The sequence below is a fragment of the Pseudomonas sp. dw_358 genome (assembly GCF_018449655.1).
GTDB lineage: Bacteria > Pseudomonadota > Gammaproteobacteria > Pseudomonadales > Pseudomonadaceae > Aquipseudomonas.
Genome location: NZ_JAAVUX010000001.1, coordinates 625,009 through 682,679, shown reverse-complemented (window position 1 = coordinate 682,679; position 57,671 = coordinate 625,009). Strand labels below are relative to the sequence as shown.

Here is a 57,671-nt window from a genome sequence, read left to right as displayed (position 1 = left end):
GGGGTTGCGCCAGCTCACCATGAAGGTCTGCAGGCCGCCTTTGAGTGCGTACTGCACGAAGCTGTTGGCAGGACTGAGATCGAAAATGTAGAACTTGTTGATCTGCGGCGGCACGATCAGCAGCGGACGCTTGTACTGCTTTTCGCTCATGGGCCGGTACTGGATCAGCTCCAGCAATTCATTGCGAAAGACCACCGAGCCCGGCGTGGTGGCCACCGTCTTGCCGACTTCGAAGGCGTCTTTGCCAATCTGCCGCGGCAGCCCGTCATTGTGCCGCCAGTCATCGTAGAGATGATTGATGCCCTTGATCAGGCTGGCGCCGCCGGAGTTGAAGATTTCCTTGAGGGCAACGGGATTGAGCAGCGAGTTGCTCGGCGACATGGCGTCGTTGAGCAGGGAAAATACGAACTGTGCGCGGGCACGGTCGTCCTCCGGCATCCCGCAATCATCGATCCAGGCGCGTACTTCCTTCTGCCAGCTCAGGTAGACCTGCAAGCTGCGCCGGTAGAAGGGGTTGAGGCTCCAGGTCGGATCCTTGAAACGGGTGTCTTTCGGGTTCGGTATGTACGGCGTATCGCCCAGCAATACCCGGCCCAGTTGACCACCAAGGGCGAGGGTGTGGCGAAAGCTGTTGAGCGGGTGCTTGACGCTGTGGCGGGCGACGCTGCGCAGGGTGGATATCAGGTCGCGACCGCGCAGGCCAGTGATGGCGCTTTGCGCGTTTATGTAGGCAGCCGCTGCTGGTTCGGCATTTCTCACAGCTTTGTCTTTCATGTGGCGATACTCCGTAGTAAGCCATCAAGCAGGACATCAGGAAGCGGGCTGCGGGTGCACAACCGCACGCTGGCGCTCCTCCTGGAGAAATTTCATGATGATCGGTGCCACCGTGCCCGCCCGTGTGATCAGGAACAGATGGCCGTCATCGATAATGTGCAATTGCGAGTTGGGAATGCGCCAGGCCAGCAGGCGCATATTGATCAGCGGAATCAACGGGTCATCATCACCGGCCAGGATCAGGGTCGGCTGATAGATCTTGTGCAGCCAGTGGATGCTGGTCCACCCGAGGCCTGCGAACAGTTGCCAGTAATAGCCCAGCTTGCCCGAGGAACGCACCTTGCTGGCATGGGACATGGCCAGGGTGGCGTCGCGGCGGAAGGCCCCGCCGTAGATTTCCGGCGCAATGCGCACCACGTGGGAAGGCTGGATGTAGCGCCGCGGGCTGGCCATCAACCACAGCACCTTGGGTTTGCCCGGCACCATCACGGCCCCCGCTGCGGTGGCCGCCAATACCAGCTTCTTGCAGCGCTCGGGGTAGTCGTAGGCGAACTGTTGGGCCAGCGCGCCCCCCCAGGACACGCCGATGACGTTGACCTGGCCGTAGTCGAGGTAATCGAGCATGCGCGCGGTCAGCTTCGCCAGGCCGGGAAAACGATAGGGGCGGCTCGGGGTCGACGAGCCACCGACCCCCGGCACGTCGAAAGCGATCACTTCCAGGTCCGGGTCCAGCGCCTGGATGAACGGAAACACCAGCTCCAGGTTGGCACCGATGCCGTTGAAGATCAGCAGGGGTGTCATGTGCGCCTTGCCTGGCCGCACGGCGGTGCGGATGGCCTGGCCGTCCAGGTCGACGGTGCGAAAGATGTAGGGTAGCGGCATGAGCAATCCCTGGCGTACGTTGATGGCTGTCGCTATCTGCTATCTCTGTAGGACCGAGCTTGCTCGGGAAGCATGCGCCATCGTCTTCCCGAGCAAGCTCGGTCCTGCAGGGTTCTCGGCTGTTCTATCGTTCATGGACATAGGTGCCGGGCGCTGCCTCTCCCGCAGGGTAGTCGGTATTGCCCAGAGTGGTGGAGGCGGCCTTGAGCTCGCCGGACCGTACCCCTAGCCAGCTCGCCCAATGCAGCCACCAGGAGTCGGTATGTTTACTGGCGTTTTCCTGCCACTCAGCCGCTTTGGCCGGCATTTCGCTGTGGGTCTGGTAACGCGCCTTGGGGTTGCCCGGCGGGTTTAGAATGCTCTGGATGTGCCCGCTGGAAGACAGTACGAACTCGACTTTTCCACCAAATAGCTGGGCTGACCGATAGCAGGACAGCCATGGGGTGATGTGATCGTTGATGCCGGCCAGGCTATAGATGTCGCAGGTGACCTTTTTCAGATTGATGGGTGTGCCACAGACTTCCAGTGCATCGGCCCGGGTCAGCGGGTTGCTCTTGAACATCTCGATCAAGTCACCATGGAAGGCCGCGGGCAGGCGCGTGGTGTCGTTGTTCCAGAAGAGAATGTCGAACACCGGTGGCTCGTTGCCCAGCAGATAGTTGTTCACCCAGTAGTTCCAGATCAGGTCGTTGGGGCGCATCCAGGCAAATACCTTGGCCAGGTCGCGGCCTTCCAGTACGCCGGCCTGGTAGGAGCGGCGCTTGGCGGCCTCCAGGGTCTGTTCATCGACGAACAGGGCCACGTGCGTATCCATGGTGGTGTCCAGCACGCTGACCAGCAAGGTCAACGAATGAACCCGTGGGTCGCCTAGCGCTGCATAGTGCCCGAGCAGTGCCGAGCACGTGATGCCCCCCGAGCAGGCACCGAGCATGTTGACGTCGCGGCAACCAGTGATGGCGCTGACCACCTCGACCGCTTCCTTGAGGGCCTCTATGTAGGTCGACAGCCCCCACTCGCGCTGGGCCTTGGTCGGGTTGCGCCAACTGATGATGAAGGTCTGCACCTGGCTGCGCAGGCAGAAAGCGGCCAGGCTTTTATCCGGGCTCAGGTCGAAGACGTAGAACTTGTTGATCTGCGGGGGCACCACCAGCAGCGGTCGTTCATAGACCTGTTCGGTGCTGGCGCCGTACTGGATGATTTCCAGCACGTCGTTGCGAAACACCACCGCGCCCGGAGTCACGCCCAGGTTGGTGCCGACCTCGAAGGCGTCCATGTTGACCTGGCTGGGCATACCACCGTTGCGCACCAGATCCTTGGCCAGATGACCCAGGCCGTCGAGGGCGCTTTTGCCCCCGGTTTCGAAAAAGCGTTTAAGCGCCGCCGGGTTCATTGTGCTGTTGGTGGGGGCCAGGGCTTCGGTCAGCAAGTTGACGACGAAGTGCGCGCGGTTGGTGTCCTCGGCCGTAAGGCTGCTGTCGTCGATCCACGCATGCAACTCCTGGCGCCACGCCAGATAGGTTTGCAAGTAGCGACGGTACAAGGGGTTCTCGCGCCAGGCCGGGTCGGCGAAGCGACGGTCATCCCGCTCGGGGACCAGTTGAGAGTTTCCCAAGAGGACGTTCTTCAATTCCACACCCAGCTGGGCCACATGCTTTGCGCTCAGCACCGGATGCCGCCACGCCAGGCGCATGACCATGCGCGCCGAGGTCAGCAAGTCCTTGCGACGCAGTCCCACCACGGGATTGAGCGCCAGGGTGTGGTGGCTGGCCCGTTGGTTGGGGTCGTCTTTATTGGGTTCCTGCGGGGGGGTGGGGCTCATCTACGACGCTCCATTGTCCAGGTGACCACTGTGCTGTTACCAGTGGTTACGCGAATTACCGACAATTCTCAAGAAAGCCGGTCTTTGGCTTCTTGCAAGGTCAATGAGCGCTTTTTACAAAGATATTTTCAGAAAAGCTGATTCCAGACCGGAAAAGCCCGGTTTAAAGCATCAGTCGCACGAGGGTCTCGCTAGGGTCGCGAGACTTGCCGGCGGCCTTGAGTTCGTCAAGGTAGTCGAGCCACAACTGTTCTTGACGCACGGATAACTGGTACAGGTAATCCCAAGTGAACAGGCCGCTGTCGTGGCCGTCATCGAAGGTCAATTTCAGCGCGTATTGCCCGGCCGGCTCGATCTTGCTCAGGCCCACGCCGAGTTTGCCGAACTGCAGGATCGGCTTACCGTGGCCTTGCACTTCAGCGGACGGTGAATGCACCCGCAGGAACTCGGCGGGCAGGGTGTAGTGCTCGTCGGGGCCGTACTGGAGGGCAAGGGTTTTCGAGGCTTTGTGCAGGTTGATGGCGGTGGGGATTTTGCTCATGAAGGGGGTCCACTGCGACGAAGGCCTTTGCAGGACCGCGCTTGCTCGGGAAAGTCACTCCAGACCAAGCTCGGTCCTGCGGGGCGGGTTTACAAGATATACCGCGACAGATCTTCGTTCTCGGCCAACTCGCCCAAGTGGCTGTTCACATACGCCTCGTCGATGCGAATAGGCTGACTATCGTGAGCACTGGCCAAGTCACCCGCACTGAACGACACCTCTTCGAGCAGGCGTTCCAGCAGGGTATGCAGGCGGCGGGCACCGATGTTCTCGGTCTTCTCGTTGACCTGCCAGGCGATCTCGGCCAGGCGCTTGATGCCTTCGGGCAGAAACTCGATGTGCAGGCCTTCGGTCTTGAGCAGCTCGCGGTATTGCTCGGTGAGCGAGGCGTGGGGTTCGCTGAGGATGCGCTCGAAATCCTGCGGCGTCAGCGCCTTGAGTTCGACACGGATCGGCAGGCGGCCTTGCAGCTCAGGCACCAGGTCGCTGGGCTTGCTCAGGTGAAAGGCACCGGAGGCAATGAACAGGATGTGGTCGGTCTTGACCATGCCCAACTTGGTGTTCACCGTGCAGCCTTCGATCAGTGGCAGCAGGTCGCGCTGCACGCCTTCGCGAGACACGTCGGCGCCGCCGACATTGCCGCGCTTGGCTACCTTGTCGATTTCATCGATGAACACGATGCCATGTTGTTCCACCGCTTCCAGGGCCTTGGCCTTGAGCTCTTCCTCGTTGACCAGGCGTCCAGCTTCTTCGTCGCGCACCAGCTTGAGCGCTTCCTTGACCTTGAGCTTGCGCGACTTGCGCTTGCCCTTGCCCATGTTGGCGAACAGGTTCTGCAACTGGTTGGTCATCTCTTCCATGCCCGGTGGCGCGGAAATGTCGACGCCGACCTGTTCGGCCAACTCGATCTCGATCTCCTTGTCATCCAGCTGGCCTTCACGCAGGCGCTTGCGGAACAGCTGGCGAGTGTTGGAGTCGTTGGTGGTGGCTTCTTCGGCGAAACTGGAGCGGGCCGGCGGCAGCAGGGCGTCGAGAATGCGTTCTTCGGCGGCGTCATCGGCACGCTGGCCGACTTTGACAATCTCCTGCTCGCGCAGCAGCTTGATGGCGGCATCGGCCAGGTCACGGATGATCGACTCGACATCCCGGCCGACATAGCCGACTTCGGTGAACTTGGTCGCTTCGACCTTGATGAACGGCGCGTTCGCCAGCTTGGCCAGGCGGCGGGCGATTTCGGTCTTGCCGACGCCGGTCGGACCGATCATCAGGATGTTCTTGGGCGTGACTTCGACGCGCAGCTCTTCAGGCAGCTGCATGCGCCGCCACCGGTTGCGCAGGGCGATGGCGACAGCGCGCTTGGCGTCGTCCTGGCCGATGATGTGGCGGTTGAGTTCGTGGACGATTTCACGGGGGGTCATGGACATGGTATGTGGCGGCCTCTAGCGGTTTGACGGTGCGCGTGAACAAAAAGTGCGCTGGTCATCACTCCGCGAGGTCCTGCTCCTCGATAGTGAAGTTGTGGTTGGTGAAGACACAGATGTCGCCGGCAATGCCCAGCGCAGTCTCGGTGATTTCGCGAGCCGACAGCTCGGTCTTCAGCAGCAGTGCACGGGCAGCCGCCTGGGCGAAAGCACCACCGGAACCCATGGCGATCAGGCCGTCTTCGGGCTCGACCACGTCACCGTTGCCGGTGATGATCAAGGAGGCGTCCTTGTTGGCGACCGCCAGCATGGCTTCGAGGCGGCTCAGGGAGCGGTCGGTACGCCATTCCTTGGCCAACTCCACGGCCGCACGCACCAGGTGACCCTGATGTTTTTCAAGCTGGCCTTCGAAGCGTTCGAACAGGGTAAACGCGTCGGCGGTGGCACCGGCGAAACCGGCAATGACCTGGCCGTGGTACAGGCGCCGGACTTTCTTGGCGTTGCCTTTCATCACGGTATTACCGAGGGAAACCTGGCCGTCGCCGCCCATGACGACTTTGCCGTGACGGCGGACTGAAACGATGGTGGTCAAGAGGAAGTCTCCACGCAGCAGGGGGCGAAAATGCCCTGATGGAAACTGATATGGGGATGCGAGGGGGGATTTCAACCCGGCAGGGTTTGACCGGGTACCGTATAACGGCCATCGCGGCCATGGCCGCGAAGGCCGTTATACGGTATCGAATCGTCAGCGATTCTGGCGTTGCTGTAACAACAGGTTATTGAACCCGCTGCCGGCCAATTGCTTCTGCGCCGTGGTCAGCTGTTCGCGATTGCTGAACGGCCCGACCAGCACCCGATACCAGGTTTCGTCCTTCACCGTCCCGGATTCCACCGACACCGCCTGGCCCAGCAGAATGATCTGCGCACGGACCTTGTCGGCGTCGGTCTGCTTGCGGAACGAGCCCGCCTGCAGGAAGAACTGCGTGGTCGTGGCTGGCTTGACTACAGCCGGTGCCGGCGGTGGCGTCTGCCCGCTCAAAGCGGTCAGGGCACGATTGGTGTCGATCTTCGCCGCCTCCGCCTGAGTCACCGGCGTCAGTGGCTGCGCCGGCACGGGTGGGGTTTTCTCCGGCACGGCGTCCGGCGGCACGATGACCTCCGATTCCGGCAGCAGGGTATAGAAGTCGTACTTGGGTTTGACCGGTGCCTGCGGGCTCGGTGGCGTCTTGTTCGCCTCGGCGATACGGTCAGCCTTGATCTCGGCCTTGGTCCGCTTGACGTCCGTGTGGCCGGGCTCCAGCTTGGTCAGAAACATCACGAAGACACCGACGGTGAGGCCGATGGCCAGCCATATCCATCCTGGAATCGGCTTCTTCGACGGTGCGGAGTTGCGGCTGGCGCCACGCTTGGGAGCAGGTTTTTTCTTGGCGACCAACTTACATACGCTCCAGTGTTTCCAGGCCCAGCAGCTGCAGGCCTTGCTTGAGGGTGCGGGCGGTCAGAGCAGCCAGGCGCAGGCGGCTCTGTTGTTGTTCGGTGTTTTCGGCGGTGAGGATCGGGCAGTTCTCGTAGAAGCTGGAGAACAGGCCGGCGACGTCATAGAGGTATGCACACAGCACATGAGGTGTGCCTTTTTCGCCGACGTTGTTCAGCACTTCGCCGAACTGCGCCAGGCGCGCGGCCAGTTCCAGTTCATGCTCGGCCTGCAGCACGATCTGCCCTGGCGCCTCGTCCAGACCCTTGCCCAGCTTGCGGAACACGGCGACAGCGCGGGTGTAGGCGTACAGCAGATAAGGCGCGGTGTTGCCGTCGAAGCTGAGCATCTGGTCGAAGTTGAAGCTGTAATCGCTGGTGCGATGCTTGGACAGGTCGGCGTATTTCACCGCACCGATGCCCACTGCCTTGGCGATCACGCGCAATTCGGCCTCGGCCAGTTCCGGGTTCTTTTCCTTGACCAGGGTATAGGCACGCTCTTCGGCTTCGTCGAGTAGGTCTACCAGCTTCACCGTGCCGCCGCTGCGGGTCTTGAACGGCTTGCCGTCGGCGCCGTTCATGGTGCCGAAGCCCATGTGCTCGGTGAGCATGCCGTTGCTGATGAAGCCCGCGCGGCGGGCCACTTCGAACACTTGCTGGAAATGCAGGGCCTGACGCTGATCGACGAAATACAGCGCGCGATCGGCCTTGAGCACGTTGCTGCGGTAGCGCACGGCCGCCAGGTCAGTGGTGGCATACAGGTAACCGCCACCGGCCTTCTGCACGATCACCGGCAGCGGTGTGCCTTCGGCGGTCTTGTACTCGTCGAGGAACACGCACTGGGCGCCATTGCTTTCCTGCAGCAGGCCCTTGGCTGCGAGGTCGCTGACCACATTGGCCAGATCGTCGTTGTAGGCACTTTCGCCCCTGACGTCGGCCGGGGTCAGGTTGACGTTGAGGCGCTCGTAGGTGGCCTGGCAGTGAGACAGGGAAATCTCGTTGAAGTGTTTCCACAGCTTCAGGCATTCAGGGTCGCCGGCCTGCAACTTGACCACCAGGCCACGGGCGCGCTCGGCGAACTCCGGGGACTCGTCAAAGCGCTGCTTGGCTGCGCGATAGAAGTTTTCCAAGTCCGACAATTCGTCGCTGGCCGCCGGGTTTTCCTGCAAAAACGCCAGCAACATGCCGAACTGGGTGCCCCAGTCGCCAACGTGGTTCTGGCGGATGACGTCATCACCCAGGAAGCTCAGCACATTGGCCACGCCGTCGCCGATGATGGTCGAGCGCAGGTGGCCGACGTGCATTTCCTTGGCCAGGTTAGGCGCCGACAGGTCCACCACTACACGCTGGGGCGTGCCGTGCTTGCGCACATTCAGGTGTTCGTCGGCCAGGGCGGCGTCCAGTCGCGAAGCCAGTGCCTGGGTGTTCTGGAAGAAATTGAGGAAGCCGGGGCCGGCGATCTCGACCTTGGTGACCTGCTCGTCGGCCGGTAGCGCGGCGATGATCTTCTCGGCCAGGTCCCGCGGCTTCATGCCCGAAGGCTTGGCCAGCATCATCGCGATGTTGCTGGCGAAATCGCCGTGGGTCTTGTCCCGGGCGTTTTCCACCTGGATCGCCGGCGTCAGTCCTTCAGGCAGCACACCTTCTGTGACGAGGCGGTCGAGGGCTTGCTGGATGAGCTGGCGAATAATGTCTTTCATCGGGATCTCTTTCGACGCGCGGCGGCGCTGAAGTGCGCGGGGTGTCGGTGTAAAACGGAGCATTATCCGGTGTGAAGGGGCGGTTGCCAACCGTTGAAGGTGTCGAGCGACTCATGACCCTGCCTTCGTGGCCCTGACCACCGCCTGTTGCCGGCGGCGAGCACGTATCACATCCAGTGCGCGGTAATCAGTCCGTCGCCCTTGATGTCCCAGTTTTCCACCGCATTTTGGTCATCCTGTCTTGTCGCCTTCCCAAGGGCTGCCGGGCCGGGATCAAGGCACAGAGTTCGGGCATGAACTTGAGTGCGGCTTCCTGCGTGGCCCATTCGGGTGTCAGTACAAATCCACCGGATCGACATCCAGTGACCACCTGACTTGCCGCCCACTGGGCATTTGCTCCAACTGCAGCATCCAGGCGTTCAGCAACTTGTGCAGCGGTGCGCGGGCACTGGCTTGTATCAATAGTTGGGCGCGAAAGCGCCCGGCACGTCGCTCCATTGGCGCCGGGACGGGTCCCAGCAGTTCGATGGCGCTCAGTTGCAGGCTGTGCAGCAACTGTTCGGCCGCCGCGCAGGCTTCATCCAGAAACCCTTCGGCCTGCCCTGGTTTATGCGCTTCGGCGCGCAATAAGGCCAGGTGCGCGAAGGGCGGCAGGCCGGCCGCTCGGCGTTCGCTGAGGGCTTGGTCGGCAAACGCGAAGTAGCCCTGTTCGGTGAGTTGCACCAGCAAAGGGTGTTCGGCCAGGTGGGTCTGAATGATCACTTTGCCGGGCTCTTCAGCACGGCCGGCACGGCCGGCGACCTGGACGATCAGTTGCGCCATGCGCTCGCTGGCACGGAAGTCGCCGGAAAACAGGCCGCCATCGGCGTCGAGGATCGACACCAGGGTCACTCGGGGGAAGTGGTGACCCTTGGCCAGCATCTGGGTGCCGACGAGGATGCACGGCTGGCCTTTCTGAATAGTGGCGAACAGTTGATTCATCGCATCCTTGCGCGAGGTGCTGTCACGGTCGACCCGCAGCACCGGGTAATCGGGGAAGAGAATGCTCAGGCGCTCTTCGGCCCGTTCGGTGCCGGCGCCCACCGGGCGCAGGTCGACCTTGCCGCATTGCGGGCATTTGCGTGGCGTTCTTTCGACGTGGCCGCAATGGTGGCAGCGCAGTTCGCCGGAGCGCTGGTGCACCGTAGTACGGGCGTCACAGCGTGGACATTCGGAGAGCCAGCCACAGTCATGGCAGAGCAGGGTCGGGGCAAACCCGCGGCGGTTGAGGAACACCAGCACCTGCTGGCCACGCTCCAGGGTCTGGCCGATGGCCTGTTGCATGGGGCCGCTGATGCCGCTGTCCAGTGGCCGGCTCTTGACGTCCAGGCGCAGGAACTTCGGTGGTTTGGCGCCGCCGGCACGGTGATCCATGCGCAGCAGGGCGTAGCGGCCGATGTAGGCGTTGTGCAGGCTTTCCAGGGACGGCGTGGCCGAGCCCAGCACGATGGGGATGTTTTCCTGGTGCGCGCGCACCAGTGCCAGATCGCGGGCGTGGTAACGCAGACCCTCCTGCTGTTTATAGGAGCCGTCGTGTTCTTCGTCGATGATGATCAGGCCAGGGTTCTTCATTGGCGTGAACAGCGCCGAGCGGGTGCCGATGATGATGTCGGCTTCGCCATCTCGGGCGGCCAGCCAGGCGTCGAGACGGTCGCGGTCGTTGACGGCCGAGTGCAGCAGGGCGATGCGGGCATTGAAGCGCTGTTCGAAGCGCGCGAGGGTCTGCGGGCCCAGGTTGATCTCCGGGATCAGCACCAGTGCCTGCTTGCCGGCTTCGAGGGTTTCGCGGATCAGTTGCAGGTAGACCTCGGTCTTCCCGCTGCCGGTGACGCCCGCCAGCAAGGAGGCATGGTAACTGCCGAAACCGGCGCGCACCGCTTCGAACGCTGCACTCTGTTCCGGGTTGAGCGGCAGTTCCGGTTGCGCGAGCCAGCGTTGATGGCGGGGCCCCGGGCTGTGGCGGCGCACTTCGACGGTGACCAGGCCTTTTGCCAAGAGCAGGTCCAGGCTGTCCTTGCTCAGTTGCAACTTGCTCAACAGGGTGTGGGCAACGCCATGGGGGTGTTGCGCCAGGGTCGCCAACGCTTCGCGCTGTTTGGGCGCGCGGGCGATGCGAGGGTCGTCCATGCGGGCGTCGACGGCGGCCTGCCAGAAGCGTTCCTGGCGCGCCTCGGCCGCTTCACCCTGACGCAGCAGCACCGGCAGCGCCCAGCTAAGGGTGTCGCCCAGGCTGTGCTGGTAATATTGCGCAGTCCACAGGCACAGCTTGAACAGGCTGGCTGGCAGCGGGCTGACCGGGTCGAGCAAGGTCAGTGCCGGTTTGAGCTTGTCGGCCGGGACTTCGCTGTGCTCGGCCACCTCGATCAGCACGCCGATCATCTCCCTGCGCCCGAACGGCACCCGCAGGCGCATGCCGGGGGTGAAGGCGGTGGCGGGCATGCCTGCCGGCGCGCGGTAGTCGAACAGGCGTCGCAGCGGCGAGGGCAGGGCGAGGCGCAGGATGACGTCGGGCACGCGGGGGGTACTCTGGATGGCTTATCGGCGGGCAGGTTAGCAGACGACCATCGGTACCGGCGACCTCTTGCGTGATCGAAGAACTCTGATAACATGGCCGGCCTATTACGTGCGGTATTCAACAATGGTGTTGAGTGGCGGCACGCTAGCTGAGGAAGTAACCATGAAAGCTGATATCCATCCAGTTTACGAAGCCGTTGACGCCACCTGCAGCTGCGGCAACGTCATCCACACCCGTTCCACCCTGGCCAAGCCTCTGAGCCTGGACGTATGCTCCGAGTGCCACCCGTTCTACACCGGCAAACAGAAAGTGCTGGACGTAGGCGGCCGTGTTGACCGCTTCAAGCAGCGTTTCGGTGGCTTCGGCGCCAAAAAGGCCTGATCCCATTGATCAAGCTGTTGTTAAAGAAGGCGCCCCTTGTGGGCGCCTTTTTTGTATCCGCATGTTTTTCGTTCCAGGCCATGGCCGAGACCTTTTGTCCTGCCCCATCCGGGCTGGCGCAGGTTCAGGTGCGCCATGTGGTGGATGGAGACACACTGCGCTTGCAGGATGGCCGCAGCGTGCGACTGATCGGCCTCAATGCGCCGGAGCTGGGTCGCAAGGGGCGTAGCGACGAGCCCTTTGCCGTGGCTGCCCGCCAGCGTCTGCAAGCACTTGTACGAGCCAGCGATGGCCGTCTGCTGTTACAGCCGGGGCGCGAGGCCTCGGACAAATACGGTCGTACCCTCGCCCACCTTTACAGCCTGAACGGGACCAACCTTGAGACGCAACTGTTGGCGCAAGGGCTGGCTTACCAGATCGCAGTGGCGCCCAATGTCGATCGGGCCGATTGCCAGCGGCGTGCCGAGCTTCAGGCCCGGGCAGCAGGCCTTGGGCTGTGGCGCCGGTCGCCGATGGTCGCTGCCAGCCAAGTCTCCCAATCCGGTTTTGCACTGGTCAGCGGTACAGTCGGTGAGGTGCAGCGCAATCGCGGTGGGCTCTGGCTCAACCTGAGCGACAGCCTGGTGCTGCACATTGCCGCCCGCGATCAAGCGCGCTTCGACGATCAATGGCTGGCACGCTATAAAGGCCAGGCCGTGGAAGTCCGCGGCTGGGTACTGGATCGTTCGCGGCGAGGGGGATCGCAGCGCGGTCAGGCCCGATGGATGCTGACGTTGAGTGATCCGAGCATGTTGCAGTTGGTGCATTAAAATATGTACACAATAAAAAATTAAATTGTGAACACTCTGGCCCGCCTGGGCTATGGTCTTGCGACCAAAGTCAGGCTTTACAGGCAGGGTGAACGATGACTGACCCGTCTTGTCGGGCGTTTGCGACTTGCGTATCCTCGGCCATCCCGTCAGACCCTATAAAAAGCGGAATGCCACCATGTCAGATCTGAAAACTGCCGCTCTCGAGTACCATGCCCACCCGCGTCCGGGGAAGCTGAGCGTCGAACTCACCAAACCCACCGCCACCGCACGCGACCTGTCCCTGGCCTACAGCCCGGGTGTGGCCGAGCCTGTGCGTGAAATCGGCCGTGACCCCGAGCTGGCTTACAAGTACACCGGCAAAGGCAACCTGGTGGCAGTGATTTCGGACGGTTCCGCGATTCTGGGCCTGGGTAACCTCGGCCCGTTGGCCTCCAAGCCAGTCATGGAAGGCAAGGGGGTGCTGTTCAAGCGCTTCGCCGGCATCGACGTGTTCGACATCGAAGTCGATTCGGAAAGCCCGCAGGCGTTCATCGACACCGTCAAGCGCATCTCCATCACCTTCGGTGGCATCAACCTGGAAGACATCAAGGCGCCTGAGTGCTTCGAGATCGAGCGGGCTTTGATCGAACAATGCGATATCCCGGTGTTCCACGATGACCAGCACGGCACGGCCATCGTGACGGCCGCAGGCATGATCAACGCCCTGGAAATCGCCGGCAAGACCTTGGAAGCAGCGAAGATCGTCTGCCTGGGTGCGGGTGCCGCGGCCATCTCCTGCATGAAGTTGCTGGTGAGCATGGGCGCGAAGATCGAAAACATCTACATGATCGACCGCACGGGTGTAATCCACGCGGGCCGTGAAGACCTGAACCAGTACAAGGCGGTGTTCGCGCACCCGACCGACAAGCGCACCTTGTCCGAAGCGCTGGAAGGCGCCGACGTGTTCGTCGGCCTGTCGGGTCCGAACCTGCTCAGCCCGGAAGACCTCAAGCGCATGGCGGCCAATCCGATCGTGTTCGCCTGCTCGAACCCGGATCCGGAAATCTCCCCGGAGCTGGCCCATGCCACCCGTAACGACGTGATTATGGCCACTGGCCGTTCGGACTACCCGAACCAGGTCAACAACGTGCTGGGCTTCCCGTTCATCTTCCGTGGTGCCCTGGACGTTCGCGCCAAGCGCATCAATGAAGAAATGAAGATCGCGGCAGCCACGGCGCTGCGTGAACTGGCCAAGCTGCCGGTGCCACAGGAAGTCTGCGATGCCTACGGCGGTATTTCGTTGGAATTTGGCCGTGAGTACATCATTCCCAAGCCGATGGACCCGCGCCTGATCACCCTGATTTCCGATGCTGTGGCCAAAGCGGCGATCGAGACCGGTGTGGCGACCCTGCCGTATCCAAAGCACTACCCGCTCAAGAGCGTGGATGATGTGTTCAACGGCTGATAACCGTTTGGCGCTTGGATAAAAAAGCCCCGACTCGCGAGAGTCGGGGCTTTTTTTGTTTCCGGCGCGGGCTTTGGGAGCAGGGCTCCCACGGGTCAGAACAGATCCAGAGGCGCCTGCTCGTCCGCCGGCAGCGGGCTGCCAGGTGCCGTACCGTTACCAAGCTCGCTATTGCTCGGCGGGGTGTCTTCGCTTTTGAACAGCTCGAAGTACGCGTTCGGCGTGCCCGGGGTGGCGGCGCGTCCGCTGATCGGGTCGACCCGCAGGCTGAGTACGCCTTCCGGCTCCGCCTGAGTGTGTGGCGGCTTGCCCTTGAGTGCGGCGCCCATGTAGTCCATCCAGATCGGCAGTGCCACGGTGCCGCCGAACTCCTTGCGGCCCAGGGTTTCAGGCTGGTCGAAGCCGGTCCAGACGGTGGTCATGTAGTCGCCGTTGTAGCCGGAGAACCATGCATCCTTGGAGTCGTTGGTGGTGCCGGTCTTGCCAGCGATGTCCGGACGGCCCAGGGCTAGTGCCTTGCGGCCGGTGCCCAGCTTGATCACGTCCTCGAGCATGCTGTTGAGGATATAGGTGGTGCGTCCATCCATGATTCGTGGCGCGTACGCAGGCGCGGCAGGGGCGCTGTTCAGGGCTGGGGTCGCATCGTTGCCGGTCGCAGTGCCGGCGACAATCGGCGCCGGGTCGGCCGGTGCTGCCACCGGAGCCGAAGCGGCTACGTCAGCAGGCGGGACGCTGGGCGGGTTGGCGGTGAACAGCGTTTCGCCACTGCGGCTTTCGATCTTGTCGATCAGGTACGGCGTGATCTTGAAGCCGCCGTTGGCAAATGTACTCCAGCCTGTGGCGATTTCCATCGGTGTCAGGGTGGCAGTACCCAGGGCCAGCGACAGATTGTGCGGCAGGTCCTGCTTGTTGAAGCCGAACTTGGTGATGTAGTCGATGGTGTGTTCCACCCCCAGGCTCTGCAGCACGCGGATCGACACCAGGTTGCGTGACTTGTACAGCGCTTCACGCAGCCGAATGGGGCCGAGGAAGGTGTTAGTGTCATTTTTTGGACGCCAGACATTGTCCGAAGCATCGTCCACGAACACGATCGGGGCATCGTTGACCAGCGTTGCTGGCGTATAGCCGGTATCCAGCGCGGTGGCGTAGATGAATGGCTTGAAGCTGGAGCCTGGTTGGCGCTTGGCCTGGGTCGCACGGTTGTAGTTGCTCTGCTCGAAGGCGAAACCGCCGACCAAGGCACGGATCGCACCGTTTTGCGGGTCAAGGGATACCAGTGCGCTCTGGGCCTGCGGCAACTGGCTGAACTTCAGCGAATTATCGGGCAGGCGCTGTACGCGGATCAGGTCGCCTGCCTGGGCTACGTCACCTGGCTGGCTCGGGCTGCGGCCCAGGCTGTTGGTGTTGATGAACGGGCGGGCCCATTTCATGGTGTCCCAGCTGACGTGGCCATCCTTGCCGTCACGATCGACGACGGTCAGGCCATCTTTGGTGACCTGGCTGACGATCACCGGCTCCAGGCCGTTGAGCGGGCGCTGCTTGCCCAGTTCGGTCACCCAGGCGTCGCGGGATTTGCCGGGCAGTCGGGCTTCCGGACCGCGGTAGCCGTGGCGCTGGTCGTACTCGGTCAGGCCGTCGAACACCGCCTTGTTGGCGTCTTCCTGCAGGTTGCTTGGAATCGTGGTGGTGACACGGAAGCCTTGGGTGTAGGCGTCGCTGCCATAGCGGCCGACCATTTCGGCGCGGGCCATCTCGGCAATCCACGGCGCGTTCACTTCCGGGGTCGGCACGTGATAGCTGGCATTGAGCGGTTCGGCGAGCGCAGCCTGATAGCTGGCGGCGTCGATTTTGCCGAGCTTGTACATGCGCCCGAGGATCCAGTCGCGTCGCTCTTTGCTGCGCGCCGGATTGGCCAGTGGGTTGAAACGCGACGGCGCTTTGGGCAGGCCGGCGATCATCGCCATCTGCGCAAGACTGGCATCGCGGATGGACTTGCCGTAGTAGACCTGCGACGCGGCGTCGATGCCGTAGGCGCGGTTACCCAGGTAAATCTTGTTCACGTACAGCTCGAGAATCTCGTCCTTGCTAAGTTGGCGCTCGATTTGCAAGGCAAGGAGGATCTCAGTGATTTTTCGCGAAAAACTGCGCTCATTCGTCAAAAAATAGTTCTTCGCCACCTGCATGGTGATGGTACTGCCGCCGGTCTGGATGTGCCCCGTACGCAGTAACTGCGAGGCAGCGCGGACCAGGCTGCCGGGATCGACGCCGTAGTGGTTGGCAAAATTGTCGTCTTCGGCCGACAGCAGCGCGTCAATGAAATGAGGTGGGACGTCGGCGAACTTGATCGGCGAGCGGCGCATCTCGCCGAATTCTGCAATCAGCTTGTTATCGCTGCTGTAGACCCGGAGCGGGATTTGCAATTCGACACTTTTCAGCGCGTCCACGGAGGGAAGGCTGGGGCTAAGATAAAGAAACGCACCGCTCACGACGAGCACCAGCCCGCAGACCACGGCGACAATGGACCACCCGATAAACTTCAGCAAACGTATCAAGGCTTTTGGATTTCCAGATAAAAGAATGGATTGAACGCAGTCAGCAAGGGTAAGGAAAAAGCGCTGGGCATTATAAGCATTTTTCGGCTGATAGCGTCATTTGCGCTTCTGTCAAGACTGCTATTAAATGCTTCGCATAAAAAATGGTCCGTAAGTCACGGAAAGCAATAGGGAATTGGGTGTGCTTGGACTCTTCAGCAAGAAAACAAGTTCGCTTTTAGGTATCGATATCAGCTCCACCTCGGTGAAGCTGCTCGAGCTCAGCCGCTCCGGTAATCGCTATCGGGTCGAAGCCTATGCGGTCGAGCCGCTGCCCGCCAACGCCGTGGTGGAAAAGAACATTGTCGAGCTCGAAGGCGTCGGCAATGCCTTGACCCGGGTGCTGGTCAAGGCACGCTCCAATACCCGCACCGTGGCGTTGGCAGTGGCGGGCTCGGCGGTTATCACCAAGACCATCGAGATGGACGCCGGGCTTTCCGACGATGAAATGGAAAACCAGCTCAAGGTCGAGGCCGACCAGTACATTCCCTACCCGCTGGAAGAGGTGGCGATCGATTTCGAGGTCCAGGGCCCGTCGGTGCGCAATCCCGAGCGGGTTGAAGTGCTACTGGCTGCTTGCCGCAAGGAAAACGTCGAGGTGCGCGAGGCGGCCCTGACCCTGGCCGGGCTTGAGGCGCGGGTGGTGGATGTCGAGGCTTATGCCCTGGAGCGTGCCTTCAGCCTGCTGACACCGCAGATGGCCTCCGGCGACGTGCCTTTGACGGTGGCGGTGGTGGACATAGGGGCCACCATGACCACCCTGAGCGTCCTCCATGACGGACGCATCATCTATACCCGCGAACAGCTGTTCGGCGGCCGCCAGCTGACCGAAGAGATCCAGCGCCGCTATGGTCTGTCGGTGGAAGAAGCCGGCCTGGCCAAGAAGCAGGGTGGTCTGCCGGACGACTACGTCGCCGAAGTGCTGCAGCCGTTCAAGGACGCCGTGGTGCAGCAGGTCTCGCGCTCGCTGCAATTCTTTTTCGCGGCCGGGCAGTACAACGATGTCGACTACATCATGCTGGCCGGCGGTACGGCGTCGATCGCCGGTCTTGACCACCTGATCCAGCAACGCCTGGGCACCCCGACCCTGGTTGCCAACCCGTTTGCCGACATGGCCTTGAGCAACAAGGTCAACGCCGGTGCACTGGCCAGTGATGCTCCGGCCCTGATGATTGCCTGCGGGCTGGCGTTGAGGAGCTTTGACTGATGGCACGCATCAACCTCTTGCCATGGCGCGAGCAGCTGCGCGAAAAGCGCCGTAAGCGCTTCCTGTCCTCTCTGGCAGCTGTCGCCATTGCGGCTGCCGGAATCGTGATTCTTGCCGATCGCTACTACGCCAGCGAAATCGATGCGCAGACGGCGCGCAATCAATACCTCCAGACCCAGCTCACGGCGTTGGACAACCGGATCAAACAGATCAGCGACCTCAAGGCGCGGCGCAAGCAGTTGGTCGAGCGCATGAAAATCATCCAGGACCTGCAAGGCAACCGGCCCATCAGCGGGCGCATCTTCGACCAGCTGGCGCGTACCTTGCCGGACGGGGTGTATTTCACCGACGTGAAGATGGTCGACAAGGTGATCTCGATTTCAGGCAACGCCGAGTCCAACAATCGCGTCTCCGAGTTGCTGCGCAACCTCGAGGGTTCTCCCTGGCTGCAGCAGGCGGTGCTGACCGAGGTCAAGACCAAGCCCTCCGGAGACGTTGATCAGGCCAATGCCTTCCAGCTCACGGTTCGTCAGACGGTACCGGCGGAGAGTGACAGCAAATGAACATGTCGGAATGGATGGACAGCCTGCGCAAGGTCAACCTCAGTGACCTGGACATCAACAACATCGGCTCTTGGCCGGCGGCGATCAAGACCATTGCCGGGGTGCTGCTGATGATCCTGCTGCTCGGCCTCGGGTACCAGTTTCATATCAGCGACATGGGCGATCAGCTGGAGGCCAGCCGTGCCCAGGAACAACAGCTGCGGGCTCAATACTTGAGCAAGGCGGCTTTGGCCACCAATCTTGAGGCCTATGTCGAGCAGATGAAGGAAATGGAGACTTCGTTTGGTGCCATGCTGCGTCAGTTGCCCAGCGTGACCGAGGTCCCCGGGCTGCTGGAAGACATCACACGCACGGGGCTGGGCAGCGGTCTGGAGTTCGAAGAGATCAAGTTATTGCCCGAAGTGCCGCAACAGTTCTATATCGAAACACCGATCCAGATCACCGTGACCGGCAACTACCATGACCTGGCGACCTTCGTCAGCGGCGTGGCCAGCCTGCCGCGCATCGTGACCTTGCACGATTTCGAGATCAAACCGGCAGACGACACCTCCACCACCAAGCTGCGCATGAGCATTCTGGCCAAGACGTATCGCTACAACGATCAAGGTCTGGCCAAGCCAGGCACGGTACAGGGGCAGCAGAAATGAAGGCGCGGGTAGTAGCGGGACTGGTTGCCGTGACCTTGATGCTCAGCGGCTGCGGCAACAGTGACATGAGTGATATCCAGGCGTTCATGCGCGATGCCGACAGCCGGCCGAAGACGCCGATCGAGCCGATACCGCGGTTTGCCCCGTATCAGGCATTTACCTACGAAGCGGCCGCGTTGCGCAGCCCGTTTCAACCGCCGGTCAAGATCGACCTGACCAAGCGCGCCAAGGGTTCGCAATTGGTCAAGCCCGATCCCAATCGCACCAAGCAGTTCCTTGAAGGCTTCAACATCGAAAGCTTCGAGATGGTCGGCACATTGGCCAACGAAACTGGACGCTACGCGCTGATGCGCGGTGCGGGAGGCGTTCATCGAGTGAAGGTAGGCGACTACCTGGGACGTAACGAAGGTCGCATTGTCGCGATCACCGAATCACAGGTCGACATCGTCGAAATTGTTCCGGATGGTGAAGGGGGGTGGCTGGAGCGGCCGCGCACCATACCTCTCAAGGAACGCTCATAAGGGCTGGTCTAGCATGCACAGTGGAATTCAAAAATGAACAGGATCCTCTCCGCTTTCGGCATTTGCCTATGCATGGCCCTGGGAGCGCCTGGCGCCATGGCGGCTGCGCTCAAGAGCATGGACGTGGCATCACTGCCGGGTGACCGGGTCGAACTCAAACTGTCCTTCGACGGGCCGGTGACGCCCCCTCGTGGCTACACCACCGACCAGCCCGCGCGTATCGCCCTGGATCTGCCGGGCGTGACCAATGGGGTCGGCACCAAGAGTCGCGACCTGGGCGGCGGCAATGCCCGCAGTGCGGTGGTGGTCGAGTCCCAGGACCGTACGCGGGTGATCATCAATCTGACCACGCTGGTGCCCTACAGCACTCGTGTGCAAGGCAACGTCATGTACGTGCTGATCGGTGAAGGTGCGGCATCCCTGAATGCTTCGCCTCGTGCGCCAGCCAATCCCCCGGCCAATGCCCGGCCGGTAGCGGCCGCAGCACCTGTGGTCAGTCGCCCCGGCGTGCCGGTTGGACGCGCCATTCGCAACGTCGACTTCCAGCGCGGCGAGTTGGGCGAAGGGAATGTGGTGGTGGATCTGAGCGACCCGGCCATCAGTGCCGATATCAAGGAAGAGGGCGGCAAGATCCGCGTCGATTTCCCCCGTACCCAACTGCCCGATGCGCTGCGCGTGCGCCTGGATGTGAAAGATTTCGCCACCCCGGTGCAGTTTGTCAGCTCCTCGGTCACTCCTGATCGGGCGAGTATCCTGATCGAGCCTAGTGGCGCGTTCGACTATTCCTCCTACCAGACCGATAACAAGCTGACCATCAGCGTTCGCCCCCTGACCAATGATGACCTGGCGCGTCGCAACGCCGACCGCAATGTCTACACCGGCGAAAAGCTCTCGCTGAACTTCCAGGACATCGACGTGCGTTCGGTACTGCAGTTGATTGCCGACTTCACCAATCTCAACCTGGTGGCAAGCGACACGGTCAAGGGCGGCATCACCCTGCGTCTGCAAAACGTGCCATGGGACCAGGCGCTCGACCTGGTGCTGAAAACCCAGGGCCTGGACAAGCGCAAGATCGGCAACGTCCTGCTGGTCGCGCCAGCTGACGAGATCGCCGCTCGCGAGCGTCAGGAACTGGAGTCGCAGAAGCAGATCCAGGAGTTGGCGCCGTTGCGTCGCGAGTTACTGCAGGTCAACTACGCCAAGGCTGCCGACATCGCCAAATTGTTCCAGTCGGTGACTGCCGGCGAGAGCAAGGAGACCGAGCGTGGTTCGATCACGGTGGACGAGCGCACCAACAACATCATTGCTTACCAGACCCAGGAGCGACTTGACGAATTACGTCGCATTGTGTCGCAACTCGACATCCCGGTTCGCCAGGTCATGATCGAAGCGCGTATCGTTGAAGCCAACGTCAATTACAACAAGAGCCTGGGTGTGCGCTGGGGGGGGCAGACCAACACCGCCAAGAGCAGTAACCTGACGCTCTACGGTGGCAGTTCGACCACCACGACGACTACGGCTGCGGGTACCACTACACCGTTTGTCGACCTGGGCGCCACGGATGCCACTTCGGGCATCGGTATCGGCTTCTTGACCAATAACACCTTGCTGGACCTGGAGCTGAGCGCCATGGAGGCCACCGGTAACGGCGAGGTGGTGTCGCAGCCCAAGGTGGTGACCTCCGACAAGGAGACCGCGAAGATCCTCAAAGGCAGCGAGATCCCGTATCAAGAGGCCAGCTCCAGCGGTGCAACCACGGTATCGTTCAAGGAGGCGGCGCTATCCCTCGAAGTGACGCCGCAGATCACTCCGGACAGCCGGATCATCATGGAGGTCAAGGTCAACAAGGATGCGCCTGACTACCTGAACGCTGTGCTGGGCGTGCCGCCTATCCAGAAAAACGAGGTCAATGCCAAGGTTCTGATCAATGATGGCGAGACCATCGTGATCGGCGGCGTGTTCAGCAACTCGCAAACTAAAAGCACGGCGAAGGTGCCATTTCTCGGCGATGTGCCGTATCTTGGCCGCCTCTTCCGCAGCGATACCGTCTCGGAAGTCAAATCCGAGCTGCTGGTGTTCCTGACTCCGCGTATCATGAACAACCAGGCGATTGCTGTGAGTCGTTGATTCCGTGCGAAATTTGATACTTGTGGGGCCGATGGGTGCGGGTAAAAGCACCATCGGCCGCTTGCTGGCCAAAGAGCTCCGCCTGCCGTTCAAGGATTCCGACAAGGAAATCGAACTGCGTACCGGGGCCAATATCCCGTGGATCTTTGACCGTGAAGGCGAGGCGGGCTTCCGTGATCGCGAGCAGGCGGTGCTGACCGAGCTGTGCACCTATGACGGTCTCGTGCTGGCCACCGGAGGCGGTGCCGTGATGCGTGGCGAAAACCGCTTGGCCCTGCACGCGGGCGGGCGGGTGGTCTACCTGCACGCTTCCGTGGAGCAGCAGGTCGGGCGCACGGCCCGCGATCGCAACCGGCCGCTATTGCGCACCGCCGATCCTGCCGCCACCTTGCGCGCACTGCTGGAAGTGCGTGATCCTCTGTACCGGGAAATCGCCGATGTGATCATCCACACCGATGAACGGCCGCCGCGCATGGTGGTGCTGGATATCCTCGAGCGCCTGCAAAAGCTGCCGCCGCGCTGAGCTCGGCAAGCATTGCGCCGGCCAACAACAAATAGAGTGGACATCATGCAGACACTGACCGTCGAACTGGGCGAGCGTAGCTACCCTATCCATATTGGCGAAGGCCTTCTGGGTCAGGCCGAACTGCTGGCGCCCTACATCGGCGGCCGCCAGGTCGCCGTGATATCCAACGCCACCATCGCGCCGCTGTACCTGGAACGCCTGACCCAATCATTGAGTGCCTACTCCGTGGTGTCCGTGGTGCTTCCCGATGGCGAGGCCTACAAGAACTGGGAAACCCTTCAGACCATTTTCGATGGCTTGTTGAGCGCTCGGCTGGACCGGCGCGCGACTCTCATCGCTTTGGGCGGGGGAGTCATCGGCGACATGGCTGGTTTTGCGGCGGCCTGTTATCAGCGTGGCGTGGATTTCATCCAGATTCCCACCACCCTGTTGTCCCAGGTGGACTCTTCGGTAGGCGGCAAGACCGGCATCAACCATCCGCTGGGCAAAAACATGGTGGGCGCCTTCTATCAGCCCAACGCCGTGCTGATCGACACCGCAACCCTGAAAAGCCTGCCGCCTCGCGAGCTGTCCGCCGGCTTGGCGGAAGTGATCAAATACGGCCTGATCTGCGACGAGCCGTTTCTGACCTGGCTCGAAGAGCATATGGATGCCTTGCGCGGCCTCGATCAGGCGGCGCTGACCCAGGCCATCAAACGCTCCTGCGAAGCCAAGGCCGCCGTGGTCGGGGCTGACGAACGTGAAACGGGCGTGCGCGCCACCCTCAACCTCGGGCATACCTTCGGTCACGCCATCGAGACCCATATGGGGTATGGTGTCTGGCTTCATGGCGAGGCAGTGGCCACGGGTACGGTCATGGCGCTGGAAATGTCCATGCGTCTGGGTTGGATCACCGCCCGGCAGCGCGATCGTGGCGTGCGATTGTTGCAGCGCGCCGGTCTGCCGGTGGTCCCGCCCGACAACATGACCCCCGCTGATTTCCTCGAGCACATGGCGATCGACAAGAAAGTCATCGACGGGCGCCTGCGCCTGGTGCTGTTGCGACAGATCGGCGAGGCGGTGGTCACGGATCAATACCCGAAGGAAGTTCTACAGGCCACGCTGGCGGCGGATTATCGTGCTATCACGGCGCCGGCGGCCGTGGCTTGACAGCAACAGTGGTCGTCCATCAACAAACAATCAGATTTATGAGAATTCGATGACAAGTCTGCACGCCGACGAGGCCTTCCTCGGCCATTACCAGCTGGAGCACGACCCTTTTGCGGCACGCGTACCTGGCTTCAAGTTCTTTCCGGCCCAACGCAAGCCGGTGCTGGGTCAATTGCACCACCTGGCTCGCTACAGCCAGCTGTTGTTGGTGGTGACCGGCCCCCTTGGCAGCGGCAAGACCCTGCTGCGCCAGGCGTTGGTGGCCAGTACCAACAAGCAGTCGGTGCAGAGCGTGGTGCTCTCGGCCCGTGGCGCGGGCGATGCGGCGGCTGTGCTCGGTCAGGTGGCCCAGGCGCTAGGTGTGGCACAGCTGGATGTCTCGGCCATTCTTGCGCAGATCGTGCAGCTGGCGCTTACCGGGCAGGAAGTCTATCTGCTGGTGGACGACGCGGAACAACTCGATGAATCCGCACTCGAAGCCCTGCTCGCCTTGGCGGCAGGCGCCCCCGAGGGGCGTCCGCATGTGTTTCTGTTTGGTGAGCCGTCGCTGATTGCCAGCCTCGACAATCTGGCTGTCGAACAGGAAGTGTTTCACGTCATCGAGCTGGAACCGTACACCGAAGATGAAACACGCGAGTACCTGGCCCAGCGCCTCGAAGGGGCCGGCCAGGGCATCAAGCTGTTCACTAACGAGCAGATCACCGATATCCACGAGAATTCGGCGGGTTGGCCGGGAGCCATCAATCAGGTCGCCCGCGATGCAATGATCGAGGCAATGATCGCAAGCCGTTCTGCGGTTAAGCGTCCTTCTATGGGGTTTAAAATGCCGAAAAAACTGGTACTGGCGTTCTCCGCCGTCGTCGTGGTTGCCGTTGCCGCCGCCTGGATCATTCCGGGGCACAAGGGGCCATCGACCGCAGGGGTGCCGCAACAAGCTCAGCTGCCGCTGGGGCAGGGACAGCCGACCACGGCCAAGTCCAACAATGGTGATGGTCCGGCCGTGGAGTTCTCCGGCAATACGCAGGCGCTGCCCTTGAACGGCCAGCCAGTGGTGCGCAGCCCTCTGGCTTCCAATGCCGGTGCAGGCGCCGGTGCTGGCGATGCCGACGGTGAAGACACCAATGCCGGTGCCTTGCCGGCTCCAGCTCCGGCTACACCCAACAACGCAGTGCCGCAGTCGTCCTTCAAGCCGCCGACCGTGACCACCACGGCCCCGCCGGTTGGCATGGAGGCGGGTCCTGCTGCCACCATGGCCGAGACGCCTGCGCCGGCTCCCGTCAAGGAGCGCGCCCCGGTCGCGGCCGCCAAGCCTGCACCGGTCAAGCCTGTGCACGTTGCTGAAGCCAAGCCTGCCCATGTGCCGAAGGTCGAGCCCAAGGTCGAGCCCAAAGTCGTCGAGAAGCCTGTTGCCCACGGTGCCGGCGGTAGCTGGTACGCCGGTCAGGCTCCGGGCAACTACGTCGTGCAGATCATCGGGACCAGCTCTGAAGCTACCGCGCGCACCTATACTGCTCAAGGTGGCGAGTACCGCTACTTCAAGAAAACCCTGCAGGGCAAGCCTCTGTATGTGGTGACATACGGCAACTTCGCCAACCGCGCTGCAGCGCTCGCGGCCATCAAGAACTTGCCAGAGAAGGTCCAGGCTGGTAAACCTTGGCCACGGTCTGTCGCCAGCGTCCAACAGGACCTGGCCTCGGCGCATTGATACCGGCACTATCCACGCCGGCTTCACCTGAGTAGCACACATCGAAACAAGGCGAGCCTGCTGCGCACAATGCGGCGGGCTTTCGCGTCCCAGAGCGGTTTGTGGCCATGAGCTATTGCCGTCCGATCTGAATACCTTCAGACTCCAGCGAAGTTGCTATCACAACATCTCGCTAAAAACATTCAGAATTGCGACATCGATTTATGTCGTTTCGTCGCCAGATTTGTGAGCGACTCTGTCGCTGTGTACAATGACCTCCCTTTTGCCCCCGCAAAGCTGACAGACGTTCAGCGCTGGTTGCAAGTGGTTGAATTGAAAAGAAATTTGCCTCCAAGAGAGGCAGCCTGGTGAGAAAGTGTCTATGAAAACAGGTCTGTACCATCCCGACGAATTCAAGGATAACTGTGGTTTTGGCCTGATCGCCCATATGACGGGCGAGCCAAGTCATCACCTGTTGCAGACGGCCATCGAGGCCCTGACCTGCATGACCCACCGTGGTGGGATCAACGCCGACGGCAAGACCGGTGACGGCTGCGGGCTGCTGATCCAGAAGCCCGACCTGTTCCTGCGTGCTATTGCCAAGGAGACCTTCGGCAACGAGCTGCCCGCACAGTACGCGGTAGGCATGGTGTTCCTCAACCAGGACGAAAGCCGCGCCAGCGCCGCTCGCGAAAACATGAATCGCGAAGTCCTTGCCGCCGGTCTGCAGCTGATCGGCTGGCGCAAGGTGCCGATCGACACCAGCGTGCTCGGCCGCTTGGCCCTCGAGCGCCTGCCGCAGATCGAGCAAGTGTTCATTGGTGGTGAAGGCCTGAGCGATCAGGAGTTCGCCATCAAGCTGTTCAGTGCCCGTCGTCGCTCGTCCGTGGCCAACGCCGCCGACACCGATCACTACATCTGCAGCTTTTCCCACAAGACCATCATCTATAAAGGCCTGATGATGCCGGCCGATCTGGAAGCCTTCTTCCCGGATCTGGGCGACGAGCGTCTGCAAACCGCCATCTGCGTGTTCCACCAGCGCTTCTCCACCAACACGCTGCCGAAATGGCCACTGGCCCAGCCATTCCGCTTTCTCGCCCACAACGGCGAGATCAACACCATCACCGGCAACCGCAACTGGGCCCAGGCCCGTCGCACCAAGTTCGCCAACGAATTGATCCCGGACCTGGAAGAACTCGGCCCACTGGTCAACCGCGTCGGTTCCGACTCGTCGAGCATGGACAACATGCTCGAGCTGATGGTCACCGGCGGCATCGACCTGTTCCGTGGCGTGCGCATGATCATCCCGCCCGCGTGGCAGAACGTCGAGACCATGGACCCCGATCTGCGGGCGTTCTATGAGTACAACTCGATGCACATGGAGCCGTGGGACGGCCCGGCGGGCGTGGTCATGACCGAAGGCCGCCATGCGGTGTGTCTGCTCGACCGCAACGGCCTGCGCCCGGCGCGCTGGGTCACCACCAAGAATGGCTACATCACCCTCGCGTCGGAAATCGGCGTGTGGAACTACAAGCCTGAAGATGTGATTGCCAAGGGGCGCGTCGGCCCGGGCCAGATTTTTGCCGTGGACACCGAGACCGGTCAGATCCTCGACACCGATGCCATCGACAACCGCTTGAAGTCGCGCCATCCCTACAAGCAGTGGCTGCGCAAGAACGCCCTGCGTATCCAGGCCAACCTGGAAGACAACGATCACGGCTCGGCTTTCTACAACCCGGACCAGCTCAAGCAATACATGAAGATGTTCCAGGTCACTTTCGAGGAGCGTGACCAGGTCCTGCGCCCCTTGGGCGAGCAGGGCCAGGAAGCCGTCGGCTCCATGGGCGACGACACTCCGATGGCGGTGCTGTCGCGTCGTGTGCGCACGCCGTACGACTATTTCCGCCAGCAGTTTGCCCAGGTGACCAACCCGCCGATCGACCCGCTGCGCGAAGCGATCGTGATGTCGCTGGAAATCTGCCTGGGTGCCGAGCGCAACATCTTCCAGGAGTCCCCGGAGCACGCTTCGCGGGTCATCCTCAGCTCGCCCGTGATTTCGCCGGCCAAATGGCGCTCGTTGAGTACCCTCGACCGCCCGGGCTTCGGCCGCGTGGTGATCGACCTCAACTACGACGAGTCCATGGGTCTGGAAGCTGCGGTGCGTAACATCGCCGATCAGGCTGAAGAGGCCGTGCGTGGCGGTTGCACGCAGATCGTCCTCAGCGACCGCAATATCGTGCCCGGCAAGCTGCCGGCCCACGCCTCTCTGGCCACCGGTGCTGTACACCATCGCCTGACCGAAAAAGGCCTGCGCTGCGACAGCAACATTCTGGTTGAAACCGCCACGGCCCGTGATCCGCACCATTTCGCGGTGCTGATCGGCTTCGGCGCCTCGGCGGTCTATCCATTCCTGGCCTACGAAGTGCTGGGCGACCTGATTCGCACCGGCGAGGTGCTGGGCGACGTCTACGAAGTCTTCAAGAACTACCGCAAAGGCATCACCAAGGGCCTGCTGAAGATCCTTTCCAAGATGGGGATTTCCACGGTCGCGTCCTATCGTGGCGCCCAGCTGTTCGAGGCCATCGGTCTGTCCGAAGAAGTCTGCGAGATGAGCTTCCGCGGCGTGCCGAGCCGCATCAAGGGCGCTCGTTTCGTCGACCTTGAAGCCGAACAGAAAGCGCTGTCCGCCGAAGCCTGGAGCGTGCGCAAGCCGATCCAGCAGGGCGGTCTGCTGAAGTTCGTGCACGGTGGCGAATACCACGCCTACAACCCGGACGTGGTCAACACCCTGCAAGCGGCTGTGCAGCAGGGCGACTACAGCAAGTTCAAGGAATACACGGCGCTGGTGGACAACCGCCCGGTGTCGATGATCCGTGACCTGTTCGCGGTCAAGGAAGCCGAGCAGCCACTGGCGATGGACGACATCGAACCGCTGGAAGCCATTCTCAAGCGCTTCGACTCCGCCGGGATTTCCCTCGGCGCGCTATCGCCCGAAGCTCACGAGGCGCTGGCGGAGGCCATGAACCGTCTGGGCGCGCGTTCCAACTCCGGCGAGGGCGGTGAAGACCCGGCTCGCTACGGCACCATCCGCAGCTCCAAGATCAAGCAAGTGGCCACCGGCCGCTTCGGTGTGACCCCAGAATACCTGGTCAACGCCGAAGTCCTGCAGATCAAAGTGGCTCAGGGTGCCAAACCGGGCGAGGGCGGCCAGCTGCCAGGCGGCAAGGTCAACGGCCTGATCGCCAAGCTGCGCTATGCCGTGCCCGGCGTGACCCTGATCTCGCCACCGCCGCATCACGACATCTACTCGATCGAGGATTTGTCGCAGCTGATTTTCGACCTCAAGCAGGTCAACCCGGCAGCGCTGGTCTCGGTGAAACTGGTGGCAGAAGCGGGCGTCGGTACCATCGCCGCCGGTGTGGCCAAGGCTTACGCCGACCTGATCACCATTTCCGGCTACGACGGCGGCACCGGCGCTTCGCCGCTGAGCTCGATCAAGTATGCCGGTGCGCCGTGGGAGCTGGGCCTGGCGGAGACCCATCAGACCCTGCGTGGCAACGACCTGCGCGGCAAGGTCCGGGTGCAGACCGATGGCGGCCTGAAAACCGGCCTCGACGTGATCAAGGCAGCCATCCTCGGCGCGGAAAGCTTCGGCTTCGGCACCGCACCGATGATCGCCCTGGGCTGCAAATACCTGCGCATCTGCCACCTGAACAACTGCGCCACCGGCGTAGCGACCCAGAACGACAAGCTGCGCAAGGACCATTACATCGGCACCGTCGACATGGTCATCAACTTCTTCACCTACGTGGCTGAAGAGACCCGCGAATGGCTGGCCAAGCTCGGCGTGCGTAGCCTTGGCGAGCTGATCGGGCGGACCGACCTGCTGGAAATCCTTGCCGGCGAGACCGAGAAGCAGCAACACCTGGACCTTACCCCGTTGCTGGGCAGCGACCACATTCCGGCCGACAAGCCACAGTTTTGCCAGGTGGAGCGCAACCCGCCGTTCGACAAAGGCCTGCTGGCCGAGAAAATGGTCGAGCTCGCATTGCCGGCCATCGAGTCCCTCAGCGGCGGCGACTACAGCATGGACATCTGCAACTGCGACCGTTCCATCGGCGCGCGGATCTCCGGCGAAATCGCCAAGCGTCACGGCAACCAGGGCATGAACAAGGCCCCGGTGACCTTCCGCTTTACCGGTACCGCCGGGCAGAGCTTCGGTGTGTGGAACGCCGGCGGCCTGAACATGTACCTCGAAGGCGACGCCAACGACTACGTGGGCAAGGGCATGACGGCGGGCAAACTGGTGATAGTGCCGCCCAAGGGCAGCCCGTTCAAGACCCAGGACAGCGCCATCATCGGCAACACTTGCCTGTACGGTGCCACCGGCGGCAAGCTGTTTGCCGCGGGCACTGCGGGCGAGCGTTTCGCCGTGCGCAACTCCGGCGCACACACCATCGTTGAAGGCACCGGCGACCATTGCTGCGAATACATGACTGGCGGTTTCGTCTGTGTATTGGGCAAGACCGGTTACAACTTCGGCTCCGGCATGACCGGCGGTTTCGCCTACGTGCTTGACCTGGATAACACTTTCGTCGACCGGGTCAACCACGAACTGGTGGAGATCCAGCGGATCAGCGGGGAAGCGATGGAAGCCTATCGCACCCACCTGGATCGCGTGCTCAAAGAGTACGTCGAGGAAACCGAGAGCGAGTGGGGCCGCAACGTCTGGGAAAACCTGGACGATTACCTGCGCCGTTTCTGGCTGGTCAAGCCCAAGGCTGCCAACCTGAAATCCTTGTTGTCCAGCACCCGTGCCAACCCGCAGTGATATGCGCCTGAAGAGTTTGATGAGGTTTTTTGAACATGGCTGAACGTCTGAGTAATGACTTCCAGTTCATCGAGGTCGGGCGCAAGGATCCGAAGAAGAAACTGTTGCGTCAGCGCAAGAAAGAGTTCGTGGAGATCTACGAACCCTTCAAACCCCAGCAGTCGGCCGACCAGGCCCACCGCTGCCTGGGGTGCGGCAACCCCTATTGCGAGTGGAAGTGCCCGGTGCACAACTTCATTCCCAACTGGCTGAAACTGGTTGCGGAGGGCAACATCCTCCAGGCCGCCGAGTTGTCCCACCAGACCAACACGCTGCCGGAAGTGTGCGGCCGTGTTTGCCCGCAAGACCGTCTGTGCGAGGGTGCCTGCACCCTCAATGACGGCTTCGGCGCGGTGACCATCGGTTCGGTGGAGAAGTACATCACCGACACCGCCTTCGCCATGGGCTGGCGCCCGGACCTGTCCAAGGTGGTGAAGACCGGCAAGCGCGTTGCCATCATCGGTGCCGGGCCTGCGGGCCTGGGCTGCGCCGACGTGCTGGTACGCGGTGGCGTAACCCCGGTGGTGTTCGACAAGAACCCGGAAATCGGTGGTCTGCTGACCTTCGGTATTCCGGAGTTCAAGCTGGAAAAGAGCGTGCTGAGCAATCGTCGTGAAGTCTTCACCGGCATGGGCATCGAGTTTCGCCTGAACACCGAAGTGGGCAAGGACGTCACCATCGAGCAGCTGCTCGAAGAGTACGATGCCGTGTTCATGGGCATGGGCACCTACACCTATATGAAGGGTGGTTTCCCCGGCGAAGACTTGCCCGGGGTGCACGATGCCCTCGATTTCCTCATCGCCAACGTCAACCGCAACCTGGGCTTTGAAAAGTCGCCGGAAGATTTCGTCGACATGAAAGGCAAGAAGGTCGTGGTGTTGGGCGGCGGTGATACCGCGATGGACTGCAACCGGACTTCGATCCGTCAGGGCGCCAAGGCGGTCACCTGTGCCTATCGTCGTGACGAAGCGAACATGCCGGGCTCACGCAAAGAGGTGAAGAACGCCAAGGAAGAAGGCGTAAAGTTCCTTTATAACCGCCAGCCCATCGCCATCGTCGGCGAGGACAAGGTCGAAGGCGTGAAAGTGGTCGAGACCCGTCTCGGCGAACCGGATGCCCGTGGCCGTCGCAGCCCCGAGCCGATTCCGGGCTCCGAAGAGATCATCCCGGCCGACGCCGTGGTCATCGCCTTCGGCTTCCGGCCAAGCCCCGCTTCATGGTTCGATCAGCAGTCGATCCAGACCGACAGCCAGGGCCGTGTGATCGCCCCGGAGCAAGGCAAGTTCAAGCATCAGACCAGCAACCCGAAGATCTTCGCCGGTGGCGACATGGTGCGCGGTTCGGACCTGGTGGTGACGGCCATCTTCGAAGGCCGCAATGCGGCTGAAGGGATGCTCGATTACCTGGAGGTCTGAGCTCCTGCTGAGTTCAGTAGCCTCCTGCGGTAAATTGACCCCATAGACAAAAGGCACGGCTCAAGCCGTGCCTTTTGCGTGCCAGTCTGGGAAAATGCGCGCACTTTTCTGCCGGATGTTGACATGACTGCCCTGAAGAACGACCGTTTCCTGCGCGCCCTGCTCAAACAGCCCGTTGACGTCACGCCAGTGTGGATGATGCGTCAGGCCGGTCGCTATCTGCCCGAGTACCGTGCCAGCCGCGCCAAGGCCGGCGACTTCATGAGCCTGTGCATGAACCCGGAGTTCGCCTGCGAAGTCACCCTGCAGCCGCTGGAACGCTACCCGCTGGATGCCGCGATCCTGTTCTCCGACATTCTCACGATTCCCGACGCCATGGGCCAGGGCCTGTACTTCGAAACCGGCGAAGGCCCGCGTTTTCGCAAGGTGGTCAGCACCCTGGCCGACATCGAAGCCCTGCCCATTCCTGATCCGCAAAAGGACCTGGGCTATGTCATGGACGCGGTCAGCACCATCCGTCGCGAGCTCAATGGCCGTGTGCCGTTGATCGGTTTCTCCGGCAGCCCGTGGACCTTGGCCACCTACATGGTTGAAGGCGGCTCGTCCAAGGACTTCCGCAAGACCAAGGCCATGCTCTACGACAATCCGGTGGCCATGCACTTGCTGCTGGACAAGCTGGCGCAGTCGGTGACCAGCTACCTCAACGGGCAGATCCTCGCGGGCGCTCAGGCCGTGCAGATCTTCGACACCTGGGGCGGCAACCTGTCGGCGGCGGCCTATCAGGAGTTCTCCCTGGCCTACATGCGCAAGATCGTCAGCGGCCTGATCCGCGAGCACGACGGGCGCAAGGTGCCGGTCATTCTGTTCACCAAGAACGGTGGGCTGTGGCTGGAAAGCATCGCCGACGCGGGCGCCGATGCCCTGGGCCTGGACTGGACCTGCGATATCGGCGAAGCCCGCCGTCGCGTCGGCAGCAAGGTCGCCCTGCAAGGGAACATGGACCCGACGGTGCTTTACGCCAAGCCAGAAGCCATCCGTGCTGAAGTGGCGCGGATCCTGGCCAGCTACGGTCCGGGCAGCGGTCATGTGTTCAACCTGGGACATGGCATCACCCCGGAAGTCGATCCCGAGCATGCGGGGGCGTTTATCCGGGCGGTGCACGAGTTCTCCGCGCAGTATCACCGTTAGTTTGCAAATACAGATATTACAAGTTGTTGTAGTAATGAAAGGCGGCCTCTTAAAAGCCGCCTTTCATTTTCATGGCCTTTCTGATTGCACAGTAATGAGACTGAGAATAGCTCGCGTTTGAAGGGGGTGCTCTGATAGCATATTGCCCTTTTGTTGGGGGGCGCAGATGTCCGCAGGTCGTTACTCCCCGGTGCGGATCGCTCTGCACTGGCTATCGGCAGCGTTCATTCTCTGGGCGTTGATCATGGGTGCCTACGCTGGCACCCTGGCTGAAGACGCGCCGTTGCGTACCGGGGTGGCGGCCTTGAATGTCTCCTTGGCCACGCTGTTTATCCCCTTGTTCGCCTGGCGTCTGTGGCTGCGCCTGCGCGCCGAGCGGCAAGCGCCCAAGACCCTGGCCGAGCACGCTGCGCATTGGGCACACAACCTGTTGTACCTGCTGACCGGAGCGGTCCTCGTCACCGGCGTACTGATGATGAATCGACCTATTCGCGTCTTTGACTGGCTGACCCTCCCCCAACCCCTGCACGACCCGGCGCTGCTGCACCGGTTGATGCAGGTGCATGCCGGCAGCTGCGCCGTGCTGGGGGCGTTGGTGTTGCTGCATGTGCTGGCGGTCATCAAGCACGAAGCCAGTGGCCGCCGGGTGCTCAGGCGGATGCTTTAGCCCGCAGCGGCGCCAGCTTGGCCAGTTTGGCCGCCACCAGCAGGGCCAGCACCAGCAGCGTCGAAATGAATGCACCGATGCCGTTCCAGCCCCCAAAATGCCAGGCCAGGCCGCCCAGGGTGCCGGCCACGCTGGAACCCAGGTAGTAGCAGAACAGGTACAGGGACGAGGCCTGCCCCTTGGCCTTTATCGCGCGTTTGCCTATCCAGCTGCTGGCCACCGAGTGGGCACCGAAGAAGCCGAAAGTGAAGATCAGCATGCCACCGATCACCATCGGCAGCGGGCTGAAGAGGTTGATCAGCAGGCCTGCGAACATCAGCACGATGCTCATCCAGAACACATTGCGGCGGCCGTACTTGTCGGCCAGCGAGCCGATCTTCGCCGAACTGTAGATGCCCGACAGATACACCACCGACAGCAGGCCGACCAACGCCTGGCTCATATGGTACGGCTCACCGAGCAGGCGGTAGCCGATGTAGTTGAACATCGTGACGAAGGCACCCATCAGCAGGAAGCCCTCGAGAAACAGCCAAGGCAGGCCCGCATCGCGAAAATGCATGGTGAAACCGTCGAGCAACCCGCGCGGGTTCATCTGCCGGGGGCGGAAGTTTTTCGACGCCGGCAGCACTTTGACAAACACGCTGGCCGCTACCAATGCCAAGCCGCCGACCACCAGCATTGCGGTGTGCCAGCTGACGTAATCGATCAACACTCCGCTGATAAGCCGCCCGCTCATGCCGCCTATGGCGTTGCCGCCGATATACAGGCCCATGGCCAGGCCGATGTGTTCGGGGTGGATCTCTTCACTGAGGTAGGTCATGGCGACTGCTGCCAGTCCGCTCAACGACAGCCCCACCAGCGCACGCATCACCAGTACGCCTTCCCAGGTCGGCATCAAGGCGCTGGCAATGGTGCACAACGCCGCCGAGAAAAGCGCTGCCACCATGACCGGCTTGCGCCCGATGGCGTCGGAGATGGGGCCGGTGATGAGCAGGCCTATGGCGAGCATCCCGGTGGCCACCGACAGGATCAGACTGCTCTGGGCGGCGTTGATGGAAAACTCGTGGGACAGGATCGGCATCATCGGCTGCACGCAGTACAGCAGCGCGAAGGTGGCAAAGCCGCCGGAAAAAAGCGCCAGAACCGTGCGCATGAACAGCGGAGTGCCTTTTTCGATATAGGTTTCGCTGAGCTGGGTGGCGATGTCGGCGAGGGTTGAATCGTGGATTTCCTGAGCCTGTGGAGCAACAGCAGTTTTCACGGGGACCTCTTGCGTAGGGCAAGGCTGGGGGTAGTGGAAAAAGCATATAGCTGGCTAATGATTCTTTCCAATATATAATTCGACCTGTTTAAGAGGTTTTACGACCTATTGGGGGCCATGTGGAACTGCGTCATCTGCGTTATTTCATTGCCGTGGCAGAAGAGCTGCATTTCGGCCGTGCTGCTGAGCTGTTGGGGATTTCCCAGCCGCCGTTGAGCCAACAGATTCAGGTGCTGGAACGGGAGTTGGGCGCGCGCTTGTTCGAGCGTACTAACCGACGAGTGGCGTTGAGCGAGGCGGGCCGGCTGTTTCTCGATGAGGCGCGGTTAGTGCTGGCCCAAGTCGACAAGGCCGCCGACGTGGCGCGGCGTGCGCAGCTGGGCGAGCTGGGCGAATTGAAAATCGGCTTTACCACCTCGGCCCCCTTCAATTCGATGATTCCCAAGGCCATCTATGCCTTCCGCCAAGCTCACCCGGCCGTGCATCTCAACCTTGAGGAAATGAGCAGTCGCGACGTGGTAGACGCCTTGGTCGATGAGTCCATTGAAGTCGGGCTGATTCGTCCGTTCGCACTGCCGGACTCCATCGAGGCCCTGGAAATGTTCCGTGAGCCGCTGGTAGCCGTCATCAGCGCCTCGCACCCACTGGCCGTCGGCAACGAAGAGGGCATACAGCTGGCCGCGCTGGCCGACGAACCTTTCGTGTTTTTCCCTCGCAGTTACGGCAGCGGCCTGCGCGCGCAACTGCTGCACCTGGCGCAGCAGGCCGGCTTCAGCCCGCATTTCGCCCAGGAGGCCGGCGAGGCCATGACCATCATCGGCCTGGTCTCCGCCGGCCTTGGGGTGTCGGTGCTGCCGGCCTCGTTCCAGTGGATGCGCATCGACGGCGTGGTTTACCGGCGCCTGCTCGACCCCGAAGCCATGACGGCCGTGTGGCTGCTGCAACGCAAGGGCCGCCGCTCGGCCATGGCCGAGGCGTTCGCGCGATTGCTGAGCCGCGAGGCGGGGGTAGTGAGGTCGTGACCGGTTTTACTGGCTAAACGTCACACCCGGCCCCTACACTCGAACGAATTTGTACACGGAGGTTTTTCCATGCGGCGCGTGGTGTTCAATCAGAAAGGTGGCGTGGGCAAGTCGAGTATTGCCTGCAATCTAGCGGCGGTGAGTGCTCAGCAAGGCTACCGCACGCTGTTGATCGACCTCGATGCTCAGGCCAATTCGACCCAGTACCTGACGGGCCTGACCGGGGGTGACATCCCCATGGGCATCGCTGATTTCTTCAAGCAGACCTTGTCCTCCGGGCCGTTTGCCAAGAAGAACAAGGTGGATATCTACGAAACGCCCTACGAAAACCTCCATGTGGTGACGGCCACGGCGGAGCTGGCGGATCTGCAGCCTAAACTTGAGGCGAAACACAAGATCAACAAGCTGCGCAAATTGCTCGACGAACTCGCCGAGGACTACGACCGGATTTACCTGGACACGCCGCCAGCCCTGAATTTCTATGCCGTTTCGGCGTTGATTGCCGCCGATCGTGTGCTGATTCCCTTTGACTGCGACAGCTTTTCCCGTCAGGCGCTCTATGGCCTGATCGCCGAAATTGCCGAGCTCAAGGAGGACCATAACGAAGGGCTGGAAGTGGAAGGGATCGTGGTCAACCAGTTCCAGGCCCGCGCCAGCCTGCCGCAGCAGATGCTTGACGAGTTGATTGCCGAAGGGCTGCCGGTGCTGCCGGTGTATCTCGCCAGTTCAGTGAAAATGCGCGAGTCCCATGAGGCCAGCGTGCCGTTGATCTACTTTGACCCACGGCACAAGCTGACGCAGCAGTTTGTAGAGTTGCATGGGTTGCTGGAGTCGGTTTGAGGCTGGGCCCGATTACGCGCAATCAACCCTGGACGCCATGCCCCTCCAGCCACGCCAGCAACTGCTGCAATGGCATGGCCCCACTCTGACGCGCCACTTCGCGGCCGTTCTTGAACAGGATCAAGCTGGGGATCGAGCGAATCGCCAGCTGACTGGACAGTTGCGGGTTGGCATCGCTGTCCAGCTTGGCCAGCCGGCAGTGCCCGGCCAGCCGTGTGGCAGCCTGCTCGAACACCGGCGCAAACGACTTGCACGGCCCGCACCATTCGGCCCAGACGTCCACCAGCAGCGGCAGATCCCCTTTGATCTGGCTAGCATGATCGCCCTGTTTCAATTCGAAAGGCTTGCTCAGCAATACTTCGGCCTTGCAGCGCCCGCATTTGGGCTGGTCGCCCAGGCGTTCGGCGGGGATGCGGTTCAAGCCATTGCAATGGGGGCAGGGGATCACGAGCGAGTCGGTCATGCCGGGCTCCGGAAATAGAGGAATCAGGCTCCCTATCTGGCGCTCTTCCGCGCCGATTTCAAGGGGCAGACTTCAAGGGACTGTACCGCCAGGTTGCTCCGGCGCTGTATCTCCCGTACGCCTTCACGGCGGGCTAGCCTGCCTGTCCCACTGATCAGAAGGAGCGCACCATGCAAAGCCTCGGCATATTGGGCGGGATGAGTTGGGAATCCACGCTGAGCTACTACCGCTGGCTCAACGAAGGCGTGCGAGAACGCTTGGGCGGGCTGCATTCGGCGCCATTGATCTTGCATTCCGTCGATTTTGCCGGCATTGCTGCCTTGCAGAAAAGCGGCGACTGGGATCAGGCCGGGCGCCTGCTCGCCGAGGCCGCCCAAGGGTTGGAGCGCGCCGGGGCCAAGGCCCTGCTGCTGGCCACCAACACCATGCACAAGGTTGCACCGCTCATCAGCTCGGCCGTGAACATTCCGCTGCTGCACATCGGTGATGGCGTCGGAGTCGCCTTGCAAAGCCGCGGGATCAAGCGCGTGGCTCTGCTGGGCACTCGCTTCACGTTGCAGCAGGATTTCTATCGGCTGCGTCTGGTCGAGCAGTACGGGTTCGAGGTGCTGCTGCCCGACGCCGAGGCAATCATCGAGCTGGATCGCATCATCTATTCCGAGCTATGCCTGGGCGTGATCCGCGACGTGTCGCGGCAGTATTACCTCGATTGCCTGGCGGGCCTGCGCGAGGCCGGCGCCGAGGCGGCGGTATTGGGGTGCACCGAGATCAGCCTGCTGTTGGACCCTGGCAACAGCCCGCTGCCATTGGTCGATAGTACGGCGGAGCATGTGCGCATGGGGTTGGAGTGGTTGCTGGGAAATGACAGGCTGAACCGGCAACTCAAGACGAACAACTGATCTCCAGATGCTTGCCCCACTCCGGAGGCCGCTGTGCATAGGCCTCCATCCCGCCTTGCTGTTCAAACGGCCGGGTCAGCACCCGGTGCAGGCGGCGGACCTCTTCGTAGTCGCCTTCCTCGGCGCGGTCGATGGCTTTTTGCGCCAGGTAGTTGCGGAGCACGTAGAGCGGGTTGACCCCGTTCATACGGGCTGTGCGCTCGGTGTTGTCTTCATTGGCGATGCGGGCCAGGTAGTCCTGCCCCCACTGGTCGAAGCCTGCCAGGTCGATAAAATCGTCCCGAAGCTTTTGCAGCGCCTGCTCGGCGGGCTGTTCACCCAGTCGGCGGAAGAACAGGTTGTAGTCCACCCCGCCATGCTGCATCAGGGTCAACAGCCGCTCCACCAAGGCCAAATCATCTTCCTGAGCGCTGACAAAGCCCAGGCGCCGGCGCATCAGGTCCTGGTAGTGGGCCTGATAAAGCGGCAGAAACAACGCCAGCGCCTCGCGCAGACCGTCCACTTCGATCAGCGGCGTCAACGCCTGGGCCAGCGCGCTGAGGTTCCAGTGGGCGATGGGCACTTGGTTGCTGAAGGCATAGCGGCCCTCGTGGTCGGAGTGGTTGCAGATGAAGTTGGCGTCGAAGTCGTCGAGAAAGGCGAACGGGCCGAAGTCGAAGGTGATGCCCAGGATGGACATGTTGTCGGTGTTCATCACGCCATGGCAGAACCCGTAGGCCTGCCATTTGGCGATCAGCTCGGCGTTACGTTCGACGATCGTGCGAAACATCGCCAGAAACGGCTGCGGTTGCTCCAGGCACTCCGGGTAATGGGCATTGAGCACATGGTCGGCGAGGGTTTTTTGCGCTTCGGGCTGGCGGGTGTAATAGAAGAACTCGAAACTGCCGAACCGCACGTGGCTGGGAGACAGGCGCAGGACCGTCGCGCCGCGCTCCTGCTTCTCGCGCCAGACTGGCGTGTCCGAACCGATCACGCAGGCGGCGCGGGTGCTGGGTATGCCCAGGGCGTGCAAGGCCTCTGAAGCGAGAAACTCGCGGATCGACGAGCGCAGCACGGCGCGGCCATCGGCGCCACGGGAGTAGGGCGTCTGGCCGGCGCCCTTGAGGTGCAGGTCCCAGTGCTCGCCGGCGTCGTTGTAGACCTCGCCTAGCAGCAGGCCCCGGCCATCCCCCAATTGCGGGTTGTAGTGACCGAACTGATGGCCCGAATACACCATCGCCCGGGGTTCGGCGTCGGCCCACAGTTTGTGGCCGCCGAAGATTTCCGCAAACAGCGGCAGCTCGGCCTGGGCAGCATCGAGATCGAGCAGGGCCAAGGCTGCATCGCTTGCCACCACCAGACGCGGTGCGTCCAGCGGTTGCGGCAGAATGTGAGTGGACAGCACGTCGCCCAGTCGGGCAAAGCGATTGTCGAATGTCAGTTCGTCCAGCGCGTTCAAGGTGGCCTCCCGGCATCAATCCAGTTGCGACAGCGGCGGCGGTGCCTGTTTGACCACAGGTGCGGGCGACGGCTCCGGTTGCGGATGCTCTATCGGTGTCAGTTTGTATTCCTGGCCTTGGGTGTTCTTCAAGTACACCTCCATCTGCCGGAAAGAGATGTTGATGTGATGGTTCTTGAACTCGCGGTTGATGTAGCGGTTCATCTCGTCCAGCACCGGGTTGCGGTCGCCCAGGTCGCGCACGTGCATGCGCAATTCGTGGTCCAGGGTGCTCTCGCCGAAGTTGAGAAAGTACACGCTGGGGCCCGGTTCCTTGAGGACTCGCGGGTTGGCATGGGCGCCCTTGAGCAGCAGCGACTTCACCAGGTCCAGGTCCGAACCGTAGTCTACCCCCAGTTTGAGGGTCACGCGGGTGATGGTGTCCGTCAGCGACCAATTGATCAACTGGCCAGTGATGAAGGTCTTGTTGGGGACGATAATGTCCTTGCGGTCGAAATCGGTAATGGTGGTGGCGCGGATGCGGATCTTGCTCACCGTGCCGGACAGGCTGCCGATGGTGATGGTGTCGCCGATGCGCACCGGGCGTTCGAACAGGATCATGATGCCGGAGATGAAGTTGGCGAAGATTTCCTGCATGCCGAACCCCAGCCCTACGGACAGGGCCGCCACCAGCCATTGCAGCTTGTCCCAGCTCACCCCCAGGGTGGACAGGGTCGATACAAAGCCGACTCCGGCGATCAGATAGGACAGCAGGGTGGTGGTGGCGTAGGAGCTGCCTTGGGCCAGGTTCAACCGTGACAGCACCAGCACTTCCAGCAGGCCGGGCAGGTTGCCGGCCAAAGCAAAGGTGATGCCGATAATGATCAGCGCGCCCAGCAAGTCGCCGAGGCTGATGGGCACCATGCTCATGGCCGCGCCGGTGCCGCTGGTGTATTCGTACAGGGTGATGTTGTCCAGATAGGCGAACACGCTGATCAGGTCGCTCCACACCCAGTACAGCGCACCGATGAAGCCGCCCAGCAGGGCCAGCCGTACCAGACGCAATGACTGCTGGTTGACCTGCTCGATGTCGAGGGTCGGCTCTTCCACCGGGATCTCGCCGTCGCCGCTTTCCTTTGCGGCCTGGCGCTTGGCCAAGGCGCGCTGGTAGGCCAGGCGCCGCGCCGCCACGCCCAGGCCGCGGACGAAAGCTGCCTCGATCACCAGCCAGAACATGGTCAGGTAGAGGGTATCGATCAGGCGGTCGGTGAGCTTCAAGGCGGTGTAGTAGTAGCCAAAGCAGACGGCAATGAACAGCGCTATGGGCAGCGCGGTGAAGACCACGCCGACCACTTTGCGAAAGACCGAGGCATTACGGGTGGTCGGGCTGCTGATCAGCAGCCGGCTGAGCAGCCAGGCCATCCAGGCGTAACAGGTCAGCACCACGGCGATGCCCAGCACGTCATCGGCCAGGGACGAAGGCTGCAACTCGGCCACCGCCACCACCGAGACCAGGGCCAGCACCACAAAGCCCAACCGCCGTACCCAGCCCTGCAGAAATTCCACCTGGGATTTCTGCCAGCGGAAGTGCAATTCGGCCACGCCGCCGGGGGCCAGGATGCGATAGGCCGTGTAGAACACCAGCCAGGCCAGGCCGATCTGCAGGATCGCCGCGCCGAGCCCGGCATTCTGCCCGCGGGCGTCGATCATCAGGGCATAGCCGCACAGGGAAAAGGCCAAGGCCATGGGCATGGCCAGCAGCACATTGATGAGGATGGCCAAGGGCGTGTGCCACTGGCGGTCACGTTTGAAGTGACCGATGTCCTGATGCACCTTGTTCAATTGCAGGTAAAGGTAGTCGCGGCGCCACAGCAGCAGGCCGATCACCAGCAACAGTGGCAGGAACAGCCACAGGCGGCTCAGCAACCCTTCCTTGAGTTCGCTCAGGCTCGACAGCCAGGGCAGCGAGGTCACTTCCTTCTTGAGGCGATTGGGCACGCCGGAAAACCAGTCCAGGTCCAGCGGCTTGTTGCTGGGGATCCAGAACATCTGCTCGTCCAGGGTCGCCCGCAGGCTCTGGGCGGTGCTGAGCAGTTGCTTCTGGTTGAGTTGCAGGGTGATGGACTCGTTCAGCAAGGCGCTCAGCTCGCGGTTCAGGCGTTCCAGCAGGTCGCTGCGGGTGGCCACCAGATCCAGCAGGTTCTTGCGCAGTTGCGGGGTGACCTCCTCTGGGGGCTGCGTGGCCAGCAGGCCGTCGACATAGGTGCTGGGTACGCTGATTTCTTCGCGCTGCTGGCTGACCTCGAACTGGTAGAGGCGAATGTCGGCAATCCGGTCAGCCAGATCGCGGTCGACCTTGAGGTGCGGCAGGGCCTGCTTCTGCTTGTAGAGAATCTTGGACAGCAACAGGCTGCCCTTGAGCACGCTTATCTGCTCGTCCAGGGCCTGATCGCTTTGAGTCACGCTGTCCAGCTGTTGTTTGGTCTGCAGGTTTTGCTGGGTCAGTTCGTTGAGTCGGTCGGTGCTGCGCAGTAGATAGTCGGATAGCTTGACGTTGGTGGCGCTCTCGGTGGTCAGCACGCTGCTGCTCCCGGACTTCTGCGCTTCCAGGGATTGCTGGGTCACGGTTTCCTGAGACTGCGCCAGGCGCTTCTGGTTGATCAGCGTCTGCAGGTCCTGAATTTCCTGGTCGATGCGCGCCGCCTTTTCGGCCAGCAGGTCATGCTGGCTGTTGCCCAGGTCCTGTAGCTGACTGTTGCCGGCCAGTTCCTGGCGGCGCAGGTTGATCAGTGCATTGATGGAGGCCAGTTCGGCCAGGTACTGGTTACGCTGGTCGTTGTTGATGACCTTGCCGGCGTCCTTGCCACTCTTGAGAATGGCGTTGATCTGCTGGATGCGCGTCTGGTTGGTGCTGATCTCGGTCTGCGCGCGCTCGGGGCGGGTCTGGGCGGTGATGACCAGGCTGTTGGCATCGGCCAGGGACTTTTGCAGTTCGGTCTGCTCGGTGCCGCGGTCGGTGAGCAGTTGTTCGAGCTGTGGCACCGAAAGGTTGGCGTAACGCTGGGCCACCGGGATCACTTTGGTGGCCTTGAGTCGCGTCAGATCATGTTGATTGTCGGTCGTTTCCCGGGGCGCGGACGCCAGCTGCGCTTTGACGTCCGAGAGTTTTTTCTCGTTGTCCTGCTGGTTGGTCAACAGCGCGAGGGTTTGCTCCAGCACTTGTTGCAGGGCTTTCTGGTCGACGTCGGAGAGCTTGCGGTCGGCAATCTTGTCGATGCTCTGCTGCACCGAGTCGATCGTGGGCGCATCGGCAGCGTCTGCATGGGCAACGCAGAGGCTCAGCCCCATCAGGACCGAGAGGAAAAAGAAGCGCAAAAAAGGCATAGGAAAAGTCGTACAGCTCGAAGAGAGAAGGGCAGTTTAGAGGAACAATCCCGGGCCTGGGCGAGTTCCTTCGGGGAATTTGACGCCGACTTTGCGGATCTTGTTCCCGTCCATCAGTGCGACGGTCCACAAGGTGCTGTTCCACTCGATCTGATCGCCCACGATCGGCGCGCCGCCGACTTTCTGGGTGATGAACCGGCTGAGGGGCATCTGCGGGTCGAGGCCGTCCAGTTGCAAGCCGTAAAGCGCCGAAACGGCACCGAGTTCGGCGTCGCCTTCGAGCACGAAGTCGCCGAAGAAACGCAGGTCAAGGCCACGCTGAGGCGCCTGGCTGAACAGCTTGCCCAGGGCCGACAGATTGTGTTCGTGGCCGATCACGCAGAGCAGGTCATCCACTTCCAATACGGTACTGCCAGAGGGGTGCAACAGCTGCTGACCGCGAAACAACGCGGCGATGCGCGTGCCCTCGGGCATTTTCAGCTCCCTCAGGGCGGCACCGATGCACCACTTTTCCGCGCCGAGCCGATAGACAAACAGCTCCCACTCACTGGTGACGTGCACTTCCAGCGCCGAGCGGGAAATAGGCGCCGGGTCAGGCGGCACCATGACCTTGAGCAGCTTGGCCACCCAAGGCAGGCTGGTGCCCTGCACCAGCAGCGACACCAGCACGATGAAGAAGGCCAGGTTGAAGTAAAGCTGGGCGTGGGGCAGCCCGGCCATCAACGGGAACACCGCGAGAATGATCGGCACGGCGCCGCGCAGGCCGACCCAGGCAATGAAGGCTTTCTCCCGGCCGTGGAAGGCCTTGAACGGCAGCAAGCCGACGAGCACCGACAGCGGGCGCGCCACCAGGATCATCCACAGCGCCAATGCCAGTGCCGGCAGGGCAATGGGCAGCAGATCATGGGGGGTTACCAGCAGGCCCAGGACCAGGAACATGCCGATCTGTGCCAGCCAGGCCATGCCATCGAGCATGTGCAGGATGCCGTGGCGGCTGCGAATCGGTTTGTTGCCCATCACCAGCCCGCACAGGTACACCGCCAAAAAGCCACTGCCATGCAAGGCGTTGGTCAGGGCGAACACCACCAGACCGCCAGCCACTACCAGGATCGGGTAGAGGCCGGTGGCCAGGTTGATGCGGTTGACCAGTTGCAACAGCATCCAACCGCCGCCCAGGCCGATGATCGCGCCGATGCCGAACTCCTGCACCAGGTGGCCCAGCAGACCCCAGTGCAGGCCGGTCTGGTGGCGCACGAGCATGTCGATCAACGTCACGGTGAGGAACACCGCCATGGGGTCGTTGCTGCCTGATTCGATCTCCAGGCTGGCGGTCACCCGCTCGTTCAGCCCCTTGCCACCCAGCAGCGAGAACACCGCCGCCGCGTCGGTAGAGCCCACGATCGCGCCGATCAGCAGGCCTTGCAGCAGGCTCAGATTAAACAGCCACGCGGCCATCAGCCCGGTCAGTCCCGTGGTCATCAGCACCCCCACTGTGGCCAGCGACAACGCCGGCCACAGCGCCACGCGAAAGCTCGCGACCCGTGTGCGCAGGCCACCATCGAGCAGAATCACTGCCAGCGCGAGGTTACCGACCAGATAGGCCGTGGGGTAGTTGTCGAAGATGATCCCGCCACCGTCCACACCGGCGGCCATGCCTACCGCGAGGATGATCACCAGAATCGGAATGCCGAGGCGCGACGAAAGCGAACTGACCAGAATGCTCGCACCCACCAGCAACGCGCCGATCAAGAACAGGCTGTTGATGGTTGTCGCATCCAAAGGCAGTACTCCCTAGAGAAAAGGCAAGGCGCTGGGAAGGGCTCCATTCATTGGAGCGTATGCACCCAGCGTGCCAAGGGATTCTAACCTGCTGAAATGTATCACTGTCAAAAAGGTTTCAAAGAGGGGCAGCCAATGGGCGGTAAGTCTTGACGAGAGGGCCGTCGCTCAAAACCATTGCGCCCGGGCCCCCAGGCACACATCATCCCGCGCCTGCAGTAGCGTCAGCTCATGATGACAAGCGGGCACTTCCCACGTCAGAAAATACCGCGCAGCCTGCAACTTGCCCCGGTAGAAATCCTCATCCGCCGCATCGCCCTGCGTCAGGCCCTGTTCGGCATGGATGGCTTGCTCCAGCCAGCGCCAGCCGATGACGGTGTGGCCAAACACTTTCAGGTACAGCGCCGAGTTGGCCAAAGCGCGGGTGACCTGCCCCTGGGCAAGGTCGCCCAGCAGTTCGAGGGTCACTTTCTGCAGGGCATTGATCAGCCGTTCCAGAGGTGTGCGCAGCGCCGCCAGCCCCTCGAAGGGCAACGAGCGTTGGCAGGTCTGAGACATGGCCTTGAGCAGCAACTTGAGCCCGGCGCCGCCGTTCTGCCCAAGTTTGCGTCCCAGCAGGTCGAGGGACTGGATGCCGTGGGTGCCTTCATGGATGGGATTGAGGCGGTTGTCACGGTAGTACTGCTCCACTGGATACTCGCGGGTGTAGCCGTGGCCGCCGAGCACCTGGATGGCCAGTTCGTTGGCTTTGAGGCAGTACTCCGATGGCCACGATTTGACGATGGGCGTCAGCAGGTCCAGCAGTTGCCGAGCCTGGTCCCGGACGTCAGGGGCGGGGGCGGTTTGACTGTCATCGAACAGCCGAGCCGCGTACAAGGCGAGGTCGAAGGCGCCTTCTACGTAGGCCTTTTGCGTCAGTAACAGGCGCCGGATGTCCGCGTGCTCGATGATCGCTACCGGGCGAGTGGCCGGGTCCTTGTTGTCGGGCAGGCGGCCCTGTGGGCGTTGGCGGGCATAGTCCAGGGAATAGAGGTAGCCGGCATAGCCGAGCATCACGGCGCCGAGGCCGACGCCGATGCGTGCTTCGTTCATCATTTGAAACATACAGGCCATGCCTTGATGGGGCTGGCCAAGCAGGTAGCCGACGCACTCGCTGTTGTCGCCGAAGTTCAACGCGGTCGAGGTGGTGCCGCGCCAGCCCATCTTGTGGAACAGGCCGGCCAGCAGTACATCGTTGCGGGGGCCCAGGCTGGCGTCGTCGTTGACCAGAAACTTGGGCACGATGAACAGCGAGATGCCTTTGACCCCGGCCGGCGCGTCCGGCAGCTTGGCCAGTACCAGGTGGACGATGTTTTCGGCCAGAGAGTGGTCGCCGCCGGAAATGAAGATCTTGTTGCCACGCAACCGGTAGCTGCCGTCACCAAAGGGTTCGGCCCGGGTGCGGATATCGGCCAGGGACGAGCCGGCATGGGGCTCGGTCAAGGCCATGGTGCCGAAGAACCGGCCCTCGATCATCGGGTGCAGAAAGCGGCGTTTCTGCGCCTCGGTACCGAACGTTTCGATCAGGTTGGCCGCACCCATGGTCAGGAATGGGTAGGCCGTGGTGCCAACGTTGGCGGCCTGGAAGTGGGCAAAGCAGGCTTGGGACAACAGGGTCGGCAGCTGCATGCCGCCGGCCTCGAAATCCCGAGTGGCGTTGAGGAAACCGGCCTGCAGAAACCCGTCGACGGCGACCTTGACCTCGGGGATCAGCAACGCCTCGCCATTTTCGTAGCGTGGCTCGTTTTCGTCGGCTTTGCGGTTGTGGGGGGCGAACAGGTCTTCGGCAATCCGTCGCGCAGTGGCGATGGCGGCATCGAAGGTTTCGCGGCTGTGCTCGGCGAACCGCTCGCGTTCAGTCAAGGCCTGGGCGTCGAGCACCTCGTACAGTTCGAACGCCAGGTTGCGCGGGCAGAGCAGCGTCTGTGGCATAGGTCGGGCTCCGGCAGTAGAGGATCCGCCGAGAGTACAAGGACGTACGCCTGGCACCCACCATCATTTGTCGCCGTGATGGCGAGGGATGGTGGGGCAGGCGTTGGCTGTTACAAAGCCCTTAGCCGATGGTCATCAGGCTGGCGTTGCCACCTGCTGCCGCGGTGTTGACGCTCAAGGCGCGCTCGATCACCAAGCGTTCCAGCGCAATGGCCGTTTCGCCTTGAGACAGGCCCTGCACGCCAACGATGGCACCGCCACGCTGGGCGATCTGCTGGCACACACCGCGCAGCTGATCAGAGTCGCCGTGGTGCAGGACGGCGTCGAACACCACCTCATCCTTGTTCCAGTCGCTGACCAGCTGGATGCGCGCTTGTACCTCTTTCGGCAGGCGCCCGCGCAGGGTCTTGCCCAGCTCGCTGTCCGGCCATACGGCGCTGCTGCCAACGGCCAGAACGGCAGCCAGTTGAGTCAGCAGGTCGGCTTCGACCTCGGCCAGGCAGAGCACGTGCTCGCGTGGCAGGATCGAATAGCTGTTGCGCTCGCCGGTCGGGCCGGTGAGCAGGCGGCTGATCCCGCTTTGCGACTGCTGGGCAAACTGCTGGCAGACTTCATCCAGAGCGTTTTGCTGATTGCTCTGTGCCCAGGCTTGCAGGGCTTGCAATGGCTTGGCCATGGCGTCGCGCAGACGTACGTCCGGCGCAATGCTGCCGTCGGTGCGCAGGAAGGCCTGGCTGATGCTGTCTGCCGGGCAAGTCGACAGCAGCCGGTACAGGTACAGCGGGCCGCCGGCTTTAGGGCCGGTGCCCGACAGGCCTTCACCGCCGAACGGCTGTACGCCGACCACGGCGCCGACGATGTTGCGGTTGATGTAGACGTTGCCGGCGTTGACGTTGTCGATGACCTTGGCGATGGTCTCGTCGATGCGGGTGTGCACGCCCAGGGTCAGGCCGTAGCCCGAGGCGTTGATCTGGCCAATCAACTGGTCCAGCTCGCGGCGCTTGTAGCGCACCACGTGCAGCACCGGGCCGAAGATTTCCCGTTGCAGTTCGTCGAAGCTTTCCAGCTCGATCAGGGTCGGCATCACGTAGGTGCCGCGCTTGATTTCTTCGCTGTCGGCAATGGCCATTTGGTAAACGGTGCGGCCCTTGTCGCGCATGGCCTGGATGTGTTTCTCGATGCCGGCCTTGGCTTCGGCGTCGATCACCGGGCCGATGTCCACGTTCAGGCGTTCGGGGTTGCCCAGGCGTGCTTCGGCCATGGCGCCCTTGAGCATCTCGATCACGCGGTCGGCGGAGTCTTCCTGCAGGCACAGCACGCGCAGGGCCGAGCAGCGCTGGCCGGCACTGTCGAACGCCGAGGAGACGACGTCGATCACCACCTGTTCGGTCAGCGCCGACGAGTCGACGATCATGGCGTTCTGCCCGCCGGTCTCGGCAATCAGCGGGATCGGACGGCCGAAGTTGTCGAGGCGGCCGGCGATATTACGTTGCAGCAGGCGGGCGACCTCGGTGGAGCCCGTGAACATCACGCCTTTGACACGCTCGTCGGCGACCAGGCGGGCACCCACGGTCTCGCCACGGCCAGGCAGCAATTGCACCACGCCTTCAGGGATGCCTGCTTCCAGCAGAAGACGCACGGCCTGGGCCGCCACCAGCGGGGTCTGTTCTGCCGGTTTGGCCAGCACCGGGTTACCGGCGGCCAAGGCGGCCGCGACCTGGCCGCTGAAGATCGCCAGCGGGAAGTTCCACGGGCTGATGCACACCACGGGGCCCAGCGGGCGGTGGGCGTCGTTGCTGAAGTCGTTACGCGCCTGTACCGCGTAGTAACGCAGGAAGTCCACGGCTTCGCGCACTTCGGCGATGGCGTTGGCGAAGGTCTTGCCTGCTTCGCGAGCCAACAGGCCCATCAGCGGCTGGATTTCGGCTTCCATCAGGTCGGCAGCGCGCTCCAGAATCGCGGCCCGCTCGGCGGGCGGGGTCGCCTGCCAGATCGGCCCGGCGCTCAAGGCGCTGAGCATGGCGTGGTCGACATCGTCGACCGTGGCTTCCTGAACGTGACCGACCACATCGCGCAGGTCGGACGGGTTGAGAACCGGCTGGGCCGTACCTTCGCTGGCAGCGCAGCCCAGCATCGGGCCGGCTTTCCAGTCGTTATGAGCGGTGGCCAGCAGGGCCGACGACAGCGAGGCCAGGCGGTGTTCGTTGGCCAGGTCGATGCCGGCCGAGTTGGCACGTTCCGGCCCATAGAGGTCGCGAGGCAGCGGGATACGCGGGTGGGGCAGGCCGAAGCCACCTTCCTGGGTGGCCATCTTCTCGATAGTTGCCACCGGATCGGCCACCAGCTCCTGGATGGAGATCGACTGGTCGGCGATGCGGTTGACGAACGAGGTGTTGGCGCCGTTTTCCAGCAGTCGGCGCACCAGGTAGGCCAGCAGGGTTTCGTGAGTCCCGACGGGGGCATAGACCCGGCACGGTCGGTTCAGCTTGCCATCGGCAACCTTGCCCACCACCTGCTCGTAGAGCGGTTCACCCATGCCGTGCAGGCACTGGAACTCGTACTGACCGGGGTAATAGTTCTGCCCGGCAATATGGTAGATGGCCGCCAGGGTGTGGGCGTTGTGGGTGGCGAACTGCGGGTAGATGACTTCCGGCACCGACAGCAGCTTGCGGGCGCAGGCAATGTAGGACACGTCGGTGTACACCTTGCGGGTATACACCGGGTAGCCTTCCAGGCCTTCGACCTGGGCGCGCTTGATCTCGCTGTCCCAGTATGCGCCTTTCACCAGGCGGATCATCAGGCGGTGGCGGCTGCGGCGCGCCAGGTCGATGACGCAATCGATCACGTACGGGCAACGCTTCTGGTAGGCCTGGATGACGAAGCCGATGCCGTTCCAGCCAGTCAGTTGCGGCTCGAAGCACAAGCGTTCGAGCAGGTCCAGGGACAGCTCCAGGCGGTCGGCTTCCTCGGCGTCGATGTTCAGGCCGATGTCGTATTGCTTGGCCAGCAGGGTCAGCGACAGCAGGCGCGGGTACAGTTCGCTCATCACGCGCTCGTACTGGGCGCGGCTGTAGCGCGGGTGCAGGGCCGAGAGCTTGATGGAGATGCCCGGACCTTCATAGATGCCGCGGCCATGGGAGGCCTTGCCGATGGAGTGGATCGCCTGCTCGTAGGACGCCAGGTACTTCTGTGCGTCGTGCTCGGTCAGTGCCGCTTCGCCGAGCATGTCGTAGGAGTAGCGAAAGCCCTTGCTCTCGAAGCGGCTGGCGTTGGCCAGGGCTTCGGCGATGGTCTCGCCGGTGACGAACTGCTCGCCCATCAGGCGCATGGCCATGTCGACGCCTTTGCGGATCATCGGCTCGCCGCTCTTGCCGATGATGCGCGAGAGGGACGAGGTCAGGCCGGTTTCGTTGTGGGTCGAGACCAGCTTGCCGGTCAGCAGCAGGCCCCAAGTGGCGGCGTTGACGAACAGCGACGGGCTGTTGCCCAGGTGCGGGTGCCAGTTGCCCGTGCTGATCTTGTCGCGGATCAGGGCGTCGCGGGTGCCCTTGTCCGGGATACGCAGCAGGGCTTCGGCGAGGCACATCAGGGCCACGCCTTCCTGGGAGCTCAGGGAGAATTCCTGCAGCAGGCCCTGGACAATACCGGCCCGGCCGCCAGCGCTCTTCTGGTTGCGCAGCTTTTCGGCAATGCCGGCGGCCAGCTTGTGGGTGGCTTCGGCCATGGCCACGGGCAGGCGTGCCTGCTCCAGCAGCATCGGCACCACTTCCTGCTCGGGACGACGGTAGGCGCCGGTGATGGCCGCGCGCAGCACCGACTGCGGGAGAATGCTCTCGGCAAATTCGAGGAAGCATTGATGCGTCGGGTCGGCCAGGATCTCGCCGATTTCTTCGGCGGTCTTGTCGCCCATACCGTTGAGATCGGACAGTGTCGCGCCACCCTCGAGTTTCTCGAGGTAGTTGAAAATCGCCTGCTTGATCAGCCAGTGCGGCGTGCGGTCGATGGAGTGAGCCGCGGCCTTCAAACGATCGCGAGTCGGGTCGTCAAGTTTGACCCCAAGGGTGGTGGTCGCCAATTTCTTATCCTCATCAAAGCCACTCGATCGGGTGGCATCAGCTGACGCAAGGTTATCCCGAGGTGAACATGGGTGCAACCAGGTGCAACCAGTTATTTGAACTTATTTCATGAGCGGTAATGGGTGGAAATGGCAATAGGAAAGCTCTGCTCTTTGCTGGTGCGAAGGCCAATAAATCCGGGGTTTGTGCGCCAAAATGTGACTGTAATTTCTTGTCGCAATCTATCAGGCTTTCAGCGCGGCCGCCGCTCTGTTTCTGGTTGCACCTCAAATGAAGGTACTCCTAGGATGCCCCTGCTTGGTGCAACCGGTTTCCGGGTTGCTCCCGATAATAATGACTATGGGGCTTGAGGCTATGTTTGCCAGCAATCCAACCGTGATCACGTTTGTGATCTACATCCTTTTAATGGTCGCGATCGGTCTGCTCGCCTACCGCTCCACCCGCAACCTCTCCGACTACATCCTCGGTGGCCGGCGGCTGGGCAGTGTGGTGACGGCCCTTTCGGCTGGCGCCTCGGACATGAGCGGCTGGCTGTTGATGGGCTTGCCTGGAGCGATCTACCTCTCAGGGTTGTCCGAAGCCTGGATCGCCGTCGGCCTGATCGCCGGTGCTTATCTGAACTGGCGTCTGGTTGCCGGGCGCCTGCGGGTGCAGACCGAGCATCATGGCGATGCGTTGACGCTGCCCGACTACCTGGCGCGGCGCTTCGATGACCACAGCGGCCTGCTGCGGGTGATTTCGGCGCTGGTGATTCTGGTGTTCTTCACCCTCTATTGTGCTTCCGGCGTTGTGGCGGGCGCATGGTTGTTCGAGACCATCTTCGGCCTGCCTTACTCCACTGCAATCTGGGCGGGCGCCGCTGCGACGGTGGCCTACACCTTCATCGGCGGGTTCCTCGCGGTCAGCTGGACCGATACCGTGCAAGCTACGCTGGTGCTGTTCGCGCTTATCCTGACGCCGATCATTGTGGTGTTGGCCACCGGTGGTGTCGACACCACCTTCCTGGCCATCGAGTCAGTCTCGCCGGAGCATTTCAATGTGCTCAAGGGCGCGACGTTCGTCGGCGTGATCTCGTTGCTGGGCTGGGGCTTGGGCTATTTCGGCCAGCCGCACATCCTGACGCGTTTCATGGCTGCCGATTCGGCGAAGTCCATCGTCAAGGCGCGGCGGATCTCCATGACCCGGATGATCCTGTGCCTGCTCGGCACCATTGCCGTGGGCTTTTTCGGCTTCGCCTGGTATGCGGCGGTGGGAGCAGACGCGGGCGTGACCCTGGCCAACCCGGAGCATGTCTTCATTGAAATGGCCAAGCTGCTGTTCAATCCCTGGGTCGCCGGAGTGTTGCTGTCCGCCATCATGGCGGCGGTGATGAGCACCTTGAGCACCCAGTTGCTGGTCTGCTCCAGCGCGCTGACCGAGGACATCTACAAGGTCTTCCTGCGAAAGCAGGCGGGGGCGCAGGAGCTGGTCTGGGTCGGTCGGGCGATGGTGCTGCTGGTGGCGTGCGCGGCAATTGGTATCGCGGCTGACCCCGCCAACCGTGTGCTGGGCCTGGTGAGTTATGCCTGGGCCGGTTTCGGCGCGGCGTTCGGCCCGGTGGTGCTGCTGTCGGTGTTGTGGAAGGGCATGACGCGCAACGGCGCGTTGGCAGGGATCGTGGTGGGCGCGGTGACCGTGCTGGTCTGGAAGCAGTTTGCGTTGCTGGGCCTGTACGAGATCATTCCAGGCTTCCTCTTCGCCACGCTGTCTATCGTCCTGGTCAGTCGGATGGATGGGCGGCCCGAGGGTGATATGGTCAAGCGCTTCGAAGCGGCTGAAACCGCCTATCAGGCCGACTGCTGAGGCGCCATCCGACGCGCTGGCCTTTGGCTGGTGCGTCGGCTCAAGGTAAACTTCCCGGCCTTGCAGGAGTTGCCATGAATTATCGTCACGCCTATCACGCCGGCAACCACGCCGACGTCTTCAAACACCTCGTCCTGACCCGGCTGATTGCGCTGATGTCGCGCAAGGAACAGCCGTTTGCCTACCTGGACACCCATGCCGGACTGGGGCTTTACGACCTGCGCGGCGATCAGGCCACGCGCACCGGTGAATGGCTGGAGGGCATCGGGCGCTTGTGGCAGGCCACGGATCGCCCTGCCTTGGTGGACGATTACCTGCGGGTGATCAACCGCATGAACCCGGACGGCGAGCTGCGTTACTACCCCGGTTCGCCAGAGCTGTCCCGGCGCCTGATGCGCCAGCAGGATCGTGTGCTGCTCAACGAGAAGCACCCGGAAGACGGTCAGTTGCTCAAGGACAACATGAAAAAGGATCCGCGGGTCGCCGTGCACCTGGGGGAGGGCTGGCATGTGCCGCGTGCCCTGCTGCCGGTGCCGGAAAAACGCGCAGTGATGCTGATTGATCCCCCCTTCGAGCAACTCGACGAGCTGCAGCGCTGCGCCAAGGCGTTGAAGGAAGCCATTAGCCGGATGCGCCAGACGGTGGTCGCCATCTGGTACCCGATCAAGGACCCTCGCGCCTTGCGGCGTTTTTATCAGGACCTGGCCGGCAGCGGTGCGCCGAAGCTGTTGCGCGTGGAGTTGCTGGTGCACCCGGTGGACACACCGGACTCGCTGAACGGCTCGGGCCTGGCGATCGCCAACCCGCCGTGGGGGCTGGAAGAGGAGTTACGCGAGCTGCTGCCATGGCTGGCGCAGCTGCTGGGGCAGACACGGGGTGGCTGGACGCTGGATTGGTTGATTGCTGAATCCTGAAGACCGCGCCAGGCACATCGCAGGCAAGTCTTGCCCCACAGCGTCGGCCCTGGATCGGAGCTGACACTGTGGGAGCAGGGCTTGCCCGTGATGGGATTGATGCGGGTCTGCCTGGCTCACGCCGGCAAACAAACTCCCGTCCCGCCCAGCCCGCAATAACCCTGCGGGTTCTTCGCCAGGTACTGCTGGTGGTACGCCTCGGCGTAATAGAACGCTGGCGCCATCTGCACCTCGGTGGTGATCTCGCCTAAACCGGCCTTGCTCAGTTCAGCCTGGAAGACCTCCTGGCTGGCCAGCGCCGCCTGCAACTGCGCCTCGCTGGTGCAATAGATCACTGAACGGTACTGGGTGCCGATATCGCCACCTTGGCGCATGCCCTGGGTCGGGTTGTGAGCTTCCCAGAACACCTTGAGCAGTGCGTCATAGGACGTTTGCTTCGGGTCGAACACCACCAGCACCACTTCACTGTGGCCGGTCAGGCCCGAACAGGTCTCTTCATAAGTGGGGTTGGCGGTGAAGCCACCGGCGTAACCCACGGCGGTGGTGTACACCCCCGGTTGTTGCCACAGGCGCCGCTCGGCGCCCCAGAAGCAACCAAGCCCGAACACCGCCTGCTCCAGGCCCGATGCAAAAGGGCCGGTCAGCGGCTTGCCATTGACGAAGTGTTCGTCGGGGACAGCCATGGGCGTTTCACGGCCAGGCAGGGCTTGGGCGGCAGTGGGCAGTACATTCTTGTTCACGAGTATTTCCGAGCGCAGGGCCATGAGATCGACTCTCCGGGCTGATGACTTTAGGTAGACAGTCATTTTGCCACAGTGTCCGATCAGACGTCCGGCCCGCGAGGGTAGCGACGCAGTCGCTCGATAAGTTCCTGGCTGGGGATCGGCCGGTCAAACAGGTAGCCTTGGCCGACGTCGCAGCGATGCCGACGCAAGAAGGCGAGCTGCTCGGCGGTCTCGATGCCTTCAGCCACCACTTTGAGCTTGAGGTTGTGGGCCATGGCAATCACCGCCGAGGTGATCTCCATATCGTCCTGATTGTCCGGGATTTCGTGGATGAAGCTGCGATCGATCTTGATGATGTCGATCGGGAATTTCTTCAGATAGCTCAGGGACGAATAGCCCGTGCCGAAGTCGTCCATGGCCAGGGTCAGGCCCAGGCTTTTGAGTTGGTCAAGTTGCCGGTGGGTGTCCTCGGTGGCCTCCAGCAGCAGGCCTTCGGTCAACTCCAGTTCCAGCAACTCGGCGTCGAGTTGCTCTTCGGTGAGGATGCTGGCGATGGACGACACTAGGTCCGGATCGGAGAACTGCTTGGGCGACAGATTGATCGCCACTTGCAGACGGCCCAGCCCGGCCTCGGTCATCGCCTTGCTCATGCGGCAGGCCTGGCGTGCAACCCATTTTCCGATAGGAATGATCAGCCCGGTCTCTTCGGCCACGCTGATGAACTGGTCCGGGCGGATCATGCCTTTTTCCGGATGGTTCCAGCGCAGCAAGGCCTCCAGCCCCAGCAGGCGCCCGGTCTTCAGGCACAGCTTGGGCTGGTAGAAGACTTCCAGTTCGTTCTGGGTCAGGGCGCGACGCAGGTTGTTTTCCACGAACAGCTTGTAGCTGGCCTCGGCGTTCAGCGCCTCGGTGAATACCTGCACCTGATGCTTGCCATTGGCCTTGGCCTTGTGCAGAGCCAGGCCGGCATTCTTCATCAGGGTCTGGGGGTCGCGGCCGTGCAGCGGCGCGCAGGCCAGGCCTACGGACCCGGTGACGTTGATCAGTTGGTTGTCGACGAACATTGGCTTGTCGAGCGTCTTGAGCACCTGGATGGCGATCTGTTGGCCGAGTTCCAGATCGGTGTCGTCCAACAGTACCGCGAACTCATTGCTGGCAAAGCGCGCGAGGCTGCCGCTGGGGCTGAGGCTGTTGCGCAGGCGCCGGGCCAGGCTGATCAGCAACTTGTCGCCGGTCTGGTGACCCAGGCTGTCGTTGATGCGCTTGAAGTTGTCGATGTCCACCAGCAGCAGGCTGATGGGCGTGTCGCTGTCTCGGGCAAAGCGTTCATCGAGGTTGCGAATGAAGGCCGGACGGTTGCCCAGGCTGGTCAGGTTGTCGGTGTAGGCCAGGCGCTCGATGCGCTGCTGGGCCAGCTTGCTCTGGGTGACATCCTCGTAGATGCCGATGTAGTGGGTCAGCTCGCGGTCATCGCCATACACCTTGGAGATCGACAGCTGGCCCCAGTAGGGTTCGAGGTTTTTGCGTCGGCTCTTGAATTCGCCTTGCCAGCTGTTGTTGCTGGCCAGGCTCGAACGGGCGTCGAACATCAGCTCGCTGAGATTTTCCAGTGCCGGCAGCTCGGACAGCCGCACCCCTTGGACTTCATCCGAGCTGTATTGGGTGATCGCAGTGAAGCTCGGGTTGACGTATTCGACGATGCCATCGCGGTTGACCAGCAAAAACGCATTGGCGCTTTGTTCCACCGCGCGCTGGAACAGATGCAGGGCGCTGGTGGCGGTCCGGCGGCGGTGGTTGTTGATGACCTGGGCAAATTGATCGGCCAATTCCCCGGCAAAGGCGATCTCGTCCGCCTGCCAGACCCGTGATGTGCCGGTCTGCTCCAGGCAGAGCACGCCCACCAGTTGGCCGTCCACGCGAATGCCGGCGTCCAGCAGGGCGGCGACATCGCGCTTGCGTAGACTGGGGGCCATTTCTCGGGTGCGTGGGTCGCTGCTGACATCGTTGATGTTGACCGCGCGGCTGGTGTGCAGCGCGTCGAGGTAATTGGGGTATTGGCCGATGTCCAGAGTGGCCAACGCACGATAAGCGTCATCCCCCCGATTGAAGCTGGTGATCGGCTCCAGCCGGTCGCCGTCGAGATTCCACAGGCTCGCGGATTCGACAGCGTAGATCTGGCAGGCGCTGCGCGTGATCAGCTCGGCGGCTTCGAGCAACGGGTCGTTCGTCTGGTAGCGCTGGCGGGCCAGACGCAGAATCAACGCCTGCTGGGCGCGGACCCGTTCCAGATGGTGCAGCTGTTCCTGCTGGGTCTTCTGGTTCAGCTCCAGGGCGGCCTGCAGCCGGCTGTTCTGGGTTTCCAGTTCGTTGGCACTGGGGCTGGCCGCCAGCGGCTCGGCCGGGTCCACCACGAGCAGATAACCGCGCAGCAACTGGCGATTGTGCTGCTTGTAGGCTTCGCCGATTTCCAGCAGATGCAACGGCCCTTGAGCGGTGTGCAGGGTGTAGCGGATGCGGTAGTTGTTTTTATCGGCCAACTGCTGCTGGACGGCGTCGTGCAGTTGATAGCGTGCCTCGGGCTCCATGAGGCTCGCGTAGGGCGAGCCGATCAGGGCGCACAGCTCGGAAGCCGGCAGGCCGAAGTGCTTTTCACAGTTGGGGTCGAGGAACAGCAACGCCCAGTTGGCCTCGTTCAGCCGCTCGAAACGAAGCATGCCGAGCCGTGAAGGCACCGGTAGCTGCGTCACGACCTCGGCCACCATGCGGCTGGCGGCATCCGGTTGGCTTTTCATTGAGAGCTCACTTAAGGGAGTGCTATGCGCCACCGTTCGACTGCGTGAACCAGCGCGTGCAGTAAGGTTGCATCAAGCGCGACAGACTGACAAGCAATACAGTGGCGCCTTGCCTCTATGTTGTCGGCCACGTCGCGAATTTCTGTAATTTCAGGGTTGGAAATCTGGATCCGATAGGCTTTTTTGATGCCTGGCGCTTGTTTACACTGAAAAGCTCGATCAATCCTCAGCAAATGGCCCTTGTGTATCGGCCCTCATTCGCCAGACGGATAGCATTGATTCGAGGCAAAAAAATCCCCGCCGGAGGGCAGGGATTTTGAGGTCGGGCCAAGTGCCCGCAAAGGCGTGCGTGGCCCCGGCAGCAGCGCCGGGGTCAGGCGGGTTATAGCAGCAGTGTACGGATGTCCGCCAGCAGCTCACCAAGGCGCTTGGTGTAGCGTGCGGCAGTGGCACCGTTGATGACGCGATGGTCGTAGGACAACGACAACGGCAGCATCAGCTTGGGCTGGAAGGCTTTGCCGTCCCAGACCGGCTGGATGGTGGCCTTGGAGACGCCGAGGATCGCCACTTCCGGTGCATTGACGATCGGCGTGAAGCCGGTACCGCCGATGTGACCGAGGCTGGAGATGGTGAAGCAGGCGCCCTGCATCTCGTCCGCAGACAGCTTCTTGGTGCGGGCTTTTTCGGCCAGCGCCGCCGCTTCGCCGGCCAGTTGCAGCAGGCTTTTCTGATCGACGTTCTTGATCACCGGCACCAGCAAGCCATCCGGGGTGTCTACGGCAAAGCCGATGTTGACGTACTTCTTGCGGATGATCGCTTTGCCGCTGGGCGCCAACGAGCTGTTGAAGTCCGGCAGTTCCTTCTGCAAGTGGGCGCAGGCCTTGAGCAGCAGGGGCAGGACGGTCAGCTTGACGCCGGCCTTTTCCGCCACGGCTTTCTGGGCCACGCGGAAAGCTTCCAACTCGGTGATGTCAGCCTGGTCGAACTGGGTCACGTGCGGCACGTTCAGCCAGCTGCGGTGCAGGTTGGTGGCACCCGCCTGCATCAGGCGCGTCATCGGCACTTCTTCGATTTCACCGAAGCGGCTGAAGTCCACCACGGGAATCGGTGGAATACCTGCGCCGCCGGTCGCGCCCGCGCCAGCGGCCGGAGCGGTTTTGGCCTGGGTCATGATCGATTTGACGTAAGCCTGCACGTCTTCCTTGAGGACACGACCGTGCGGGCCGGTAGCGCCCACGGCGCTCAGCTCGACGCCGAACTCGCGAGCCAGCTGACGCACGGCCGGGCCGGCGTGAACCTTGGCACCGCTGGCAGCCGCCGGAGCAGCGGC

General features: G+C 62.3%; 40 protein-coding genes (2 of these 40 only partly in view). 20 read left to right on the top strand and 20 right to left on the bottom strand.

All coding sequences use genetic code 11. From position 1 onward, the window contains the following. From phaC (HB675_RS03105) to HB675_RS03065, 9 genes are all read right to left on the bottom strand, one after another. A protein-coding gene (gene phaC / locus HB675_RS03105) for a class II poly(R)-hydroxyalkanoic acid synthase (protein WP_213875616.1) crosses the window boundary here: on the bottom strand, positions 1-774 show its 5' portion. 909 nt of this gene lie to the left of the window's left edge; the window shows 774 of its 1,683 coding nt (coding positions 1-774); it begins with the start codon at positions 772-774; its stop codon lies beyond the left edge, outside the window. A gap of 36 nt (positions 775-810) precedes the next feature. Then, the gene (gene phaZ / locus HB675_RS03100; protein WP_213875615.1) at positions 811-1,656 is read right to left on the bottom strand and encodes a poly(3-hydroxyalkanoate) depolymerase; all 846 of its coding nucleotides are present in this window, start codon (positions 1,654-1,656) and stop codon (positions 811-813) included. A gap of 124 nt (positions 1,657-1,780) precedes the next feature. Then, complete coding sequence (gene phaC, locus HB675_RS03095; RefSeq protein ID WP_213875614.1) at positions 1,781-3,475, bottom strand: class II poly(R)-hydroxyalkanoic acid synthase; 1,695 nt, start codon at positions 3,473-3,475, stop codon at positions 1,781-1,783. A 163-nt stretch (positions 3,476-3,638) separates the two neighbouring features. After that, complete coding sequence (locus HB675_RS03090) at positions 3,639-4,016, bottom strand: DUF971 domain-containing protein (protein ID WP_213875613.1); 378 nt, start codon at positions 4,014-4,016, stop codon at positions 3,639-3,641. Positions 4,017-4,105: 89 nt separating this feature from the next. Next, complete coding sequence (gene hslU, locus HB675_RS03085; protein ID WP_213875612.1) at positions 4,106-5,440, bottom strand: ATP-dependent protease ATPase subunit HslU; 1,335 nt, start codon at positions 5,438-5,440, stop codon at positions 4,106-4,108. A 58-nt stretch (positions 5,441-5,498) separates the two neighbouring features. Next, on the bottom strand, positions 5,499-6,029 hold the full coding sequence (hslV, locus tag HB675_RS03080) for an ATP-dependent protease subunit HslV (protein WP_213875611.1): 531 nt from the start codon (positions 6,027-6,029) through the stop codon (positions 5,499-5,501). Positions 6,030-6,182: 153 nt separating this feature from the next. After that, positions 6,183-6,872, bottom strand: a complete 690-nt coding sequence (locus HB675_RS03075) for an SPOR domain-containing protein (protein WP_213875610.1) — start codon at positions 6,870-6,872, stop codon at positions 6,183-6,185. 1 nt (position 6,873) lies between these two features. After that, positions 6,874-8,610 (bottom strand): arginine--tRNA ligase, encoded by a 1,737-nt coding sequence (gene argS / locus HB675_RS03070; RefSeq protein ID WP_213875609.1) that lies wholly within the window; start codon positions 8,608-8,610, stop codon positions 6,874-6,876. 333 nt (positions 8,611-8,943) lie between these two features. Next, positions 8,944-11,163, bottom strand: coding sequence for a primosomal protein N' (locus HB675_RS03065; RefSeq protein ID WP_213875608.1), 2,220 nt, complete (start codon positions 11,161-11,163; stop codon positions 8,944-8,946). Positions 11,164-11,326: 163 nt separating this feature from the next. Here HB675_RS03065 and rpmE point away from each other — a divergent pair, with 163 nt between their 5' ends. The 3 genes from rpmE (at position 11,327) to HB675_RS03050 (ending at position 13,801) form a co-directional block, all read left to right on the top strand. Next, complete coding sequence (gene rpmE, locus HB675_RS03060) at positions 11,327-11,545, top strand: 50S ribosomal protein L31 (protein WP_213875607.1); 219 nt, start codon at positions 11,327-11,329, stop codon at positions 11,543-11,545. Between the two features lie 14 nt (positions 11,546-11,559). After that, on the top strand, positions 11,560-12,354 hold the full coding sequence (locus HB675_RS03055) for a thermonuclease family protein (RefSeq protein WP_256737459.1): 795 nt from the start codon (positions 11,560-11,562) through the stop codon (positions 12,352-12,354). A gap of 178 nt (positions 12,355-12,532) precedes the next feature. Continuing rightward, positions 12,533-13,801: a malic enzyme-like NAD(P)-binding protein gene (locus tag HB675_RS03050; protein ID WP_213875605.1), complete on the top strand. Its 1,269-nt coding sequence runs from the start codon at positions 12,533-12,535 to the stop codon at positions 13,799-13,801. Between the two features lie 95 nt (positions 13,802-13,896). On the opposite strand, the gene HB675_RS03045 is transcribed toward HB675_RS03050, so the two are convergent. Continuing rightward, positions 13,897-16,353: a penicillin-binding protein 1A gene (locus HB675_RS03045; protein ID WP_213875604.1), complete on the bottom strand. Its 2,457-nt coding sequence runs from the start codon at positions 16,351-16,353 to the stop codon at positions 13,897-13,899. A 181-nt stretch (positions 16,354-16,534) separates the two neighbouring features. Here HB675_RS03045 and HB675_RS03040 point away from each other — a divergent pair, with 181 nt between their 5' ends. The 12 genes from HB675_RS03040 (at position 16,535) to HB675_RS02985 (ending at position 32,956) form a co-directional block, all read left to right on the top strand. Further along, on the top strand, positions 16,535-17,599 hold the full coding sequence (locus HB675_RS03040) for a type IV pilus assembly protein PilM (protein ID WP_213875603.1): 1,065 nt from the start codon (positions 16,535-16,537) through the stop codon (positions 17,597-17,599). Continuing rightward, on the top strand, positions 17,599-18,162 hold the full coding sequence (locus tag HB675_RS03035; protein ID WP_213875602.1) for a PilN domain-containing protein: 564 nt from the start codon (positions 17,599-17,601) through the stop codon (positions 18,160-18,162). Before HB675_RS03040 ends, HB675_RS03035 begins: the two co-directional genes overlap by 1 nt. Then, positions 18,159-18,809, top strand: a complete 651-nt coding sequence (gene pilO, locus HB675_RS03030) for a type 4a pilus biogenesis protein PilO (protein ID WP_213875601.1) — start codon at positions 18,159-18,161, stop codon at positions 18,807-18,809. Before HB675_RS03035 ends, pilO begins: the two co-directional genes overlap by 4 nt. Then, complete coding sequence (locus HB675_RS03025) at positions 18,806-19,330, top strand: pilus assembly protein PilP (protein WP_213875600.1); 525 nt, start codon at positions 18,806-18,808, stop codon at positions 19,328-19,330. Before pilO ends, HB675_RS03025 begins: the two co-directional genes overlap by 4 nt. Positions 19,331-19,363: 33 nt before the next feature. Further along, on the top strand, positions 19,364-21,457 hold the full coding sequence (gene pilQ / locus HB675_RS03020) for a type IV pilus secretin PilQ (RefSeq protein ID WP_213875599.1): 2,094 nt from the start codon (positions 19,364-19,366) through the stop codon (positions 21,455-21,457). 4 nt (positions 21,458-21,461) lie between these two features. Next, positions 21,462-21,980 carry a shikimate kinase AroK gene (gene aroK, locus HB675_RS03015; protein WP_213875598.1) on the top strand — a complete coding sequence of 173 codons (519 nt, stop codon included), beginning with the start codon at positions 21,462-21,464 and terminating at the stop codon, positions 21,978-21,980. A gap of 45 nt (positions 21,981-22,025) precedes the next feature. Beyond that, positions 22,026-23,132, top strand: coding sequence for a 3-dehydroquinate synthase (gene aroB / locus HB675_RS03010; protein WP_213875597.1), 1,107 nt, complete (start codon positions 22,026-22,028; stop codon positions 23,130-23,132). 49 nt (positions 23,133-23,181) lie between these two features. Continuing rightward, entirely contained in the window at positions 23,182-24,837 is a 1,656-nt protein-coding gene (locus HB675_RS03005; RefSeq protein WP_213875596.1) for an AAA family ATPase, read from the top strand. A gap of 361 nt (positions 24,838-25,198) precedes the next feature. Then, positions 25,199-29,647 carry a glutamate synthase large subunit gene (gene gltB / locus HB675_RS03000; RefSeq protein ID WP_213875595.1) on the top strand — a complete coding sequence of 1,483 codons (4,449 nt, stop codon included), beginning with the start codon at positions 25,199-25,201 and terminating at the stop codon, positions 29,645-29,647. 35 nt (positions 29,648-29,682) lie between these two features. After that, a complete protein-coding gene (locus HB675_RS02995; protein ID WP_213875594.1) occupies positions 29,683-31,101 on the top strand; it encodes an FAD-dependent oxidoreductase in 1,419 nt (472 codons plus the stop codon). A 123-nt stretch (positions 31,102-31,224) separates the two neighbouring features. Continuing rightward, the gene (gene hemE / locus HB675_RS02990) at positions 31,225-32,289 is read left to right on the top strand and encodes a uroporphyrinogen decarboxylase (RefSeq protein ID WP_213875593.1); all 1,065 of its coding nucleotides are present in this window, start codon (positions 31,225-31,227) and stop codon (positions 32,287-32,289) included. Positions 32,290-32,455: 166 nt separating this feature from the next. After that, positions 32,456-32,956 carry a cytochrome b/b6 domain-containing protein gene (locus HB675_RS02985; protein WP_213875592.1) on the top strand — a complete coding sequence of 167 codons (501 nt, stop codon included), beginning with the start codon at positions 32,456-32,458 and terminating at the stop codon, positions 32,954-32,956. Here the strand turns inward: HB675_RS02985 and HB675_RS02980 are convergent. After that, positions 32,940-34,217: an MFS transporter gene (locus HB675_RS02980; RefSeq protein WP_213875591.1), complete on the bottom strand. Its 1,278-nt coding sequence runs from the start codon at positions 34,215-34,217 to the stop codon at positions 32,940-32,942. The two genes, HB675_RS02985 and HB675_RS02980, sit on opposite strands and share 17 nt — an antisense overlap. Positions 34,218-34,336: 119 nt before the next feature. Here HB675_RS02980 and HB675_RS02975 point away from each other — a divergent pair, with 119 nt between their 5' ends. Further along, positions 34,337-35,239, top strand: coding sequence for a LysR substrate-binding domain-containing protein (locus tag HB675_RS02975; protein ID WP_213875590.1), 903 nt, complete (start codon positions 34,337-34,339; stop codon positions 35,237-35,239). 69 nt (positions 35,240-35,308) lie between these two features. Then, on the top strand, positions 35,309-36,079 hold the full coding sequence (locus tag HB675_RS02970; RefSeq protein WP_213875589.1) for a ParA family protein: 771 nt from the start codon (positions 35,309-35,311) through the stop codon (positions 36,077-36,079). Positions 36,080-36,101: 22 nt separating this feature from the next. Here the strand turns inward: HB675_RS02970 and trxC are convergent, their stop codons facing one another. Next, positions 36,102-36,542 (bottom strand): thioredoxin TrxC, encoded by a 441-nt coding sequence (trxC, locus tag HB675_RS02965; protein WP_213875588.1) that lies wholly within the window; start codon positions 36,540-36,542, stop codon positions 36,102-36,104. Positions 36,543-36,712: 170 nt separating this feature from the next. Between trxC and HB675_RS02960 the strand changes: the two genes are divergently transcribed. Next, entirely contained in the window at positions 36,713-37,441 is a 729-nt protein-coding gene (locus tag HB675_RS02960; RefSeq protein ID WP_213875587.1) for an aspartate/glutamate racemase family protein, read from the top strand. Here HB675_RS02960 and HB675_RS02955 read toward each other — a convergent pair. The 5 genes from HB675_RS02955 to putA all read right to left on the bottom strand — a co-directional run bounded on the left by HB675_RS02955 (position 37,425) and on the right by putA (position 50,067). Then, positions 37,425-38,879, bottom strand: coding sequence for a protein adenylyltransferase SelO (locus HB675_RS02955; protein WP_213875586.1), 1,455 nt, complete (start codon positions 38,877-38,879; stop codon positions 37,425-37,427). The two genes, HB675_RS02960 and HB675_RS02955, sit on opposite strands and share 17 nt — an antisense overlap. A gap of 15 nt (positions 38,880-38,894) precedes the next feature. Continuing rightward, the gene (mscK, locus tag HB675_RS02950; protein ID WP_213875585.1) at positions 38,895-42,242 is read right to left on the bottom strand and encodes a mechanosensitive channel MscK; all 3,348 of its coding nucleotides are present in this window, start codon (positions 42,240-42,242) and stop codon (positions 38,895-38,897) included. 36 nt (positions 42,243-42,278) lie between these two features. After that, on the bottom strand, positions 42,279-44,021 hold the full coding sequence (locus HB675_RS02945; RefSeq protein ID WP_213875584.1) for a potassium/proton antiporter: 1,743 nt from the start codon (positions 44,019-44,021) through the stop codon (positions 42,279-42,281). 168 nt (positions 44,022-44,189) lie between these two features. Further along, positions 44,190-45,992, bottom strand: a complete 1,803-nt coding sequence (locus HB675_RS02940) for an acyl-CoA dehydrogenase (RefSeq protein WP_213875583.1) — start codon at positions 45,990-45,992, stop codon at positions 44,190-44,192. A 121-nt stretch (positions 45,993-46,113) separates the two neighbouring features. Then, positions 46,114-50,067: a trifunctional transcriptional regulator/proline dehydrogenase/L-glutamate gamma-semialdehyde dehydrogenase gene (gene putA, locus HB675_RS02935; RefSeq protein ID WP_213875582.1), complete on the bottom strand. Its 3,954-nt coding sequence runs from the start codon at positions 50,065-50,067 to the stop codon at positions 46,114-46,116. A gap of 355 nt (positions 50,068-50,422) precedes the next feature. On the opposite strand from putA, the gene putP reads away from it, so the two are divergent. Both putP and rlmJ read left to right on the top strand, forming a co-directional pair. Next, on the top strand, positions 50,423-51,910 hold the full coding sequence (gene putP, locus HB675_RS02930) for a sodium/proline symporter PutP (RefSeq protein WP_213875581.1): 1,488 nt from the start codon (positions 50,423-50,425) through the stop codon (positions 51,908-51,910). 74 nt (positions 51,911-51,984) lie between these two features. Further along, positions 51,985-52,824, top strand: a complete 840-nt coding sequence (rlmJ, locus tag HB675_RS02925) for a 23S rRNA (adenine(2030)-N(6))-methyltransferase RlmJ (protein ID WP_213875580.1) — start codon at positions 51,985-51,987, stop codon at positions 52,822-52,824. Between the two features lie 116 nt (positions 52,825-52,940). Here the strand turns inward: rlmJ and msrA are convergent, their stop codons facing one another. The 3 genes from msrA to aceF all read right to left on the bottom strand — a co-directional run. Next, a complete protein-coding gene (gene msrA / locus HB675_RS02920) occupies positions 52,941-53,588 on the bottom strand; it encodes a peptide-methionine (S)-S-oxide reductase MsrA (RefSeq protein ID WP_213875579.1) in 648 nt (215 codons plus the stop codon). A gap of 59 nt (positions 53,589-53,647) precedes the next feature. Next, positions 53,648-56,341, bottom strand: coding sequence for an EAL domain-containing protein (locus HB675_RS02915; RefSeq protein ID WP_213875578.1), 2,694 nt, complete (start codon positions 56,339-56,341; stop codon positions 53,648-53,650). Positions 56,342-56,723: 382 nt separating this feature from the next. Beyond that, positions 56,724-57,671, bottom strand: the final stretch of a protein-coding gene (gene aceF / locus HB675_RS02910; protein WP_213875577.1) for a dihydrolipoyllysine-residue acetyltransferase. 1,008 nt of this gene lie beyond the right edge of the window; the window shows 948 of its 1,956 coding nt (coding positions 1,009-1,956); its start codon lies beyond the right edge, outside the window; it ends in the stop codon at positions 56,724-56,726.

Excerpts from the sequence above, each read along its gene's own strand:
- HB675_RS02995 (WP_213875594.1), top strand. The coding sequence starts at position 29,683 with ATGGCTGAACGTCTGAGTAATGACTTCCAGTTCATCGAGGTCGGGCGC.
- pilO (WP_213875601.1), top strand. The coding sequence starts at position 18,159 with ATGAACATGTCGGAATGGATGGACAGCCTGCGCAAGGTCAACCTCAGT.
- argS (WP_213875609.1), bottom strand. The coding sequence starts at position 8,610 with ATGAAAGACATTATTCGCCAGCTCATCCAGCAAGCCCTCGACCGCCTC.
- gltB (WP_213875595.1), top strand. The coding sequence starts at position 25,199 with ATGAAAACAGGTCTGTACCATCCCGACGAATTCAAGGATAACTGTGGT.
- rpmE (WP_213875607.1), top strand. The coding sequence starts at position 11,327 with ATGAAAGCTGATATCCATCCAGTTTACGAAGCCGTTGACGCCACCTGC.
- pilQ (WP_213875599.1), top strand. The coding sequence starts at position 19,364 with ATGAACAGGATCCTCTCCGCTTTCGGCATTTGCCTATGCATGGCCCTG.
- trxC (WP_213875588.1), bottom strand. The coding sequence starts at position 36,542 with ATGACCGACTCGCTCGTGATCCCCTGCCCCCATTGCAATGGCTTGAAC.
- phaZ (WP_213875615.1), bottom strand. The coding sequence starts at position 1,656 with ATGCCGCTACCCTACATCTTTCGCACCGTCGACCTGGACGGCCAGGCC.
- phaC (WP_213875614.1), bottom strand. The coding sequence starts at position 3,475 with ATGAGCCCCACCCCCCCGCAGGAACCCAATAAAGACGACCCCAACCAA.
- HB675_RS03005 (WP_213875596.1), top strand. The coding sequence starts at position 23,182 with ATGACAAGTCTGCACGCCGACGAGGCCTTCCTCGGCCATTACCAGCTG.
- HB675_RS03035 (WP_213875602.1), top strand. The coding sequence starts at position 17,599 with ATGGCACGCATCAACCTCTTGCCATGGCGCGAGCAGCTGCGCGAAAAG.
- HB675_RS03050 (WP_213875605.1), top strand. The coding sequence starts at position 12,533 with ATGTCAGATCTGAAAACTGCCGCTCTCGAGTACCATGCCCACCCGCGT.
- hemE (WP_213875593.1), top strand. The coding sequence starts at position 31,225 with ATGACTGCCCTGAAGAACGACCGTTTCCTGCGCGCCCTGCTCAAACAG.
- putP (WP_213875581.1), top strand. The coding sequence starts at position 50,423 with ATGTTTGCCAGCAATCCAACCGTGATCACGTTTGTGATCTACATCCTT.
- rlmJ (WP_213875580.1), top strand. The coding sequence starts at position 51,985 with ATGAATTATCGTCACGCCTATCACGCCGGCAACCACGCCGACGTCTTC.
- HB675_RS03090 (WP_213875613.1), bottom strand. The coding sequence starts at position 4,016 with ATGAGCAAAATCCCCACCGCCATCAACCTGCACAAAGCCTCGAAAACC.
- aroB (WP_213875597.1), top strand. The coding sequence starts at position 22,026 with ATGCAGACACTGACCGTCGAACTGGGCGAGCGTAGCTACCCTATCCAT.
- mscK (WP_213875585.1), bottom strand. The coding sequence starts at position 42,242 with ATGCCTTTTTTGCGCTTCTTTTTCCTCTCGGTCCTGATGGGGCTGAGC.
- HB675_RS02985 (WP_213875592.1), top strand. The coding sequence starts at position 32,456 with ATGTCCGCAGGTCGTTACTCCCCGGTGCGGATCGCTCTGCACTGGCTA.
- hslU (WP_213875612.1), bottom strand. The coding sequence starts at position 5,440 with ATGTCCATGACCCCCCGTGAAATCGTCCACGAACTCAACCGCCACATC.
- HB675_RS02915 (WP_213875578.1), bottom strand. The coding sequence starts at position 56,341 with ATGAAAAGCCAACCGGATGCCGCCAGCCGCATGGTGGCCGAGGTCGTG.
- HB675_RS02960 (WP_213875587.1), top strand. The coding sequence starts at position 36,713 with ATGCAAAGCCTCGGCATATTGGGCGGGATGAGTTGGGAATCCACGCTG.
- HB675_RS02970 (WP_213875589.1), top strand. The coding sequence starts at position 35,309 with ATGCGGCGCGTGGTGTTCAATCAGAAAGGTGGCGTGGGCAAGTCGAGT.
- HB675_RS03025 (WP_213875600.1), top strand. The coding sequence starts at position 18,806 with ATGAAGGCGCGGGTAGTAGCGGGACTGGTTGCCGTGACCTTGATGCTC.
- msrA (WP_213875579.1), bottom strand. The coding sequence starts at position 53,588 with ATGGCCCTGCGCTCGGAAATACTCGTGAACAAGAATGTACTGCCCACT.
- HB675_RS02940 (WP_213875583.1), bottom strand. The coding sequence starts at position 45,992 with ATGCCACAGACGCTGCTCTGCCCGCGCAACCTGGCGTTCGAACTGTAC.